This is a genomic window from Pseudomonas sp. LBUM1655 (assembly GCF_059716085.1).
Window position 1 is genome coordinate 1 of record NZ_CP166801.1, and the last position, 57,671, is coordinate 57,671.

Sequence of the window (57,671 nt, forward strand, 5' to 3'; positions counted from 1 at the left end):
GTGTCAGTGGAACTTTGGCAGCAGTGCGTGGAGCTTTTGCGCGAGGAGCTGCCTGCCCAACAATTCAACACCTGGATCCGTCCACTACAGGTCGAAGCCGAAGGCGACGAGTTGCGCGTCTACGCACCGAACCGTTTCGTGCTGGACTGGGTCAACGAAAAGTACCTGGGACGCGTCCTCGAACTGCTGGATGAGCACGGCAACGGCATGGCGCCTGCGCTTTCCTTATTAATAGGCAGCAAGCGCAGCTCGGCGCCGCGTGCAGCACCGAATGCTCCGTTGGCCGCTGCGCAAGCTTCCCAGGCTCAGGCCAATGCCGCGCCAGCGAACACGCCAGCGCCAGCCCCGGCGCCCGCTCCGGCCAAGCGTTCCACGCAGAAAACCGCTGAAGTCAGCGAAGAGCCATCTCGCGACAGCTTCGACCCGATGGCCGGTGCCGCGTCGCAACAGGCCCCGGTGCGCGCCGAACAGCGCACCGTGCAGGTCGAAGGCGCGCTTAAGCACACCAGTTACCTGAACCGCACATTCACCTTTGAAAATTTCGTCGAAGGTAAATCCAACCAGCTCGCTCGCGCGGCGGCCTGGCAAGTGGCGGACAATCCCAAGCATGGCTACAACCCACTCTTCCTTTATGGTGGCGTTGGCTTGGGTAAGACCCACCTGATGCACGCGGTGGGTAACCATTTATTAAAGAAGAACCCGAATGCCAAGGTCGTGTACCTGCATTCCGAGCGTTTCGTGGCCGACATGGTCAAGGCGCTGCAACTGAACGCAATCAATGAGTTCAAGCGTTTCTACCGTTCGGTGGATGCTTTGCTGATCGACGACATTCAGTTCTTCGCCCGGAAAGAGCGTTCCCAGGAAGAGTTTTTCCACACCTTCAACGCCCTGCTTGAAGGTGGTCAGCAGGTCATTCTCACCAGTGACCGCTATCCGAAAGAAATCGAAGGCCTTGAAGAGCGCCTCAAATCCCGCTTCGGCTGGGGCCTGACGGTTGCCGTCGAGCCGCCGGAGCTGGAAACCCGCGTAGCGATCTTGATGAAGAAGGCCGACCAGGCCAAAGTCGACTTGCCACACGATGCGGCGTTCTTCATTGCCCAGCGCATTCGCTCCAACGTCCGTGAGCTGGAAGGCGCGCTGAAACGCGTGATCGCCCACTCGCACTTCATGGGCCGCGACATCACCATCGAGTTGATTCGCGAATCCCTGAAAGACTTGTTGGCGTTGCAGGACAAACTGGTCTCTGTGGATAACATTCAGCGCACTGTCGCCGAGTACTACAAGATCAAGATCTCCGACCTGCTGTCCAAGCGCCGTTCGCGCTCGGTCGCTCGTCCGCGTCAGGTCGCCATGGCGTTGTCCAAGGAACTGACCAACCACAGCCTGCCGGAAATCGGCGATGTGTTTGGCGGTCGCGACCACACGACTGTTTTGCACGCCTGCCGCAAGATCAACGAACTTAAGGAATCCGACGCGGACATCCGCGAGGACTACAAGAACCTGCTGCGTACACTGACCACTTGATGAACACCAGCGCAGCTTATTAAGGCAAGGGACTAGACCATGCATTTCACCATTCAACGCGAAGCCCTGTTGAAACCCCTGCAACTGGTCGCAGGCGTCGTCGAGCGCCGACAGACCTTGCCGGTACTCTCAAACGTGCTGCTGGTTGTCGAAGGCCAGCAATTGTCGCTGACCGGTACCGACCTCGAGGTCGAGCTGGTCGGTCGTGTGCAACTTGAGGAGCCGGCTGAAACAGGTTCCATCACCGTGCCTGCGCGCAAGCTGATGGACATCTGCAAGAGCCTGCCCAACGATGCGCTGATCGACATCAAGGTCGACGAGCAGAAGCTGGTGGTAAAGGCTGGCCGTAGCCGCTTCACACTGTCGACCCTGCCGGCCAACGATTTCCCGACTGTGGAAGAAGGCCCAGGCTCGCTGACTTGCAGCCTGGAGCAAAGCAAACTGCGTCGTCTGATCGAACGCACCAGCTTCGCCATGGCCCAGCAGGACGTGCGCTACTACCTCAACGGCATGCTGCTGGAAGTCTCGGAAGGCATCATCCGCGCAGTGGCCACCGATGGTCACCGTCTGGCGATGTGCTCGATGAAGGCCGATATCGGTCAGCCGGATCGCCACCAAGTGATCGTGCCGCGCAAAGGTATTCTCGAGCTGGCGCGTCTGCTCACCGAGCCGGACGGTAATGTCAGCATCGTCCTGGGTCAGCACCACATCCGCGCGACCACCGGCGAATTCACTTTCACCTCCAAACTGGTCGACGGCAAATTCCCTGACTACGAGCGCGTTCTGCCGAAGGGCGGCGACAAGCTGGTGCTTGGCGATCGTCAGGCGCTGCGTGAAGCGTTCAGCCGTACTGCGATTCTGTCCAACGAGAAGTACCGTGGCATCCGTCTGCAACTGGCCAGCGGTCAGTTGAAGATCCAGGCCAACAACCCGGAGCAGGAAGAAGCGGAAGAAGAAGTAGGTGTTGAATACAACGGTGGCTCCCTGGAAATCGGCTTCAACGTGAGCTACTTGCTCGACGTGCTGGGCGTGATGACCACCGAGCAGGTTCGCCTGATCCTGTCCGACTCCAACAGCAGTGCGCTGGTGCAAGAGTCCGACAATGACGACTCGGCTTATGTTGTTATGCCGATGCGTCTGTAATCAGCGGACTCTAGATGTCGCTAAGTCGCGTCTCGGTCACCGCGGTGCGCAATCTGCACCCGGTGACCTTCTCCCCCTCCCCCCGCATCAATATTCTTTACGGCGCCAACGGCAGCGGCAAAACCAGTGTTCTGGAAGCCATTCATCTGCTGGGGCTTGCCCGTTCGTTTCGTAGCACGCGGTTGTTGCCGGTCATTCAGTACGAGCAACTCGCCTGCACCGTGTTCGGTCAGGTCGAATTGGCCGAGGGTGGGCACAGTGCGTTGGGGATATCGCGCGACCGTCAGGGCGAGTTCCAGATCCGCATTGACGGCCAGAACGCCCGTAGCGCCGCACAGCTCGCGGAGATTCTGCCGCTACAGTTGATCAATCCGGACAGCTTCCGTCTGCTGGAAGGCGCGCCGAAGATTCGCCGGCAATTTCTCGACTGGGGTGTGTTCCACGTCGAACCACGGTTCATGGCCACTTGGCAGCGCTTGCAGAAGGCCCTGCGCCAGAGAAACTCTTGGCTGCGGCATGGTACACTTGACGCCGTTTCGCAAGCGGTTTGGGACAGGGAACTGTGCCAGGCCAGCGCTGAAATCGATGAATACCGCCGCGCTTACATCAAAGCCTTGAAACCAGTCTTTGAACAAACCTTGAGCGAACTGGTTGAGCTTGAAGGTTTGACGCTGAGCTATTACCGAGGCTGGGACAAAGACCGCGAATTGAGTGCCGTACTTGCCGGATCCCTGCAACGGGATCAGCAGATAGGTCACACCCAGGCTGGGCCACAACGAGCTGATTTGCGTCTTAGATTGGGCGCACACAACGCCGCGGACATCTTGTCCCGGGGTCAGCAGAAGTTGGTGGTCTGTGCCTTGCGGATTGCCCAAGGGCATCTGGTGAGCCAGGCCCGACGCGGTCAGTGTATTTATCTTGTGGATGACTTGCCGTCCGAACTGGACGAGAGCCACCGCCGTGCGCTGTGCCGTTTGCTGGAAGACTTACGCTGCCAGGTGTTTATCACCTGTGTAGATCACGAATTATTGAGGGAAGGCTGGCAGACGGAAACGCCAGTCGCTTTGTTCCACGTGGAACAGGGCTGTATCACCCAGACCCACGACCATCGGGAGTGAAGGCATTGAGCGAAGAAAATACGTACGACTCAACGAGCATTAAAGTGCTGAAAGGCCTGGATGCCGTACGCAAACGTCCCGGTATGTACATTGGTGACACCGACGATGGCAGCGGTCTGCACCACATGGTGTTCGAAGTGGTCGACAACTCGATCGACGAAGCCCTCGCTGGCCACTGCGACGACATCAGCATCATTATCCACCCGGATGAGTCCATCACCGTTAAAGACAACGGCCGTGGCATCCCGGTAGACGTGCACAAAGAGGAAGGCGTTTCCGCCGCCGAGGTCATCATGACCGTCCTCCACGCTGGCGGTAAGTTCGATGATAACTCCTACAAGGTATCCGGCGGTCTGCACGGTGTAGGTGTGTCGGTAGTGAACGCGTTGTCCGAAGAGCTGGTACTGACCGTTCGCCGCAGCGGCAAGATCTGGGAACAGACCTACATCCACGGCGTACCTCAGGCACCGATGGCCATCGTTGGCGACAGCGAAACCACCGGCACCCAGATTCACTTCAAGCCATCGGCTGACACCTTCAAGAATATCCACTTCAGCTGGGACATCCTGGCCAAGCGCATTCGTGAACTGTCCTTCCTTAACTCCGGTGTCGGCATCGTCCTCAAGGACGAGCGCAGCGGCAAGGAAGAGCTGTTCAAGTACGAAGGCGGTCTGCGTGCGTTCGTTGAATACCTGAACACCAACAAGACTGCGGTCAACCAGGTGTTCCACTTCAACATCCAGCGTGAAGACGGCATCGGCGTGGAAATCGCCCTGCAGTGGAACGACAGCTTCAACGAGAACCTGTTGTGCTTCACCAACAACATTCCGCAGCGCGACGGCGGTACCCACCTGGTGGGCTTCCGTTCGGCACTGACGCGTAACCTGAACAACTACATCGAGCAGGAAGGTCTGGCGAAGAAGCACAAAGTCGCCACCACCGGTGACGATGCCCGTGAAGGTCTGACCGCGATCATCTCGGTGAAAGTGCCGGATCCGAAGTTCAGCTCCCAGACCAAAGACAAGCTGGTGTCTTCCGAAGTGAAGACCGCGGTCGAGCAGGAGATGGGCAAGTACTTCTCCGACTTCCTCTTGGAGAACCCTAACGAAGCCAAGCTGGTTGTCGGCAAGATGATCGATGCCGCCCGCGCCCGTGAAGCCGCGCGCAAGGCCCGTGAGATGACCCGCCGCAAAGGCGCGCTGGACATCGCCGGCCTGCCGGGCAAGCTTGCTGACTGCCAGGAAAAAGATCCTGCGCTGTCCGAACTGTACCTCGTGGAAGGTGACTCCGCGGGCGGCTCTGCCAAGCAGGGACGTAACCGCAAGACCCAGGCCATCCTGCCGCTCAAGGGCAAGATCCTCAACGTCGAGAAAGCACGTTTCGACAAGATGATCTCGTCCCAGGAAGTGGGCACCCTGATCACCGCACTGGGCTGTGGCATCGGTCGCGACGAGTACAACATCGACAAGCTGCGCTATCACAACATCATCATCATGACCGATGCTGACGTCGACGGTTCGCACATCCGTACCCTGCTGCTGACCTTCTTCTTCCGTCAGTTGCCGGAGCTGATCGAGCGCGGCTACATCTACATCGCCCAGCCGCCGTTGTACAAGGTCAAGAAAGGCAAGCAAGAGCAATACATCAAAGACGACGACGCCATGGAAGAGTACATGACGCAGTCGGCCCTGGAAGATGCGAGCCTGCACCTGAACGAAGAAGCCCCGGGCATTTCCGGTGAAGCGCTGGAACGTCTGGTGAATGACTTCCGCATGGTGATGAAGACCCTCAAGCGTCTGTCACGCCTGTACCCACAGGAACTGACCGAACACTTCATCTACCTGCCGGCCGTCAGCCTGGAAACGCTTGGCGATCATGCAGCCATGCAAGATTGGCTGGCTCAGTACGAAGTCCGTCTGCGCACCAACGAGAAGTCCGGTCTGGTTTACAAGGCCAGCCTGCGTGAAGATCGTGAACGTGGCGTGTGGCTGCCAGAGGTCGAACTGATCTCCCACGGCCTGTCGAACTACGTCACCTTCAATCGCGACTTCTTCGGCAGCAACGACTACAAAACCGTCGTCACTCTCGGCGCTCAGCTGAGCACCCTGCTCGACGAAGGCGCCTACATCCAGCGTGGCGAGCGCAAGAAAGCGGTCACTGAGTTCAAGGAAGCTTTGGACTGGCTGATGGCCGAAAGCACCAAGCGTCATACCATTCAGCGATACAAAGGTCTGGGCGAGATGAACCCGGATCAGCTGTGGGAAACCACCATGGACCCAAGCGTGCGTCGCATGCTGAAAGTCACCATCGAAGACGCCATTGGCGCAGACCAGATCTTCAACACCCTCATGGGTGATGCGGTCGAACCTCGCCGTGAGTTCATCGAGAGCAATGCGTTGGCGGTATCCAACCTGGATTTCTGATCCCGGTCGGCGGCTCCAACGAAAAAGGCCAACGCATTGCGTTGGCCTTTTTTATTACCCGTGTCCCGTCCTGAATAAGGTTTACACCTTCTGACCCATTCTCAGGAGGGAGTAATGAATACGGGAGAAAGGCGCAGTCAGCGTGATTACACGCTGACCTTTAAATTGTCGGTCGTCGATCAGGTCGAAAAAGGCGAGTTGAGTTATAAAGAGGCTCAAGAGCGCTATGGCATTCAGGGTAAAACGACCGTACTGAACTGGTTACGCAGGCATGGTCGGCAGGACTGGAGTCAAGGCGCGTCCATTCGCTCCAAGAGACCCCGTTCCATGGATGAGCCCGATAAACCCCTGACACCCGAACAGCGAATCAAAGAGCTTGAAGAAAAGCTTGCCCAAGCCAACCAGAAAGCTCAGTTTTTCGAGGCCGTCGTTGACGTTTTGAAGAACGACTTCGGTGTTTCTGTCGTAAAAAAGCGATCCGGCAAGTCCTCTCCCAAGGGCAGATCCAAGGCCTGAGCATCAGTAGGGCTTGCCAGTTCATTCAGGCGTATTACAAGCGCAACCGGGCGTGTGATGCCCGGGCCCGTCATGCCCAGGAAGTGATGGGATTCGTGAGGGAAAAGCGACTTAGGCAACCGCGCCTTGGCACCCGAAAACTTCACAATCTAATGCGCACTGAGCCAGAAGTGTCCGTAAAGGTTGGTCGAGACCGTTTATTCGATATCTTGCGAGATCGGCGCGAACTGGTTCCCCGCAGACGGGCCTATCACAAAACGACAGACAGCCATCATCGCTTTCGCCGGCATCCAAACCTGCTCAAAGATGGACCGATTCAGGTAGTCGCCAAGGCGCCAGAGCAAGTATGGGTTGCGGACATCACCTACTTACCGACGCAAACGGGTGTGGCTTATCTGAGTTTGGTCACCGATGCGTACTCCCGAAAAATCGTGGGGCACCATGTCCATGAAAGCTTGCACACCGAATCGGTGATCCAGGCGTTCAACAAAGCCCTCAGGCAGCGGAAAACGGAGCAACGCCTGGTGCATCACTCGGATAGAGGCGTCCAATACTGCTCCGAGCTTTATCAGCGGCTGCATGCCAAATACGGCATCACCTGCTCAATGACCGATGGCTACGACTGCTACCAAAATGCGTTGGCTGAGCGTGTGAACGGGATTTTGAAAAACGAGTTATTGCTGCATCGCCCCAAAGATTTTGCAGAGGCCATCCGGATGGTGGACGAGTCGGTGCAGATCTATAACAACGAGCGGCCTCATCTGTCGCTGAAATACAAAACGCCCGATGCGGTGCATCGGGCGTTTTGAGGCTGAAACAGGTGTAAACCTATTTCAGGACTAGACACCGCTATTTACTCGCCCGCCGACGTCACACTCTCCAACCGATACCCATACCCGTAAATCGTCAGCAACTGCCAACCGCGATCCGCCGTCAGCCCCAGCTTGTTACGCAACCGATAGATATGCGTATCCAGCGGTCTTGAGGAGGCTACTTCCTCATGTGGCCAAAATCGCTCATACAGGTAATCGCGCGACAGCGGTCGCCCTAAATTGCTGAACAGGCACCGAGCCAGCCGATACTCGCGCTCAGTCATGACAATCGGTATGCCCTCACGGGTGACGGTCAATTCGGCATCGTCGAAGGTCAGGTCATTGAAGGTGAGTACTTCGGCAGCAGGTGTGCGTGGCTGGCTGTGCCGGCGCAGCACTGCGGCGACCCGGGCTTTCAGTTCATTGGGCCGGAACGGTTTGCTGACGTAGTCGTCGGCGCCGGCGTTGAGGGCCTGGACGATATCGCTTTCGCCATCGCGGCTGGTGAGCATGATCGCTGCAGGCGGCGCTTCCATGTGTTCGCGGGTCCAGCGCAGCAACGCCAGTCCGGAGAGATCTGGCAGTTGCCAGTCGAGGACCAGCAGATCGAAGGTTTCCCGGCGCAGCTGTCGCAGCAAGTCTTCACCGCGCTCGAAGCTGTGCAGCGACCATGGCTGTTCTCCGACCTCGGCCATCTGTTGCAAGGTCTGCTCGACCCGGCGCAGCTCGGCGGGTTCGTCGTCCAGTATCGCAACGCGCATACGCGGTGGTTCCTTGTTGCTGGGGCAGTTGGTCGTCAACCTTAGTCGCTCGGCCATCGCTATGAAAGGAAGCAGCCCGCCGTTGGTCGACGTCCGCTATGATTCTTCGGGTCATGTCTCAGACCTGTGACCTATGAAACCATTCACCCGCCCTACCCCTTTTTCCCATGAATGACCGCAGACGGCACGAAAGCCGCGAGCCGAGCCAGGTGCAGCGACTGTTTCGCCAGTTGGTGCGTGAGTGGTTGTGGATAAGTCTAGTGCTGTTGCCGCTGACTGCCCTGTTGTCTTATCGCGCGCAGATAAACTTGCCCGATGCTTCTCCGGCAGCGGGTGCCCTACTCTCGGTGGGCTTGGTGGCTTGCGTGCTGGGCCTACTGCTGTGGCGGCCGCGCCTGGCACTTTGGATGACACTGATTGGCATGGCGTGCGTGTTGATTACCAGCGCCGGCCTGGCGCAAATGCGCTTATGGTGGTCGCCGACGCCAGCGGTGCTGGGGATGCTGTTTGGCTATCTGATCTGGAACTGGCGCCGGCTCAGCGTGGTGCTGACGTACTTCGGCTGGGAATTGGCGCGGCTCGACAGCGAACCGAAAGTGTTTCCCGAGCGCCGCCGCACGCAATTTACCGGCGCTGATCGTTTGCAGGGCCAGATCATGGCACTCGAACAAGCCATGAGCCGCACCCGCGATACACGGCGGTTCATCGCGGACGGTCTGGAGTATTTGCCCGTTGCCACACTGATCAGCGACCCCAAGGGACGGATCCTGTTGGGCAATCGCAAGGCTCGCCTTCTGTTCGATCAGGCGCTGGTGGGCGACGATGTGCTCGATCAACTGGCACAGCTCGGTTATCCCGAGTTGTCGGCCGCGCCGCGCCCAACATTGTCCGCCCTGCCACTGCTGGAGTTTCGCGATCACAAGGAACGCAGCCTGCGCCTGGAGCGTGCCGCGTTGCTGCCGGTGGACGGTGACACGCCAATCGGTTGGTTGCTGAGTCTCACCGACCTCAGCGCTGAACGCGCCGCCGAAGAACAACGTGGCGTTTTACTGCGCTTCCTGTCCCACGATCTGCGCGCGCCGCATTCGGCTATCCTCGCTCTGCTCGATGTTCACCGCCATCAGGCTGGCGCGGATTCTCCGCTGTTCGAGCAGATTGAACGTCAGGTGCGCCGCGCGCTTTCCTTGACTGACGGCTTCGTGCTGTTGGCGCGGGCGGAATCCGAGGCCTATCAGTTCCAGCCCAGTCTGTTTGCGATGCTGGTCCTCGACGTGGTGGACCAGGCATTGCCCATCGCCCAACAACAACGTATCGAGTTGCTCCACGACATGGACGAGCAATCCCAGGAGCGGCTGGTGCTGGCCGACCAGGGATTGCTGACCCGCGCACTGTTCAATTTGCTGGAAAACGCCATCAAGTACAGCCCGGCCGATACCGCGATTGAGCTGCGCGTCACTTGCCACAACGAATGGCTACGCTGCGAGATTAGGGATCAGGGCAAAGGCATTGCCGCCGAAGAACTCCCCGATTTGTTCACCCAGTATCGGCGCTTTTCTTCGGCTCACGGCATCGATGGTGTCGGCCTTGGATTATCGATGGTGAAAGCCGTGATCGATCATCATGGCGGCCGAATCGAGTGCTTTAGCATGGTCGATCAAGGCACAACGTTCGTGCTTGAGTTGCCGCTGATCGCTGATTGATGAGGCACAAAAAAACCGGCTATATCAGCCGGTTTTTTTACTTCCGAAAAAAACTTATGCACCTTTTACGGTGTTTTATGAGCTTGAGAAATATATAAATAAATCAATTACTTAAGATCAATATTCAGGCATTTTCAACAAAACCGTACACAGGTTATCCACAAAATCTCAGACAGCCAGCTGATCACTCGCAGCCGGCGCTTGCGGGGCCGGTGGCAGTGAACCCATTTCGCGCTGGGTCTTCTCGTTCCAGGCCTGCACCCGGTCGTTCAGCTCGGCGATGGCACGCGGGCCAGTGCCTTCGGCGAACATCGGTTCACCAATGACCACCGTGATCACTCCGGACATCTTGCCCCAGCCGACTTTCGGCCAGAACTTGCCCGCATTGTGTGCAATCGGCAGGACCGGAAGCGCCGCATTTACTGCCAATGCGCTGCCACTGCGCGAGAACTTGCCGACAGTGCCAAAAGGAACGCGCGTACCTTCCGGAAAGATCAGCACCCAAACGTTGTCCTTGAGCAGTTCATCACCCTTTGCAGCGACTTGTTTCAGCGCCGCTTTCGGGTTGTCGCGATCAATGGCAATCGGCCGCAGCATGGCCATGGCCCAGCCGAAGAACGGCACGTAAAGCAATTCGCGCTTGAGCACCTGGCTCAGAGGCGAGAAATAGGCGGAGAGAAAAAACGTCTCCCAAGTGCTCTGGTGGTTCGACTGAATCACGCAGGGCCGGTCAGGCACGTTTTCCGCGCCTTTGATTTCGTAACGGATACCGAGGAACACCTTGGTCAACCACAAGGCGCAACGGCACCAGTACACGTTGATAAAACGATAGCGCGCCTTGAATGGCAGAAAGGGCGCGATGAAAAAGCTCAGGCTGCACCACAGCAAGGACGTGGTGCCCAGCAGCAGATAAAAAAGGAAAATTCTGAAGGCCCGCAGTATCGACATGGCGACGTTTACCGTTACGGGGCAATGCCCGTCTGTTCAAGCGCACTCCCGATCAATCCCTGGTCAGGAATTTCAGAAGTACTCTAGTTGTGGATAAGTTCTGCGGCAATCGCCGCCAGATCGTCAAAAATCAGAGTGCCAACCGGCAGGGTTTTGCCCTGAGTCTTTTCGCCTTTCCCGGTCTTTACCAAAACTGGCTGTGAATCGACGGCTTTGGCGGCCTCTAGGTCACCAAGGCTGTCGCCGACGAACCAGACATTCGTCAGCGCCACGTTGTAATGCTCGGCGATGGTTTTCAACATGCCCGGTTTCGGCTTGCGGCAATCGCAGCCTTCATCCGGCCCATGCGGGCAGTAAACGATCAGCCCGACTTCACCGCCCTGCTCCGCCACCAACTCGCGCAGGCGCGCGTGCATGGCGTCGAGGGTAGCGAGGTCGTAGTAGCCGCGAGCAATGCCCGACTGGTTGGTGGCGACCGCCACCGTCCAGCCGGCCTTGCTCAACTGCGCAATCGCCTCGATCGAACCGGGCAAAGGAATCCACTCCTCCACCGACTTGATGTAAGCGTCGGAGTCGTAATTGATCACTCCGTCCCGATCGAGAATCAGCAGTTTCAACAGCAATCCCTCAACCCAGCAGCGAGATGTCGGCAACACCGAGGAACAAGCCACGCAGACGCGCCAGCAGCGCGTAACGGTTGGCCCGAACCTTGGCGTCTTCGGCATTGACCATCACCGCGTCGAAGAACGCGTCGACCGGCTCACGCAATGCCGCCAGGCGTGCCAGCGATTCGTTGTACTGACGCGCCGCCGCCATTGGCTGCACAGCCTGATCGGCCTGCTGGATCGCCGAGTACAGCGAGAACTCGTTGGCGTTGTCGAAGTACTTGGCCTCAACCACGGTCGGCACCGAGCCTTCAACCTTGCTCAACAGGTTGGAAACACGCTTGTTCACCGCCGCCAGTGCTGCGGCTTCCGGCAGTTTGCGGAAGGCCTGTACCGCTTGCACACGCTGGTCGAAGTCCAGCGCCGAACCCGGCTTCAGGGCACGTACCGACAGGTAAGTGGCCACATCGACGCCTTCGTCTTCGTAACGCGCACGCAGACGATCGAAGATGAACTCAAGCACCGACTCGTTGAGGCCGGCAGCCTTGACCTTGGCACCGAACGCATTCACGGCGAAAGCCACGGCGTCGTTCAGGTCCAGATCCAGTTGTTTCTCGATCAGAATGCGCAGCACGCCGAGCGCCGCACGGCGCAGGGCATACGGGTCTTTGCTGCCGGTTGGCAGCATGCCGATACCGAAGATGCCGACCAGAGTGTCAAGCTTGTCCGCAATAGCGACGGCCGCACCGGTCAGGGTCGCCGGCAGTTCAGCACCGGCACCGCGCGGCATGTACTGCTCGTTCAGCGCCAGCGCGACGTCTTCCGGCTCGCCGTCATTGAGGGCGTAGTAGTAGCCGGCGACACCTTGCATCTCCGGGAACTCGCCAACCATTTCGGTGGCCAGGTCGCACTTCGACAGCAAGCCTGCACGGGCCGCCCACGAAGCGTTGCCGCCGATGCGTGCGGCGATGTACGCCGCCAGTTTCGATACGCGCTCGGCCTTGTCATAGACGCTGCCGAGTTTTTCCTGGAAGACCACGTTTTTCAGGCGATCGTTGAACACTTCGAGCTTCTGCTTCTTGTCTTGCTTGAAGAAGAACTCGGCGTCGGTCAGACGTGGGCGAACCACTTTCTCGTTACCGGCGATGATCTGCTGCGGATCTTTGCTCTCAATGTTGGCCACAGTAATGAAACGTGGCAGCAACTTGCCGTCGGCATCCAATAGGCAGAAGTACTTCTGGTTGTCCTGCATGGTGGTGATCAGCGCTTCTTGCGGCACGTCGAGGAAGCGTTCCTCGAATGAGCACACCAGCGGCACCGGCCATTCAACCAGCGCGGTCACTTCGTCGAGCAGTGCCGGCGGAACGATCGCTGTGCCTTCCTGACGGGTGGCCAGCTCTTCGGTGCGCTTGCTGATGATCTCGCGACGCTCGTTGGCGTCAGCCAGAACGTAGGCAGCACGCAGGTCGGCCAGGTAGCTCGACGGCGAACCGATGCGCACGCTTTCCGGGTGATGGAAGCGGTGACCACGGGAATCACGGCCAGCCTTTTGCGCGAGGATGGTGCAGTCGATGACCTGGTCACCGAGCAGCATCACCAGCCATTGGGTCGGACGCACGAATTCTTCTTTGCGCGCACCCCAACGCATGCGTTTCGGGATCGGCAGGTCGTTCAGCGAATCTTCGACGATGGTCGGCAGCAGGCTCGCGGTCGGCTTGCCGGCGATGCTTTGGCTGTAGCGCAGTTTCGGACCGCTCTGGTCGATTTCGCTCAGCTCGACGCCGCACTTCTTGGCAAAACCCAAGGCTGCTTGAGTCGGATTGCCTTCAGCGTCGAACGCCGCCTGACGTGGCGGGCCGTCGAGGTTGATGCTGCGATCCGGCTGCTGGGTAGCCAGCGCAGTAATCAGCACAGCCAGACGACGCGGCGCCGCGTAGACGGTTTTGCTCTCGTAGCTCAGGCCGGCGGCTTGCAGGCCCTTGTCGATACCGGCGAGGAACGCGTCAGCCAAAGTGTTCAAGGCTTTGGGTGGCAGTTCTTCGGTGCCCAGTTCAACCAGAAAATCTTGCGCACTCATTGTGCAGCCTCCAGCTTGGCCAGTACTTCGTCACGCAGGTCCGGGGTCGCCATCGGGAAGCCCAGCTTGGCGCGGGCCAGCAGGTAGGCTTGAGCGACGGAACGCGCCAGGGTGCGAACGCGCAGAATGTATTGCTGACGCGCAGTCACCGAGATCGCCCGGCGCGCATCCAGCAGGTTGAAGGTGTGCGAAGCCTTCAACACCATTTCGTAGCTCGGCAACGGCAGCGGCTGGTCGAGCTCGATCAGGCGCTTGGCTTCGCCTTCATAGAAGTCGAACAGTTCGAACAGCTTGTCGACGTTGGCGTGTTCGAAGTTGTAAGTGGACTGCTCCACTTCGTTCTGGTGGAACACGTCGCCGTAAGTCACTTTGCCCATCGGGCCGTCAGCCCAGACCAGGTCGTAAACCGAATCCACGCCTTGCAGGTACATGGCCAGACGCTCGAGACCGTAGGTGATCTCGCCGGTCACCGGGTAGCACTCGATGCCGCCCGCTTGCTGGAAGTAAGTGAACTGAGTCACTTCCATGCCGTTGAGCCAGACTTCCCAGCCCAGACCCCAGGCGCCGAGGGTCGGCGATTCCCAGTTGTCTTCGACGAAGCGAATGTCGTGGACCAGCGGGTCCAGACCGACATGCTTGAGGGAGCCCAGGTACAGTTCCTGGAAGTTGTCCGGGTTCGGCTTCAGGACGACCTGAAACTGATAATAGTGCTGCAGACGGTTCGGGTTTTCGCCGTAACGGCCATCAGTCGGACGGCGGCTTGGCTGCACGTAAGCGGCGTTCCAGGTTTCCGGGCCAATGGCGCGCAGGAAGGTCGCGGTGTGGAAAGTGCCGGCGCCTACTTCCATATCGTAGGGCTGAAGTACCACACAACCTTGCTCGGCCCAGTATTGCTGGAGCGCGAGGATCAAGTCTTGGAAGGTACGCACGGCTGGCGTAGGCTGGCTCACGAAATTCACCTGTTTCTTGGGCTGCGATTTAAAGAGCGGGAGTATACCCGATTCGTTGCTGCGCACGCCCCCTGGAGCCTTATGCCACGCTGCTTTTGGTGTACCGAAGATCCGTTGTACATGGCTTATCACGATCAGGAGTGGGGCACGCCGCTACGCGATGCGCAGGGTTTGTTCGAGTTGCTTTTGCTCGAAGGGTTCCAGGCCGGGCTGTCCTGGATCACCGTATTGCGCAAACGTGAGCGTTATCGCGAGGTGTTGTTCGGCTTCGACGTGCAGCGCGTGGCGCAGATGAGCGACGCCGAAATCGACGAATTGATGCTTGACCCCGGCATCATCCGTAACCGCCTCAAACTCAATGCCGCCCGGCGCAATGCCCAGGCCTGGCTGGCGCTGGAGGACCCGGTGGCGTTTCTCTGGTCGTTTGTCGGGGACCAACCGATCATCAATCATTTCAAGGATCGCAGCGAAGTCCCGGCGATCACCCCCGAAGCGCTGGCGATGAGCAAAGGCCTGAAAAAGGCCGGTTTTACGTTCGTCGGACCGACCATTTGCTACGCGTTGATGCAGGCCTCGGGCATGGTCATGGATCACACGCAGGATTGCGACCGCTACGCGCAGCTCGCCAACGGCGGTTAGAATGCCCGCCTCGCGCACAGCACAAAGATCAGGAGTGACCTGTGGAAAAGTTTAAAGGCGCCTTGCTGGTAGGCGCTCTGCGGCTGTTTGCCCTGTTGCCATGGCGGGCCGTGCAGGCCGTGGGTTCGGCGATTGGCTGGATCATGTGGAAAACCCCCAACCGTTCCCGCGACGTGGTGCGGATCAATCTCGCCAAATGTTTTCCACAGATGGACCCGGCCGAACGTGAGCGTCTGGTCGGTCAGAGTCTCAAAGACATCGGCAAGTCCCTGACCGAAAGCGCCTGCGCGTGGATCTGGCCGGCGCAGCGTTCCATCGATCTGGTGCGCGAAGTCGAAGGCCTCGACATCCTCAAGGACGCATTGGCTTCGGGCAAAGGCGTTGTCGGCATCACCAGCCACCTGGGCAACTGGGAAGTTCTCAACCACTTCTATTGCAGCCAGTGCAAACCGATCATTTTCTACCGTCCGCCAAAGTTGAAGGCTGTGGATGAATTGCTGCGCAAGCAACGCGTGCAACTGGGCAACAAAGTTGCCGCGTCGACCAAGGAAGGCATCCTCAGTGTCATCAAGGAAGTGCGCAAGGGTGGTGCAGTGGGTATTCCGGCTGACCCGGAACCGGCCGAATCCGCCGGAATCTTCGTGCCGTTCTTCGCCACGCAGGCGCTGACGAGCAAGTTCGTGCCGAACATGCTGGCCGGTGGCAAAGCCGTCGGCGTGTTCCTGCATGCGCTGCGCCTGCCCGACGGTTCCGGCTACAAAGTGATCCTTGAAGCCGCGCCGGAAGCGATGTACAGCACCGATACCGAGACGTCCTGCGCCGCCATGAGCAAAGTCGTCGAGCGTTATGTCGCGGCGTATCCGAGCCAGTACATGTGGAGCATGAAGCGCTTCAAGAAACGTCCGCCGGGTGAAGCTCGCTGGTACTGAGGCGTTAGAGATGTGATTGGCATGATCTGTGGATAACCTCATCGTCGAGGTTATCCACAACCGTTCATTCAAGGGCGCAGCAGATGTCCGAACACCGCAAATCGTTTCGCATCAAGATCACCCACGACAGCTTCGGCGAATGCCTCGGGCAAACGCGCAATCTGACGCCCACCGGGGTGTATGTGCAGCATCCGCGTCTGGCGTCATTGCCTAAAGGTGCGGTGGTTTACGGCCAGGTGCAGGGTTTACCCACAGGCGCGCCGCGAGTGCGGATGGAAGTGGTGACGGTGGATGCCGAAGGTATCGGCCTGCGTTACCTGTAGATTATTGCGCCTGACGATCGAGCTTCTTCAGAAACACCGCCATTTCCTTTTCGGCCTGCTTGTCGCCATGGGCGCGGGCCGCTTCCAGACCCTGCTCCCATGCCTGCCGCGCAGCGGCGTGATCACCCTGCGCCAGTTGCGCCTTGCCCAACAGCTTCCACGCTGCCGAATACTTCGGATCGAAACCGACACAGCGCTGAAAATGCTCGGCCGCCTTGGCGTTTTCGCCCAAATCCAGATAACCCTTGCCGAGGCCGAAGCGCAGCAGGGAGTTATCCACACCCTTGGCGAGCATTTTTTCCAGGGATTCGAGCATCGGTGGATTCCTTTCTTGGAAGCGTCAGGTGTTGATGGGGTTTATTGAGACCGCCTTCGCGAGCAGGCTCGCTCCCACAGGGGAAACGCATTCCAAATGTGGGAGCGAGCCTGCTCGCGAAGGGGTCAGTGCCATCAGCGCAAACCTCAGAAGAAGCTCAACCCCACATGAAACAGCTTCTCCACATCGCGAATATGCTTTTTATCCACAAGGAACAGAATCACATGGTCACCCGCTTCGATCACTGTGTCGTCGTGGGCGATGATTACCTGTTCATTGCGAATGACCGCGCCGATGGTGGTGCCCGGCGGCAGGCCGATTTTCTCGATCGGCTTGCCGATGACTTTGCTCGATTTGGCATCACCGTGGGCAATCGCCTCGATGGCCTCTGCAGCGCCACGGCGCAGTGAGTGCACGCTGACGATATCGCCACGGCGCACGTGCGCCAGCAAGGTGCCGATGGTAGCCAGCTGCGGGCTGATGGCGATGTCGATGTCGCCGCCCTGAATCAGGTCGACGTAAGCCGGATTGTTGATGATGGTCATCACCTTCTTCGCCCCCAGCCGTTTGGCCAGCAGCGACGACATGATGTTGGCTTCGTCATCGTTGGTCAGCGCAAGGAAGATATCGGCGTCGGCGATGTTCTCTTCCAGCAGCAAGTCGCGGTCCGACGCACTGCCCTGCAATACCACGGTGCTGTCGAGGGTGTCGGAGAGATAGCGGCAGCGTGCCGGGTTCATCTCGATGATCTTCACCTGATAACGGCTTTCGATGGCCTCGGCCAGACGCTCGCCGATCTGCCCGCCGCCAGCGATGACGATGCGTTTGTAGGTTTCGTCGAGACGGCGCATTTCGCTCATCACCGCGCGAATATCCTCACGTGCGGCGATGAAGAAGACTTCGTCATCGGCCTCGATCACCGTATCGCCCTGAGGCAGGATCGGCCGGTCACGGCGGAAAATCGCCGCGACGCGGGTTTCGACGTTCGGCATGTGCTCGCGCAACTGACGCAGTTGCTGGCCCACCAGCGGCCCGCCGTAATAGGCGCGCACGGCCACCAGTTGTGCCTTGCCTTCGGCGAAGTCGATCACCTGCAAGGCACCGGGATGCTGGATCAGGCGCTTGATGTAGTTGGTGACCACCTGCTCGGGGCTGATCAGCACGTCGACCGGAATCGCTTCGTTCTGGAACAGCTGCTCTTCGCGGTTGAGATAGGAGGCTTCGCGCACCCGGGCGATCTTGGTCGGGGTATGGAACAGCGTGTGCGCAACCTGACAGGCGACCATGTTGGTTTCGTCGCTGTTGGTCACCGCCACCAGCATGTCGGCGTCGTCGGCGCCGGCCTGTCGCAGCACCGACGGCAGCGAGCCACGGCCCTGCACGGTGCGGATGTCGAGGCGGTCGCCAAGGTCGCGCAAGCGCTCGCTGTCAGTGTCGACCACCGTGATGTCGTTGGCTTCGCTGGCCAAGTGTTCGGCCAGCGAACCGCCGACCTGACCTGCACCGAGGATGATGATTTTCATCCAGTCACTCCGTTGAATCCGTTTAGCCGCGCGCGGCAGCGATCTTGATCAGCTTGGCGTAGTAGAACCCGTCGTGCCCGCCCTGCTGGGCCAGCAATTGGCGACCATGGGGCTGCTTGATCCCGGCGGTGATCGCCAAGTCCAGCTCCCGTGCGCCCGGCGTGCGCTCAAGGAACGCGGCAATCACTTCGGTGTTCTCGGTCGGCAAAGTCGAGCAAGTGGCGTAAAGCAGGATGCCGCCTACTTCGAGGGTTTTCCACATCGCGTCGAGCAACTCGCCTTGCAGCTGCGCGAGGGCGGCGATGTCGTCGGCCTGGCGGGTCAGCTTGATGTCCGGGTGGCGGCGGATTACGCCGGTGGCCGAGCATGGCGCGTCGAGCAGGATGCGCTGGAACGGCTTGCCGTCCCACCATTTGTCGATGTCACGACCGTCGGCGGCGATCAGTTCGGCGTTCAGGCCCAGACGCTCGAGGTTTTCTTTCACTCGCACCAGACGCTTGGCTTCCAGATCCACGGCAACCACGCCGGCCAGCGCCGGTTCGGCTTCGAGGATGTGGCAGGTCTTGCCGCCCGGTGCGCAGCAGGCGTCGAGCACCCGCTGCCCAGGTGCCAGATCCAGCAGATCGGCGGCCAGTTGCGCGGCTTCGTCCTGCACGCTGATCCAGCCCTCGGCGAACCCCGGCAGGCTGCGCACATCGGTGGCGGCTTCGAGGATGATGCCGTCGCGGCTATAGACGCACGGAGTTGCTGCGATGCCGGCCTCGGTCAGCAGACCGAGGTAGGCGTCGCGGCTGTGATGGCGGCGGTTGACCCGCAGGATCATCGGCGGATGCGCGTTGTTGGCTGCGCAGATGGCTTCCCATTGCTCAGGCCAGAAGGCCTTGAGGGATTTTTGCAGCCAGCGCGGGTGAGCGGTGCGTACCACCGGATCGCGTTCCAGCTCGGCGAAAATCGTTTCGCTTTCGCGCTGGGCATTGCGCAGCACGGCGTTGAGCAGACCCTTGGCCCAAGGCTTTTTCAGCTTGTCGGCGCAACCCACGGTTTCGCCGATGGCGGCGTGGGCCGGCACGCGGGTGTAGAGCAATTGGTAGAGTCCGACCAACAGCAGCGCCTCGACATCGGCGTCGGCTGCCTTGAACGGCTTCTGCAGGAGCTTTTCCGCTAGCGCCGACAGACGTGGCTGCCAGCGTGCGGTGCCGAACGCCAGATCCTGAGTGAAGCCGCGATCGCGATCCTCGACCTTGTCCAGTTGTGTCGGCAGAGAGCTGTTGAGCGAGGCTTTGCCGCTGAGTACGGCGGCGAGTGCCTTGGCGGCGGCCAGACGCGGGTTCATTGTGCGTCCACCACTGCGCCGAGCACGGTGCCGACGGCGAATTTCTCACGACGGCTGTTGAACAGGTCACTGAAGTTCAGCGCCTTGCCGCCGGGCAATTGCAGGCGTGTCAGGCACAGCGCCTGCTCGCCGCACGCGACGATCAGGCCGTCCTTGCTGGCGCTGAGGATGGTACCGGGTGCGCCGTTGCCTTCGGCGAGATTGGCCGCCAGCACTTTCAGCGCTTCGCCATTGAGCGTGCTGTGGGTAATCGGCCATGGATTGAACGCGCGAACCAGACGTTCCAGCTCAACGGCTGGGCGGCTCCAGTCGATGCGCGCCTCATCCTTGTTCAGTTTGTGCGCGTAGGTGGCGAGTTCGTCGTTCTGCACTTCGCCCTCCAGCGTTCCGGCAGCCAGACCGGCAATCGCCTGCACCACGGCTGGCGGGCCCATTTCGGCGAGACGGTCGTGGAGACTGCCGCCGGTGTCGTCGGCGCTGATCGGCGTAACGACTTTGAGCAGCATCGGCCCGGTGTCGAGGCCCGCTTCCATGCGCATCACAGTCACGCCGCTTTCGGCATCGCCCGCTTCGACGGCGCGCTGGATCGGCGCCGCACCGCGCCAGCGTGGCAACAAGGAGGCGTGGCTGTTGATGCAGCCCAGACGCGGAATATCCAGCACCACTTGCGGCAGGATCAGGCCGTAGGCAACCACGACCATCAAGTCCGGCTTCAGCGCGGCGAGTTCAGTCTGAGCGTCAGCGTTGCGCAAAGTCGGCGGCTGCAACACCTGGATATTATTTTCCAGCGCCAGCTGTTTAACCGGGCTCGGCATCAGTTTTTGTCCGCGACCGGCCGGACGATCCGGTTGGGTGTAGACCGCAACGATCTCGTAAGGGCTGCTCAGCAGGGCCTTGAGGTGTTCGGCAGCGAATTCCGGGGTGCCGGCAAAAACGATGCGCAGTGGCTCAGTCATGAAGGAGTCTCATAAAAAGAAAAAGGCTTGCCGCGGCAAGCCTTTGAAGGAGGGCATCAAGCGTTCTGGCGATGCAGCTTTTCCAGTTTCTTCTTGATCCGGTCGCGTTTGAGCGTGGACAGGTAGTCGACGAACAATTTGCCGTTTAGGTGGTCGCATTCGTGCTGGATGCACACCGCGAGCAGGCCTTCGGCGATCAGTTCATAGGGCTTGCCGTCGCGGTCCAGCGCCTTGATCTTGACCTTTTGCGGGCGGTCGACGTTTTCGTAGAAACCCGGCACCGAGAGGCAACCTTCCTGGTACTGATCCATTTCGTCAGTCAGCGATTCGAACTCGGGGTTGATGAACACCCGTGGCTCGGTGCGGTCTTCGGAAAGGTCCATCACGACGATACGTTTGTGCACGTTGACCTGGGTCGCGGCGAGGCCGATGCCCGGCGCTTCATACATTGTTTCAAACATGTCATCGACCAACTGACGCACTTCGGCGTCCACTACAGCCACAGGCTTGGCGATAGTACGCAGACGCGGGTCCGGAAATTCGAGGATGTTTAAAATGGCCATAGGCTGATTGCTGCACGTATTGAGTAAAGTCGGATCGATGGCCTGGCAGGTCCGAAGATGCAGGCTACCGTTGTGAAGCGTAGCTTCTGCATTTGGCAGAAGCGAGCCACGGGGGCTCTGACGGTTCACGCGAACGCACATGATAAAGGGATTCACTGCATGAGGAAAACACTACTCGCCCTGCTGCTGTTGGCCTCGGCCGGCGCGGTGCAAGGGCAAGTGCAACTCAGGGATGGTTTTCCGCAGCAATACACGGTGGTTTCGGGGGATACACTCTGGGATATTTCCGGAAAATACCTGCGCGAGCCTTGGCAATGGCCACAACTGTGGCAGGCCAACCCGCAGATCGAAAACCCCAATCTGATCTATCCCGGCGACACGCTGACGCTCAGTTACGTCAACGGCCAGCCGCGCCTGACCCTCAATCGCGGCGAGTCGCGCGGCACCATCAAGCTCTCGCCACGCATTCGTACCAGCCCGGTGGCTGAGGCGATTCCGAGTATTCCGCTGAAATCGATCAACAGCTTTCTGCTGAGCAACCGCATCGTCGACAAGGTCGAGGATTTCGACAAAGCGCCCTACATCGTCGCCGGTGACGCGGAACGCGTGCTCAGCGGCACCGGCGACCGGATCTTTGCCCGTGGCTATTTCGATCCGAATCAACCGGTCTACGGGATCTTCCGTCAGGGCAAGGTCTATACCGATCCGCAAACCAAGGAATTTCTGGGGATCAACGCCGACGACATTGGCGGCGGTGAAATCGTTGCCACCGAAGACGACGTCGCCACCCTCGCCCTGCAGCGCACCACCCAGGAAGTGCGCCTCGGCGACCGCTTGTTCAGCGGCGAAGAGCGCTCGATCAATTCGACCTTCATGCCCAGTGCTCCGACCACCGACATCAATGGCCTGATCATCGATGTCCCACGCGGCGTCACGCAGATCGGTGCGATGGACGTGGTTACGTTGAACAAGGGCAAACGCGACGGCCTGGCCGAAGGCAATGTGTTGGTGGTGATGAAAACCGGTGAAACCGTGCGCGACCGGGTGACCGGTCAACCACTGAAAATCCCCGACGAACGGGCCGGGCTGCTGATGGTTTTTCGCACCTACGACAAACTCAGCTACGGCTTGGTCCTCAACGCTTCACGCTCGCTGGCGGTGCTCGACAAGGTGCGAAATCCGTAAGCGTGCTTAACAAGTTACCAACAGAGTTATCCACAGCTTGTTCCGAATGGTTCGGGGCTTGTAACGATCAAGGATGATCCATGACGCTGTCTGTCTATACGCCGGTTTCCCCTGCGGAACTGGAAGCGCGCCTGCGCCTGCATCGCTTGCCGGACATCGGCCCGAAGCGGTTTCTGAAATTGCTCGAAGCCTTTGGCTCAGCATCCAAAGCCATCAGCGCGCCGGCCAGCGCCTGGCGCTCGCTGGGTTTACCAGCGGCGTGTGCCGAAGCACGGCGCTGTCCCGACGTTCGCGACGGCGCCAGCCACGCAATGCGCTGGCTAGAGCGTCCGGGTCAGCATTTGTTGATGTGGGATCAAGCGGACTATCCGGCATTGTTGGCGCAGATTCCCGACCCTCCGCCGCTGTTATTCGTGGCGGGTGACCCCCTGATTCTCGAGAGGCCGCAGCTGGCCATGGTCGGCAGCCGTCGTGCTTCACGTCCGGGAATGGACACCGCCGCCGCATTTTCTCGTAGCCTGGCCGGGGCCGGTTTTGTCATCAACAGTGGCTTGGCGCTGGGCATTGATGCGGCTGCGCATCAAGCGGCGCTGGATGTTGGCGGGCTGACGGTCGGAGTGTTGGGCACGGGCCTGGAAAACTTTTATCCACAGCGCAATCGGCGGCTGGCCGACGCGATGATTGCCTCCGGCAGTGCGGTGCTTTCGGAGTTTCCGCTGGATGCCGGCCCCAGCGCCAGCAACTTCCCGCGACGCAACCGGATCATCAGCGGTTTATCCCTTGGCGTGCTGGTGGTCGAGGCCAGCGTCGCCAGTGGTTCGCTGATCACTGCACGGCTGGCGGCGGAACAAGGGCGCGAGGTGTATGCAATCCCTGGCTCGATCCATCATCCCGGTGCGCGTGGTTGTCACCAGTTGATTCGCGACGGCGCGGTGCTGGTGGAAACCATCGAACACATTCTCGAAGCCCTGCGTGGCTGGCAGCAGGTGCCGTTATCCATAGGCACACCGCAAGCGGATCATCCCTTACTTGCCCTGCTCCACGCTGCGCCGCATACCAGTGAAGCCTTGGCCGACAGCTGCGGCTGGGCGTTGCCCAAAGTGCTGGCGGCGCTGACCGAACTGGAAATGGACGGCCGTGCGGTGTGCGAAAACGGCCGCTGGTTTGCGCGTGTGAGCTAGGTTTTACAAGGAAGATCGGTAAACTGCGCGAAACCTGTTTGCGGAGAGTTTTTTCATGGTCAACAGTTGGCGTGTGCAACAAGCCGCGCGAGAGATTCGCGCCGGGGCGGTGATTGCCTATCCAACCGAAGCCGTCTGGGGGCTGGGTTGCGACCCGTGGAATGAAGAAGCGGTGGATCGGTTGCTGGCGATCAAGAATCGCTCGGTCGACAAGGGCCTGATTCTGGTTGCCGACAACATTCGCCAGTTCGATTTCTTGTTCGAAGACTTTCCGCAAGAGTGGATCGACCGTATGGCCAGCACCTGGCCTGGGCCGAATACCTGGCTGGTGCCGCATCAGAATCTGCTGCCGGAGTGGGTCACTGGGGTGCATGACACGGTGGCGCTGCGCGTCAGCGATCATCCTCAGGTGCGTGACTTGTGCTCGATGGTCGGTCCGTTGATTTCGACCTCAGCCAATCCACAAGGCCGTCCGGCAGCGCGCACGCGGTTGCGGGTCGAGCAGTATTTCCGCGGGCAGATCGATCTGGTGCTGGGTGGGGAGTTGGGTGGGCGCAAGAACCCCAGCGTCATCCGTGATCTGGCCTCCGGCAACGTTATTCGTCCCGACTGACGTCACTCCTGACTTCATGTATTGAGTACTTCTCGGCTTTTATGGCGAGAAGTACTACTTTTGCCTGCGATTTATCCTTCAAACAACGATCAACTTACAACATTCAACTGTTTGTATTTTTCCTTCGTGTGTCAGACCAATCAGTAAGTACACAGATTCAGTAACTTTTCCCACGTAATTATCAGAAGTCGCGCAGTGGCGATATTTCTAAAAGCATCCATCATTTCAATGCGCTCAGAAAACTTCGATAAGTTAACGTCTGCGGAGAAAGAATGGATACTACGGATTTACAACTAACGGATTATCTGCAGGCACTTCAGGCAACGTTCAGAAGTCGCCATGAAGATTGCCGGGTCGTTATTCTTGAAGCGGGATCAGATACGCGGGAGTTCGAACGGTTTATTGGTCGGCAATTTCGTCTTCGACTGCAACATTACATGCTGACATCCAGAGCCAGATTGCTTGAAACGAGGCTGGCGGTGACGGCGCGAAGTACCCACTTTCTGCTGTATCAACACGAGCAGCTGGTGGCGGTATTGAGAGTGACGCCATCGCCGTTCGAATGGGCCTCACTGGCGCACCAGCATGTTTCTCCCACCGTGATGCTGTCGCGCCACGTCGAGTTCAGCCGGTTGATCACTCTCTCGCGAAGCCACCTGGCTGTTCCGATCAACAGCCTGCTGGCGGCGGCCACCGAGTGGGCGATCAGGCATGGGTATCAAGGCGTCACCGCCCTCTGCCGATCGCCACAACGGCGACTGTTCCAGCGATTCGGCCTGACCCCTATCACCTCCGACGCCCTTCATATCGAACAACGCGCTCGCGGCGACTACTGGCTGCTGTCAGCGCAGTGGCAGCAAATCCTTGCCGCTGTTCAACACCCTGATCACACCCCCTTCAACACCCCGGAGAACCACGATGAATACGCTCATCAGCTTTGAACAACAGTTGATCCTGCTTGATAAACGCATCGAACAATTGTGGGCCGATATTCTGGATAACTCGCGATTGGTAAAAGCCATACGCGAGGGTAGTGTTACCAAGGCGTTATATGCGATCTACATGATAGAAACCTTTCACTACACTGCACACAATGCGCGAAATCAGGGATTGGTGGGTGTGCGCCATGCCGATAATCCGGTTTATGCAAAGTTCTGTTTTGAACATGCGGCGCAAGAAGTTGGCCATGAGAAAATGGCACTGCATGATGTCATGAGTCTTGGCCTGAAAAATGAAAAGTTCGAGATCCCGTCTGCGCTTCCGGCAACCGAAGTACTGATTGCTTATTTGTATTGGATATCCTTTACCGGTAATCCACTACAACGCCTGGGATACAGTTATTGGGCAGAAAATGCCTATCAATTCATCACCCCGTTGATCAATAACCTGAGCGAAATCCTGGCGCTAAAACCGGCTCAGTTGACGTTCTTCGTTGCGCATTCCGACATCGATGTCGAGCACTTCAATGAAATCAAACTCATCCTGCAGCGTACTTGCAAAAATCAGCACGACTGGGATGCCGTTGCCAATGTAATGGAAACCAGCTTGCGGCTGACCGGCAACATGCTCGAAGCCGTTTATGAGCAGTATGAGGCTTGGCAAAACGGCCATGCGCCCCGTTATGACTTCCTCCATGCCCTGGATAACTCATGAAGACTTCACGTCGAGTGTCAGAACCGAGGGAAGGAGGCAGGCATGGCTGACTATTTCCAGCGGTTGAACTATGCGCTGGGGGATGAAGACACAGCGCTCGAATATGCAATCCTCCCCAAGCACGCCAGACATGTGGTGGGTATCGCCGGGAGTGGCGGGCGGCTTTTACCGTTGCTGGCCCGCAGTCCGGCGCGTATGACCTGCACCGATATCAGCGCGCCGCAACTGGCATTTACCCGGCTGCGATTCGCCTTGCTGGAACAGACCGATCACGCGTCGTTCATGGCATTCATGGGTTACCGGACAGACAGTTCGACCAAGCGACGCCAGTCCATATTTCAGCATCTGGATTTGCCGCAGGCCGATCGCCACTGGTTGACCGAGTTGTTCCAGTCCCGTCACTGGCAAGCGCCGATCTACATGGGAGCCTTCGAGCAGACCCTGCAGCGATTGGCGAAGGTCAACCGACTGTTTACCGGCAAGGCAGGTCGTGAAGTTTTCCACTGTCGCGACCTTGGCGAGCAAATCGAGTATTACCAGACCCGCTTTCCCCTCAAACGCTGGAAGGCTGTGATCGCGCTGTTGGGCAACGCAGCGGTACTCAATTCCCTGCTCTACAAAGGCTCGTTCCCGCCCAACAACCTGGGCATCAGTTCCCGCGCGGCGTACCTGGAGATTTTTCACGCCTTGTTCACCACTCAGGTGGTGCGCGAGAGCTTCTTTCTGCAAATGCTGTTTTTCGGTGAACTGCGCTACCCACAAGGTTTTCCGCTGGAGTGCGCCCCGAAGATTTTCAAGCGTGCCCGTGAGGCGCTTCAACAGTGCGAGCTGCAGGTGGTACAGGCCGACATTCTCGACTGTGTTGCCACGCTCTCGGAGGTCGACTTCGTCTCGCTCTCGGACGTCCCTTCTTTCATGCCCGAAGCTGACGGTGCGAGTGTCTTGCAGCGGTTACGCCCGTCCCTGGCCGAAGAGGCGCTGACGGTCATACGTGGCCATTTGCACGTCGTCCAGCCCGATTGTTCAGGCTTCGGCGATATCACCGCCGACTACCAGAAAGCGATTGCACGAGAAAGAACCCAGCTCTGGCGTGTGCAGGTCTATCGCCGGACATCACCTTTGCAGGTATCTCGATGAGCACTCAGCAACCCACCGTCAATTGGCTCAAAAACCGTATTCGGCAGGCGCGTGAAGATCAGCAACAGTTGTTCGATGCCGGGCTCAACGGCCTGAAGCTGGCACAACGCGAAGGCAAGGAGATCGAGTTGAGCAGCGGCGAGCGGCTCACCGAGTTTCTCTCATGCTCCTATCTGGGGCTTGAGTGCGATCCCCGCCTGATTCAAGGCGCCGTGGACGCCGTCGAAACCTTCGGCGTGCAGTTCGCCGCCGCACGAACCCGGGCACTGTTGCCGCCAATGCATGAACTAGACGAACAGTTGAACCGGATATTCCAGGGGCACGCGGTCACCTTCAACTCGGTGGGCAGTGCACATCTGGGCTGTCTGCCCTTACTGGGATCCGGTGAGTTGCCGTCCTATCCGTTGCGCCGTGCCCCGAGCTGGATCGTCGACCGGGCGGCCCACGCTTCAATGCAAGTGCTGCAAGGGATTCTTTGGCAGTTTGGCCCCGTACAGCGGTGCGATTGCAGGGATATGGAGCAAGTCGAGCAGGCGTGTTCGGCGGCAGTAGCGGCTGGCAATACACCGATCATCCTGACCGACAGCATCGGTTCGATGCGCGGCGTGTATCCGATCAATCGACTGTTGCAACTGGCGGAGCGCTTTGAAGGGTATCTGTATGCGGATGACGCCCACGGCACTTCGATCTACGGTGTGGCGGGAGGTGGTTATGCCCTTGCCAGTGGCGATGAGCGCTTGCGCGGACGCTTGATCCTTCTGTCCTCGCTGTCCAAGGCGTTTGGGGCAACCGGAGGGGCGATCACCGTGCTCACGGCGGACGATGCCGAGATGATAAGGCGCCATGCGTCGACCTATACCTTCGGCGGGCCATTGTCGATGGGCGGGGTTGGTGCGGCAGTCGCCTCCGGAAAAATCCATCTTTCGCCAGAGCTGGGCGAGCTGCAAGCCGCCCTGTGGCGAAATGTTGCCCTGATCGACGATTTGCTCGGACCGGTTCTTGGCAACCATGAAGTCGCCTCGCCCATCCGTTTCGTGCGTGTCGGTGCCGAGCGTGACGCGATCAGTCTGGCGCTGTACCTGCGGCGGCAAGCGATTGCCGTCACCACCGCGTTGTTTCCGGTGGTGGCCAAGGGCGAGGCGATTCTGCGTCTGGCGATCAGTGCCAATCATAGTCAGGCCCAGTTGGCGTGCCTGGCCAATGCCATTAATGGCGGTTTCGATGAGTTGGGTATTCGTCAAAGAGGAAGTGGCGATGGGCGATGATCCGATAAGCCATGCAAACCAGGCTTTTACACGCAAATTGGCCCATGCACGGTCACTGCCGTGGTTCTGTGCGCTGTGTCCGCAGATCCTGCACGTGCAGAGCCCGGAGGATTTGCATCGGCTGCCGATTCAAGCCGTCGAGGACGAGCACGGTGGTGTGCTGTTCTCCGTGCTTGGTGAGGCTTCGCATCGTGCACCGGGTGGCGGACTGACCCTGACGTCGGGAGGCAGCACCGGCAACTGCAAACACATCACCCATTCCTGGGCATTCAACGCCAGTATCGTGCTGCTGGGGGCGCGGATGTTTGGGGGCGCGAACGAACATCCAGCTGTTGTCGTTAACTGCCTGACAGCCGGTGAAATGCAAGGCGCTTTTCAGTACGCCGCGGCCATCGTCCAGCACATCGGTGCTCGGTTGTTGCCCGCCGGATCGCTGATGGGCGTTACGCGGATTGCCGAGCTGATTCAGTCACAAGCGGCCGATGCGCTGATTTGCACTCCCTCCTTCGCGGCGGCGCTGTTCAACCATGACGATATCGATGCCACACAGTTGGCCAGTCTGAGATGGCTCTATTACATCGGGGAACCCTGCAGCAAACCGCTGCGCGAGCAATTGGCTCGGGACTGGCCTGAAATCAGAGTGCGGTCGCTGGGCTACAGCTCTACGGAGACCGGCCCCATCGGCTTTCAGTGCGCACACCTGGAGCATGGTTTTTATCATCTGCACGCCGATGCGATGCTGACCGAAGTCGTTGACCCATTGACCCTGCAAGCAGTGGCCGAAGGCGAAAGCGGGGAGTTTCTGCTGACGTCGCTGCTGCCCGATCATGTGCCGCTGTTGCGTTATCGGATTGGTGATCGTGGGCGAATTCTGCTTCAGGAATCGAATTGCGCGTGTGGTAGTAATTTGCCGGTGCTGGAGCTTGAGGGGCGGGTCGAGACGTCGATCAAACTGGGTGGCGCGATCATCACGCAGCGACAGGTCATGAGCGTACTCGCCCAAGCGTTGCCCGACCTGGACGCTAACGATGTTCAGGTACAAATCGATCGACAGGCCAACGGTGCCCGCATGCGTCTGGTCATTGCTCAGGACAAACTGCCAGCCAGTGCAGAAGCCGTCATCGAACAGACGTTGCATAACGAAGCGCAAGCGAGCGCTTTGCTCAGGCTGCCCGGAGTACTGGGATTGAGGGTGCAGCGTCTTGCCCGCAGCGGCTTCGAAACAACTTCCGCCGGCAAGACGCCGTTTTTTTTTGATGTGGACGCTACCCCGGATTCACCGGAGTAGCGTGGTATCACGGCAGCAGGATGGTGGATCCGGTGGTGCGCCGTGCCGACAGCTCGGTTTGCGCCTTCGCCGCTTCAGCCAGCGGATAACGCTGGCTGATATCGACCTTGAGCTTGCCGCTGATGATCATCTCGAACAGCTCATCGGCCATGCGCTGCAGGTTTTCGGCGTTGTTGGCGTAGGTCGCCAGGGTCGGTCGGGTCACGTACAACGAGCCTTTGGCCGAGAGAATCCCCAGATTGACGCCATCCACGGCGCCGGAGGCATTGCCGAAACTCACCACCAGACCACGCGGCGACACGCTGTCGAGCGAAGTCAGCCAAGTGTCTTTGCCGACACCGTCATATACCACCGGGACCTTCTTGCCGTCGGTCAGCTCCAGTACGCGTTGCGCGACGTTTTCGTGGCTGTAATCGATGGTGGCCCAAGCACCGTTGGCTTTCGCCAACTCGGCTTTTTCCTTCGAGCTGACGGTGCCGATCAGCTTCACACCCAAGGCCCTGGCCCATTGGCAGGCCAGCGAACCGACGCCGCCGGCAGCGGCGTGGAACAGAATGGTTTCGCCACCCTTGAGCTCATAAGTCTGGCGCAGCAGGTACTGCACGGTCAGACCCTTGAGCATCACTCCGGCAGCGGTTTCGAAACTGATTTGGTCGGGCAAGTGCACCAGATTTGCTTCGGGCAAAACGTGCAGTTCACTGTAGGCGCCCAACGGGCCGCTACCGTAAGCGACGCGATCCCCGACCTTGAACCGGGTTACTTCGCTGCCAACGGCGTCAACGATGCCCGCGCCTTCTGCGCCCAAGCCGGACGGCAAGGCTGGCGGTGCATAGAGGCCGCTGCGGTAATAGGTGTCGATGAAATTCAAGCCGATCGCTTTGTTGCTCACCCGAACCTGCTGTGGGCCTGGCTCCGCAGGTTGGTAGTCAACATATTCGAGCACTTCGGGGCCGCCGTGGGCGCGGAACTGGATACGCTTTGCCATCTGCCTGCTCTCCTTGGGTCTTTTGTAGCCCCCTATCCAACTCCCATGCTTGATCTTCGTCAACTGCGGCGCGCGGGTCTGCGGTGGTATGCTACGCGCCCATTTGCGCCGCCCCCCGCCTGCGGGGCGCCGCGTAGTGATGCCCCGATCAAGGTGAAGCCATGACGACCCGCACCGACGCCGTAAAGGCCTATCTGCTCGACCTGCAAGACCGCATCTGCACCGCGCTCGAAAACGAGGACGGCGGCACGCGCTTCGTCGAAGACGCCTGGGCCCGGCCGGCGGGCGGTGGCGGTCGCACCCGCGTGATCGAGAACGGCACGCTGATCGAAAAGGGCGGCGTCAACTTTTCCCACGTCTTCGGCAGTGGCCTGCCGCCGTCAGCCAGCGCCCATCGCCCGGAACTGGCGGGTCGCGGCTTCGAAGCCCTTGGCGTGTCGCTGGTGATCCACCCGCACAACCCGCATGTGCCGACGTCCCACGCCAACGTGCGCTTTTTCATCGCCGAGAAGGAAGGTGAAGAGCCGGTCTGGTGGTTCGGTGGTGGCTTCGACCTGACCCCGTATTACGGCAACGAAGAAGACTGCATCCATTGGCACCGCGTGGCCGAGCAGTCTTGTGCGCCGTTCGGTCCGGACGTCTACTCGCGCTATAAAGCCTGGTGCGACACCTATTTCCACATCAAACATCGCCACGAACCGCGCGGCATCGGCGGGCTGTTCTTCGACGACCTGAACGAGTGGGACTTCGACACCAGCTTCGCTTTCATGCGCGCCATTGGTGATGCGTACATCGACGCTTACCTGCCGATCGTGCAGCGGCGCAAGAACGATGCGTTCACCGCCAAACAGCGTGAGTTCCAGGAATTCCGCCGTGGCCGTTACGTCGAGTTCAACCTGGTTTACGATCGTGGCACGCTGTTCGGCCTGCAATCGGGCGGGCGTACCGAGTCGATCCTCATGTCGCTGCCGCCGCAAGTGCGCTGGGCCTACGACTGGAAAGCCGAGCCCGGCAGTGAAGAAGCACGCTTGACCGAGTACTTCCTGCAAGACCGCGACTGGCTGGCCCAGGCCTGAACGAGGAGTTGTGATGGATCGTTACGTTGTTTTCGGTAACCCGATCGGCCACAGCAAGTCGCCGATGATTCATAAATTGTTCGCCGAACAGACCGGGCAGAGCCTCGACTACAGCACCCTGCTGGCGCCGCTCGACGATTTCACCGGCTGCGCCACGGCGTTTTTCCAGGAAGGTCGCGGCGCCAATGTCACCGTACCGTTCAAGGAAGACGCCTATCGTCTGGCCAACAGCCTGACAGCCCGGGCACAACGCGCTGGCGCGGTGAATACCTTGAGCAAACTGGCCGATGGTTTGCTGCTCGGTGACAACACCGACGGCGCCGGGCTGGTGCGCGATCTTACGGTGAATGCCGGGTTCAACCTGACCGGCAAGCGCATTCTGCTGCTCGGCGCCGGTGGCGCGGTGCGTGGGGTGTTGGAGCCTTTGCTGGCAGAGAAACCGGCATCGGTGATCATCGCCAACCGCACGGTGGAAAAAGCTGAGTTGCTGGCCGAATTGTTCTGCGATCTGGGGCCGGTGTCAGCCAGTGGTTTCGACTGGTTGCGCGAGCCGGTGGACGTGATCATCAACGCCACTTCCGCCAGCCTTACCGGTGAAGTGCCGCCGATTGCGCCAAGCCTGATCGAGCCGGGCAAAACCCTGTGCTACGACATGATGTACGGCAAGGAGCCGACCGCGTTCTGCCGCTGGGCCACCGAGCATGGCGCGGCGGTGTCGATGGATGGCTTGGGGATGTTGGCGGAGCAGGCGGCCGAGGCGTTCTTTTTGTGGCGCGGCGTGCGCCCGGATACGGCGCCCGTCCTGGCTGAGTTGCGTCGGCAGTTAGCCTGAAAGCAAAAGATCGCAGCCTGCGGCAGCTCCTACAGAGTGAACACAAATCCCATGTAGGAGCTGCCGCAGGCTGCGATCTTTTCAATCCTCAAACCGGATCGGACACTTCTCCGGCCCCTCAAGCTTTCTCAACTCGTCCACCACTTGCGGCCGCGCGCCACGCAAGGTCAGGCTACGATCCTGGCGCAACAAGCGCCGCGCCTCCTGATGCAGCATCTCCACCCCTGAATAGTCGATGAAGTTGATCTGCTGCGCCTCGATCACCACTCGCGCGCCGTGCATGCGTTGCAAACGCACTTGCAGGTAATGGCTGGCGCCGAAGAAGATCGAGCCGCCGACCCGCAGCACATCGTCTTCGCCATCACGCCAATGCTGCACCCGCGGTTGCGAAGTGCGTTTGAGGTAGAAGAACAGCGACGCCAGCACCCCAGCGTAGATCGCCGTCTGTAATTCCAGTAATAGCGTGGCCAGACAAGTCAGCGCCATGACCACGAATTCGGCGCGGCTGACCCGCAGCAACGCGCGAATGCCGCGATGATCCACCAGCCCCCATGCGATCAGCAGAATGCTCCCAGCCATCGCCGGGATCGGAATGTGCGCAATCAGCCCGGCACCAAAAATCGCGAAAAGCGCGACCCATATCGCCGAAAACACCCCAGCCAGCGGTGAGCACGCGCCTGCCTCGTAACTCAGGCCCGAGCGGGTAAACGAGCCGGCGGACAACGATCCGGAAAAGAATGCCCCGACCATATTCGACAAGCCCTGCGCGCGGACTTCCTGATTGGCATCGAGCAACTGCTGCGAACGCGCGGCAATCGAACGGGCAATCGACAGGCTGGTGACAAGCCCGAGCATGCCCACCGCCACCGCACTGGGCAGCAGGCGCAGGATCAAATCCAGATCCAGTGGTAGTCCGCTGAACGGTGGCAAGCGCCCGACAAATGCACTGACCAGGTGCACATGGCCGAACATTGCCGGCCACAGCCAAACCAGCAGACTCGCCAGCACGAGAGTGATCAACAGCGTCGGCCAGCGTGGCAGCAACTGTTTCAACACCACGCCAACCACGACCGTGGCAACGCCGAGCAGCACGGAGGGTTTATCCACAGCCCCGAGGTGCTGCAACAGATCCATAAGACTGTCCAGCGCTGTGGCTTTTGCCGGCAGATCCAGGCCCAACAGATTGGGTAACTGCCCAATGGCAATGACCACCGCTGCGCCCAAGGTGAAACCGAGCACCACCGAATGCGAGACGAAATTCACCAGCGCGCCGAAGCGCAGCAAGCCCAGCAGCCACTGGAAAATCCCTGCAAGGAATGTCAGCAACAGAATCAGGGTGATGTAGTCCTGTGAAGCTGGAACGGCCAGCGGACTCACGCTGGCGTACAACACGATCGAAATCGCCGCCGTCGGCCCGCAGATCAGATGCCACGACGAGCCCCACAGGCAGGCGATCAACACCGGAATGATCGCGGCATAGAGACCGTATTCAGGTGGGAGACCGGCGATCAGCGCGTAGGCAATCGACTGGGGTAACGCGAGAATCGCACCGCTAAGCCCGACGATCAGATCCCGTCCGACGCTGGCGCGGGTTTGCCGGGGGAGCCAGTTCAGAAAAGGGAAAAGTGAGCGGCGACTGGGGAAAGCCATGGGGCCTCGCGGATGATGAGTTTTTGCAAGGTTATCAGTACCGTCCGACAATTGTGGCGAGGGGATTTATCCCCGACCGGCTGCGCAGCAGTCGTGAAACCGGTATTCACGATGGGATCTGACATACCGTGAGTTCGCGTTTTGGGCCGCTGCGCGACCCATCGGGGATAAATCCCCTCGCCACAGGTAAGTGGTGAGTCAGAGCTTGGCTTTCACGGCGGTCAGCGCTTCCTTCCCATCCACCGTTTTCACCCCATCCAGCCACTTGTCCAACACCGCCGGATTCGCCTTGATCCACGCCTTCGCCGCCTCGGCATTGCTGACTTTCTTGTTCACCACTTCGGCCATGATGCTGTTCTCCATCTCCTGAGTGAACGAAAGATTGGTCAACAATTTACCCACGTTCGGACACGCCTCGGCGTAGCCCTTGCGGGTCAAGGTGAAGACGCTACCGGTGTCGCCAAAGTACTTTTCGCCGCCCTTGAGGTAATGCATTTTCAACTGCACGTTCATCGGGTGCGGGGTCCAGCCGAGGAAGGTGACGAATTTCTGCTTTTTCACCGCCCGCGAGACCTCGGCGAGCATCGCCTGTTCACTGGATTCGATCAGCTTCCACTGGCCGAGGTCGAAGTCGTTTTTCTTGATGATGTCTTGCAGCGAGATGTTCGCTGGCGCGCCGGAACCAATGCCGTAAATCTTCTTGTCGAATTTATCGGCGTATTTGTTCAGGTCGGCAAAGGTATGCACACCCGCGTCCCACACGTAATCCGGCACGGCGAGGGTGAACTCGGTGCCGTCGAGGTTTTTCGCCAATTGCGTGACATCGCCAGTGGCGACGAATTTATCGTAAAAGCCCTGCTGCGCCGGCATCCAGTTGCCGAGAAACACATCCACCTGGCCATCTTTCAGCCCGCCAAAGGTGATCGGCACCGCGAGGGTGTCGACCTTGGCCTTGTAGCCCATGCCATCCAGCAGAAACCCGGTAATGGCGTTGGTCGCGGCGATGTCGCTCCAGCCGGGGTCGGCCATCTTCACCGTTTCGCAGCTTTGCTCGGCAAATGCCGAGGCGCTGCCCAGAGCCAGCAGGCTGACCGTCAGTACTGTGGATAACTTGCGCATGGACTTCCCCTTAACATTATTGGTTTTGGCAGGGTTGTGGATAACGGGCCTTGCGTTCCAGATCGTCGAGATCGATGTGGTTGCGCATGTACTGCTGACTGGCGTCCACCAGCGGCTGGTGATCCCAGCTCTTCAGCTTGCCGATGGTCAACGCATCGGCAACAAAACGACGGCGGCGCTGGCTGGCGAGCACTTCCCGATGAATAGACGGGATGTCCCATTTGGCCCGCGCCTCGGCGAGAAAATCGTCGAACAGCTGGCGATGTTGCGGCGATTGGCTGAGTTCTTCCAGTTCGCGCGGGTCGTTGGCTGCGTCAAAGAGTAGGCAAGGGTCGCTTTCACTGTAGATAAATTTGTACGCGCCACGACGGATCATCATCAACGGGCTGATCGTGCCTTCGGCCATGTACTCGCCGAACACTTCGTCATGCCCGCCCTGCCCTTGCAGATGCGGCACCAGCGAACGGCCGTCCAGCGGCAAACCCGGTTCCAGCGTGCCGCCGGCCAGTTCAACGAAGGTCGGCAGCAGGTCGGCGGTGGATACGGCGGCGCTGACTCGGCCCGCACTGAACTGGCCCGGAGCACTTATCAACAGGGGCACGCGGGCAGCCATCTCGTACCAGTGCATTTTGTACCAGAGGCCTTTCTCGCCAAGCATGTCGCCGTGATCGCCGGAGAAAACGATGATGGTGTCATCGATGAGGCCCGTTTCTTCGAGGGTTTGCAGGAGTTTGCCGACGTTGGCGTCGATATAGCTACACGCCCCGAAGTAGGCGCGGCGCGCATCGCGAATCTTATCCACAGGCAGCGGTTTATCCCACAGGTCGTAGACCTTGAGCAGGCGTTGTGAGTGTGGATCGAGTTCGTGTTGATCCGGCGTTTTAGGCAACGGGATATCACCATCGTCGTACAAATCCCAGAACGCCTTGGGAATCGTGTACGGGTCGTGTGGGTGTGTCATCGATACGGTCAGGCAGAACGGCTGGTCGCCGTCCTCGCGGATGTGGTCGAACAGGTATTGCTGCGCCTTGAACACCACTTCTTCGTCGAAGTCGAGCTGGTTGGTACGCACGCACGGCCCCGCTTGCAGCACCGAAGACATGTTGTGATACCAGGTCGGCCGTACATCCGGCTCATCCCAGTTCACCGCCCAGCCATAGTCGGCCGGATAAATGTCGCTGGTCAGGCGCTCTTCGTAGCCGTGCAACTGGTCCGGGCCGCAGAAATGCATCTTCCCCGACAGCGCGGTGCGGTAGCCGAGACGGCGCAGGTAATGGGCATAGGTCGGAACATCGGCAGGGAAATCGGCGGCGTTGTCGTAGGCGCCGATCTTGCTCGGCAACTGGCCACTGACCAGGGTGAAGCGCGACGGTGCACATAACGGGCTGTTGCAGTAAGCGGCATCGAACACCACGCCTTGGGCGGCGAGGCGCGAAAGATTCGGCAGTTTGATCGGCGACGGGCCATAGATAGGCAACATTGGCGCGGCCATCTGATCGGCCATGATGAAAAGAATATTCTTGCGCTTCATGTGATCGCGGCATTCCATAGTGAATATTTATGCGACATTGCTGCGACCGAGCATGGAGTCCATGCTCTAACCGGTAAAGCCCGCGCCGGGCAATGACTAGGATAAGCACAGCTTATGTATGAAGCCCTGGGTGATCTGTCGCTCGACCTGCTGCGGGCCTTTGAAGCGGCAGCCCGGCATCGCAGTTTCACCGCTGCTGCGGTAGAGCTTGGCACCACGCAACCGGCGATCAGTCAGCAGATCAAACGGCTGGAAGATCAACTCGGCACGCGGTTGTTTGACCGCATCTATCGCGGCATCGAATTGACCGAGGTCGGCACGATCCTGTTTGAGCAGGTTCAGCTCGGTTTGCAGAATATCGACGCCGGATTGAGTGCGATCAGCGCACAACAGCAACACGAAGTGCTGCAAGTCGCCACCGACTTCGCCTTCGCTGCCTACTGGCTGATGCCACGTTTGCACCGCTTCCACGAAGCCAATCCGCAGGTCGACGTCAGCCTGGTCACCAGCGAGCGTAATCACAACATGCTGCGCACCGACATCGATGTGGCGATCCTGTTTGGCGACGGGCGTTTTAAACAGGGCGAAAGTCATTGGCTGTTCAGCGAGGAAGTGTTTCCGGTTTGCAGCCCGCAGTTGCTCAAGGAGCGGGCCCTGCCCTTGCCGGCTCAATCGCTGCTGGAGTTTCCGTTACTGCATCTGCGCGGTGAAAACAGCAGTAACTGGTTTGACTGGAGCGGGCTGTTCCGTGAACTTGGCATCAGTACACCGCCAGCGCCGGGGCAGTTGCGGTTCGACAATTACACATTGTTGATTCAAGCGGCGATTGGCGGCCAAGGTGTGGCTATCGGTTGGCGTCACCTTGTGGATAACTTGCTGACTCAGGGTTTGCTGTGCCGCCCGATTGCCGAAACCACCCTGTCGCGGCTGGGTTACTACGTGGTGCTGCCCCAGCGCAAACGTCGTGGTGCGTTGATTCAACAGTTTGTCGACTGGTTGATGGCGGAGCAGGCCGGCAGCGCTGAGTCGCTAGCCGGACTGACCCTCCCATCGATTGCCGTTTAAATATTCACTCGGTCGTCGCGACAAAATTCACATGCTGGCCCACATGCAGATTCAGCCGCAGCTCATCGGCAATCCCCACCGCCACGCGATTCAAGCGCTCCAGCGGTTCGGCCAGACCGGGCTCGAGATTGCCGCCGACCTGGCTGAAATGCTCGATCGTCAATCCGGCCACGCCGTGGGGCGCATTGACCAGCGTCCAGTGCAGCGGGCTGCTTTGCAGGGCTTCGCGGATTTCTTCGGCGGCGTGACGTTGCAGGCGATCGTCCAGCTCCGGCTCGTCGAGGACGGCGAAATCACCCACCAGAAACAATCGCGCGACATTGGCCAATTGCAGCCCATCGACCAGTGCGTCGACGGCCAGCACCTGTTCAACCGGCCCCAATACAACGGACTTTTCGACGTGATCACTGCTGAACGGCAAACCTGGCGCATCCAGCAGGCAGATCACCGCTGAACTCCCCGCTACGCTTTGATTGACCCGTTCGATATCAAACAGATCACCGCTCTTGGTGCGCAAGCCCGGACGTGGCGCGAGCGCCGTGAGGTCGTCGAGAATGGCGATGACTTCGTGCTGGCGGCGCAGCAACTCAGCCATCAACGCGCCGCCCAGGCTACTCATGGCACCATAGAGCACCACTTTTACCACCGGGGTTTCGGCATTTTTCATGGCTGATCCCTTTTGTTTTCCCTTGTAAAGCGTGTGACATACGCGCAACGTCGAGGGTTCGAACCGATTTGCGAGGCTTTCCGATGCAAGCGATCAAGGGCTACCACGCCCACGTCTATTTCGACGCCGGCACGATTGATCAGGCGCGAGCCTTGTGCGAGCAAGCCGCGCAGTTGTTTCCATTGAAAATGGGCCGCGTCCACGAACGCCCGGTCGGCCCGCATCCGGACTGGAGCTGTCAGTTGGCCTTCGCCCCGGAGCTGATCAGCGACGTGCTGCCGTGGCTGGCACTCAATCGCAAGGGGTTGGTGGTGTTCCTGCACCCGGACACCGGTGATGACTTGCTCGACCACACCGAGCATGCGATCTGGATGGGCGCACTGCGACCGCTGAATCTGGCTGTTTTTTGATCAGCAGCTCTTGTTCGTGACCATGGGCGGGGCCGCGCCGAACTGAAAGCGTATGTGTCTGCGATCACAGCGTCTTCGCCTGATTTTTCGTTCCGCTCCCCGTTTTCATTGACTCCAGCCGCTTCCGACGGCCGGTTGACCGTTCATTCAAAGCTTTCATCAGCGAAAGGTAGCTGAAAGGTTGCCCCATTAGGATCGCTTTACTTCCGGCAACAGACCGGTTGGCCAACGCGTGTGATTGCTCGCTCGCCCGGCCCAATTAACAACAACAATGGTGATTCTGATGTCCTCTGTAGCCCGCCTCCGCGCTGTCACTCCGCCCGTACGTCTCGTGCTTCCCGTTCTGCGCTGATCCCCACGATCCGCTCAATCAACTAGCCGCGCTACGCCTGGAGTATTCCCATGCTGACTTTCCTTGGCTTCGCCATGGTCATCACGTTCATGTTCCTGATCATGACCAAGCGCCTGTCCGCGCTGATCGCTTTGATCATCATCCCGATCCTGTTTGCCCTGTTCGGTGGTTTCGCGCCGAAGATCGGCCCGATGATGCTCGAAGGCATCACCAAGCTGGCGCCAACTGGCGTGATGCTGATGTTCGCCATTCTCTACTTCGCCCTGATGATCGACTCCGGCCTGTTCGACCCGGCCGTGCGCAAGATCCTCAAGCTGGTCAAGGGCGATCCGCTGAAAGTTTCGGTCGGCACCGCCGTTCTGGCGCTCGTCGTTTCCCTCGATGGTGACGGCGCGACCACTTACATGATCTGCGTGGCCGCCATGCTGCCGCTGTACAGCCGCATCGGCATGAGCCCGCGAATCATGGCCGGTCTGATCATCCTCGCCGGTGGCGTGATGAACATGACCCCGTGGGGTGGCCCGACCGCCCGTGCCGCCAGTGCGCTGCACGTCGACCCTTCGGACATCTTTGTACCGATGATTCCGGCCATGGGCGCCGGTGTGGTGGCGATCCTGATCATTGCCTACTTCTACGGCAAGCGTGAACGTGCGCGTCTGGGTGAGTTGCACCTGGTGGGCGACGATATCGATCACAGCGAAATCAGCGTCTCGCAGTTCCCGGATGCCCGTCGTCCTAAATTGATCTGGTTCAACGGCGCGCTGACCTTCGGTCTCATGTGCACCTTGATCGCCGGCCTGTTGCCGCTGCCGGTGTTGTTCATGGTGGCGTTCAGTATTGCAATGATCGTCAACTATCCTTGCCTGCAAATGCAGAAGGATCGCGTCGCGGCTCACGCCGGTAGTGTGCTGGCAGTGGTCGGGCTGATCTTTGCGGCGGGTATCTTCACCGGTATCCTGTCGGGCACCGGCATGGTCGATGCGATGTCGAAGAGCCTGTTGGCGGTGATCCCTGATTTCCTTGGCCCGTACCTGGCCGTAATCACGGCGCTGGTGAGCATGCCGTTCACCTTCTTCATGTCCAACGATGCGTTCTACTATGGCGTGTTGCCGGTGTTGGCCGAGGCTGCCAGCCACTACGGGATTACCGCGGTGGAAATGGCTCGTGCCTCGATCGTCGGTCAACCCGTGCACTTGCTGAGCCCGTTGGTGCCATCGACCTATCTGTTGGTGGCTCTGGCCGGTATTGATTTTGGTGACCACCAGCGTTTCACCCTGAAATGGGCGATCCTGGTTTGTATATGCATTCTGATTGCTGCGCTGCTGTTGGGGACTTTCCCGGTGTTCAGCACTCTATAAGCCCAAGACTCACCGTTGCGGGTCCTGGCTTCGCTGTTTGAAGCCCGGACCTTTTTCGGTTTAACAATCGCTCAAAGGAATACACATGGAATGGCTGACCAACCCTGAAATCTGGGTTGCCTTCTTTACCCTGACCGCCCTGGAAATCGTCCTCGGCATCGATAACATCATCATGATTTCGATCCTGGTCAGCCGCATGCCTAAACACATGCAGCAGCGCACCCGGATTTTCGGTCTGGCGCTGGCCATGATCACGCGGATCCTGTTGCTGCTGTCGATTACCTGGGTCATGCGCCTCACCGCGGACCTGTTCGTAGTCTTCGGCCAAGGCATCTCCGGCCGCGACCTGATCCTGTTCTTCGGTGGTCTGTTCCTGTTGTGGAAGAGCTCGCAAGAGATGTACCACGCACTGGAAGGCGAAGACGAAAGCGAAGAAACGCCAGGCGGCAAGGGCGGCAACTTCCTCTACACCATCATCCAGATCGCGATCATCGACATCGTGTTCTCGCTGGACTCGGTGATCACCGCTGTCGGCATGGTCTCGCACGTACCGGTCATGGTTGCAGCGATCATCGTTGCGGTGCTGGTGATGATGCTCGCGGCGGGTACGATCAGCGAATTCATCGACAAGCACCCGTCGCTGAAAATGCTGGCGCTGTCGTTCCTGCTGGTGGTCGGTACCGTGCTGATTGCCGAGTCGTTCGACGTGCATGTGCCAAAAGGCTACGTCTACTTCGCGATGGCGTTCTCGCTGGCGGTTGAAGCGATCAACATCAAACTGCGTGGGGCGATGGCGAAGAAGAAACAGCAGCAGGATCCGGTGAAACTGCGCAAGGACATTCCGGGGCAGTAATCCGGTAATCCAGGCGCACGCAATACCCCCTGTGGGAGCGAGCCTGCTCGCGAAAACGGAGTGTCAGTCGACAACAATGTTGGCTGATCCACCGCTTTCGCGAGCAGGCTCGCTCCCACATTTGTTTTGGGCAACATTCGGGAAATATGTTGGATTCAAGTGGGTGCATGAACCCATTTTCATGACACTTTTGTTTCAATCAGCACTTTAGCTGTGCAATGCTGGCGCCCAGACCGTTAGCCAACTACAGCTTAAGTATCAGAACGTAGAAACCGCGCGGTACAGTCAACTTGCTCCTCTGGGGCGCTGCTATTACAGGGGGTCTGCATGCTCACCCTGCTCAATCTTCTTTCTGCCGTCGCCCTGCTGATCTGGGGCACGCACATCGTCCGAACCGGCATCCTGCGGGTGTACGGCACCAATCTGCGCCATGTGATCGGCCAGAATATGTCCAAGCGCTGGCTCGCGTTCGTCGCCGGTATCGTCGTGACCGCGATGGTGCAGAGCAGCAACGCCACCGCCATGCTCGTCACCTCCTTCGTCGGCCAAGGCCTTATGGCGCTGACCCCGGCACTGGCGACCATGCTCGGTGCCGACGTCGGTACGGCGCTGATGGCGCGAGTGCTGACGTTCGATTTGTCGTGGCTGTCGCCACTGCTGATTTTCCTCGGGGTGATTTTCTTTCTGTCGCGCAAACAGACGCGGCTCGGGCAGATGGGCCGGGTCAGCATCGGTTTGGGGCTGATCATTCTCGCGCTGCAATTGATCGTCGAAGCGGCTGCACCAATCACCCACGCTCAAGGCGTGAAAGTGATTTTTGCTTCTCTGACAGGCGACATCCTCCTCGACGCCTTGGTCGGTGCGTTGTTCGCGATGATTTCCTATTCCAGCCTTGCCGCCGTGCTGCTCACCGCGACGCTGGCCGGGGCTGCGGTGATCAGCCTGCCGGTGGCGATCGGTCTGGTGATCGGTGCGAATATCGGCAGCGGCATTCTGGCGTTCATGAGCACCAGCATGCAGAACGCGGCGGGCCGGCAAGTGGCGCTGGGCAGTCTGTTGTACAAGCTGATCGGCCTCTTGTTGATCATCCCGGTGCTCGATCCGCTGGTGCACTGGATCGACAGCCTCGATTTCAGTCCGCAGGAAATGGTCATCGGCTTCCACCTGCTCTACAACACCGCGCGCTGCCTGATCCTGCTGCCGAGTGTCGGGCCGATGGCGCGGCTTTGCGCCTGGCTGCTGCCGGAGCGCCCGGAGGTCAACGGCACGGCCAAACCCCGTCATCTCGACGCGACCGCGTTGGTCACGCCCAGCCTGGCCTTGGCCAATGCCGCGCGGGAAACCCTGCGCGTGGGCGATCTGCTCGACAACATGCTCGACGCCACCCTCGACGTACTGCGCGGCAAACAAACTGCCGTCACCCAGGAAATCCGTCGGCTGACCGATGACATCGAGTCGCTGTGCAGCGCGATCAAGCTGTATCTGGCACAGATGCCCCGCGAGGACCTCGGCGAGCACGACAGCCGGCGCTGGGCGGAGATCATCGAACTGGTGATCAACCTGAAACTGGCCAGTGATCTGATCGAACGCATGCTGCGCAAGATTCAGCAGCAGAAGACTTCGCAGCGTCGTTCGTTTTCCGAAGAGGGGCTGGAGGATTTGGCCGTCCTGCATCAGCAACTCATCGCCAACCTGCGTTTGGGCCTGTCGGTATTTCTCAGCAGCGACCGCGAAAGCGCTCGCCAGTTGTTGCGCGAGAAACGGCGCTTTCGCGCGCAGGAACGGCGTTTGGCCCATGCGCATGTCAGCCGTTTGCAACGCAAGATCGTGCAGAGTATTGAAACCAGTTCGCTGCATCTGGAGTTGATTGCAGACATGAGACGGCTCAATTCGCTGTTTTGCGGCAGCGCGTATGTGGTGTTGGAAACGGCGGATACCGGGGCGCTGGCGGCGGATGATATGAGCGACATTACGCATTCGCCTTGAACGTCTGCGGCTGGGTTTAGTCAGTAACTTTGATTCAGCCTTAAGACCTTCGCGAGCAGGCTCGCTCCCACCTTTGAAACACGTTCCCTTGTGGGAGCGACGGTGCGACGATTCGACCTGCTCGCGAAGGGCGGCCTGAATAGCGACACGGATCTCCAAATCAGCCGTATGGAAGCCTGTTATGCGTTGCCTGTTGTTCGCCTGTCTGTTGCTCGGTTCACTCCCCTCTTTTGCCCTGGATCGTTTTCAGGTCGAAGGCTATGCATTGCCCAACGGTTTGCAGTTGCTGCTCAAGCCCGGCACCGAACGCGGGCATGTGGCGATCCGGCTGGTGGTGGGCGTCGGCCTCGACGACTTTGACTGTGATGAAAAAGAGCTGCCGCATCTGCTTGAGCATCTGCTGTTCAGCGGCATCGACGCCACGGGCGAAGGCGGCCTCGAAGAACGCATGCAAGCGCTCGGCGGCGAGTGGAACGCCTTCACCAGCAACGCCGACACCACGTTCGTCATCGAAGCCCCGGCGAAGAACCAGCGCAAAGTGCTCGACCTGCTGCTGGATCTGCTGACCCAGACCCGCATCGACGACAACGCAATCAACGCCGCCAAACGTGTGGTCGAGCGTGAGGACGGCGGTCACTACACCAAGCTGCAACGCTTTCTCGACCGTCAGGATCTGGGCCACACCGCGAGCAATCAACTGGCGGTCGAACTGGGCCTGAAATGTCCGCAACGCGCGGAGGTTGATCACCTGACCCAAGAGCAACTGGAGAAGGTGCGCAAGGCCTGGTACGCGCCGAACAACATGAGCCTGATCGTCGTCGGCGAACTCGACAAATTGCTGCCGGCCTATCTGGAACGCACCTGGGGCGCGCTCGACGCGGTTGAACCGAGCGAACATCGCCCGCTGCCGGACATCCGCTCCAGCGCTGCCCATGAACGCACCCTCACCCGTGGTTTTATCGGCGACAGCGCCAAGCTGCACTGGCTGGTGCCGGAACCGGTGCTGGACGATCAGTACGACCAGACCTTCGACATCCTCAAGGACTACCTCGACTGGGCGCTGTATCGACAGATACGCCTGAACCACGGTTTGTCTTATGGGCCGTGGGCCGAGCGCGAAGTGTTTGGTGGCGTCGGCTTCATGAGCCTGAATGCTGATCTGGATCGCGATGACGTTGACGAAGCCATCCAGGTGCTGGAAACCCTCAAGGCCGATCTGCTGAAAAACGGCCTCGATCCGGACACCTTCGCCCGCATCAAACAAGCTGCCATCGCCCATCAGGCCTGGGCGGTGCAAGGCAACAGCGCGCTGGCCGATTACTACTGGAGCGCGCTGGGTGACTATGAGGACGGCCGTTTCGCCAACCCCGCCCGCGAGCTGCAGGGCGTGACGCTGGACGCGGCGAACAAGGCCATGCGCGAGTTGTTGCTGCAACCGGGGTATCTGCGGATCGAGAAGCCGTTGATCAGTGATGATCAGGTGTTGTGGCTGAGTGCGGGTGGGCTGGGCGTGTTGCTGCTGATTCTGACTGGCTGGCGTTTGCACCACCGCCGAAAATCTGTGGGCAACCAATAACCCTGTGGTGAGGGGATTTATCCCCGATGGGCTGCGCAGCAGCCCCAAACACAGGAACCCCGTTCATTGAGGCAAACCGCATTCACCTGATTTGCGACGGCTGCGCCGCCGATCGGGGATAAATCCCCTCGCCACAGGGGTTATGTGGCGGTAACCTTTCCGGGTTTTTTCCTACAGTGTCGTGACTCCCCAAAATGCCAAAACTGACCCTGCTGATCCAGCGCATTCTCGAACTGATGAAGCGCTATCCCGGGGTCATTGCGCTTGGTGGTTTCATCTCCGGGGTCGGCAGTTTCATCCTGGTCGACCGGCAACAGGGCCTGGCGAGCTGGATCACCACGATCATGCTGCTGAGCTGGATCTGGCTGATGCTGGAAAACAGCCTGACCAAGCTGTTCACGCGGATTTTCAAACGGGAAATTCCCCAGCCGCTGCTGCGTTACGCGACGCAGATGATCCATCAGGAAAGCCTGTTTTTTGTCCTGCCGTTCTTCTTCATCACCACGACGTGGAACAGCGGCCAGTTGATTTTCACCGGGCTGTTGAGCATCGCCGCACTGATTTCGGTGATCGATCCGCTCTACTACAAATGGCTGGCGCCGCGACGCTGGGCGTTTCTCGCGCTGCATACCCTGACCCTGTTCGCCGCCCTGCTCACTGCATTGCCGGTGATCATGCACCTGACCACTTCGCAGAGTTTCAAATGGGCGCTGGGCACCGCAGTGGTGTTGTCGTTCCCGAGCCTGGCCTCCATCTTCCCGATCCGCACGGTGCGCAACGCGCTGGCGATTCTCTGCATCACGGTGGGCATCGGCGGCGTCGGCTGGGTGCTGCGTTCGTGGGTGCCGCCAGCGACGCTGTGGATGAGCGACGTGGCGATCAGTACGCAGATGCAGGATCGCACCCCCGGCGCCAGCCTCGACGAGGTCAGTGCCGAACAGATTCGCAACGGCGGGCTCTACGCCTACACCGCGATCAACGCGCCGCGCGGCCTCGATGAGCGGATTTATCACGTCTGGCAGTTCAACGGCAAAGAGGTCGATCGCATCGCTCTCGACATCCATGGCGGGCGCAAGGAAGGCTACCGGGCGTGGACGCACAAGCAGAATTTCCCCGGCAATCCGGCAGGCAAGTGGCAGGTTCGAGTACTGACCGAGGATGGCCAAGTGATCGGCGTGCTGCGTTTTGAAGTGACGGACAGCACAGCGGTCAAAGAAAAGTAGTCAGGTTCGTGCTATTACGTATGCCAGCGTATTTAGCCGAAAAGCACGGAGCTTATGACCAGCCGTTCAATGACAGGCAGTGCCCAACTGGACACGTCGATCACCCCTGCCCGCCTGCGGGTTACCGGGGACTGGACGCTCGCCCATTACGCCGACCTCAAGCAACTGAGCGAAAAGCTCCACGGCCAATACGACGCCAGCACGCCGATTGATCTGAACGGCCTCGGTGCCCTCGATACCGCTGGCGCCTCGTTGCTGGTGGAACTGCTCGGTTCCGAACGCCTCGGCAAATCCGCCGAACATCCCGATTGCACGATTTCCTCTGCTGATCGCGCGCTGCTGCAAACCGTGTATCAGTCGCTGACCGATTTCTGCGTGCCGATCAAGGAACCGGAAGTCAGCGTCAGCGTGCAGTTGCTGACGCGCATCGGCCGCGCCGTCGACACGATCTGGCAAGACACCCTGCAACTGCTCGGCTTCGTCGGGCTGATTCTGGAAACCATCGCCCGCAACCTGTTCCGGCCCAAGCGCTGGCGGATCACGCCGATGATCGCGCACATCGAACAGACCGGTCTCGACGCCGCGCCCATCGTGGCGTTGCTGACCTTTCTGGTCGGCGCGGTGGTGGCGTTTCTCGGCGCGACGGTGCTGGCCAGTTTCGGCGCGACGATTTTTACCGTGGATCTGGTGGGCTTCTCGTTCCTGCGTGAGTTCGGCGTGTTGCTGACGGCGATCCTGATGGCCGGGCGCACCGCCAGTGCGTTCACCGCGCAGATCGGCTCGATGAAGGCCAACGAAGAAATCGACGCGATCCGCACTCTCGGCCTCGACCCCATGGAGTTGCTGGTAGTGCCACGGGTGCTGGCGATGCTGGTGGCGTTGCCGATGCTGACGTTTCTGGCGATGCTCTCGGGCATCGTCGGTGGCGGCGTGGTCTGCGCGGTGTCGCTGGATATTTCGCCGGCGATGTTTCTGTCGCTGCTGCAATCGGACATCGGCATTCAGCATTTCCTGGTCGGGCTGGTCAAAGCGCCGATCTTCGCCTTCCTGATCGCCGCGATCGGTTGCCTGGAAGGCTTCAAGGTCAGCGGCAGCGCCGAATCGGTCGGCGCCCACACCACCTCCGCCGTGGTGCAGTCGATTTTCGTGGTGATCGTGCTTGATGCGGTGGCCGCGCTGTTCTTTATGGAGATGGGCTGGTGAGTCGTCTACCCCGCGCGCCCGCCGAGGCGGTGATCGAAGTCCGTGGTCTGTGCAATCGCTTTGGCAGCCAGAGCGTGCACGAAAACCTCGATCTGGATTTGTACAAAGGCGAAATCCTCGCCGTGGTCGGCGGTTCCGGCAGCGGCAAATCGGTGCTGTTGCGCAGCATCGTTGGCCTGCGCCGGCCCAGCGAAGGCAACGTCAAAGTATTTGGCCAGAACCTGCCAAGCCTGTCCGAGCACGAGCGCTCACTGGTCGAGCGGCGCTTTGGCGTGCTGTTCCAGAAAGGCGCGCTGTTTTCCTCGCTGACGGTGACCGAGAACGTCGCCCTGCCCCTGATCGAGCACGCCGGCCTGAGCCGTCACGATGCCGAGCATCTGGCCGCGGTCAAACTGGCGCTGGCCGGGTTGCCGCTGTCGGCGGCGGACAAATACCCGTCGTCGCTGTCCGGCGGCATGATCAAGCGCGCCGCATTGGCGCGGGCCTTGGCCCTGGATCCGGACATCCTGTTTCTCGACGAACCCACCGCCGGCCTCGATCCGATCGGCGCGGCGCAGTTCGATCAATTGATCCTGACCCTGCGCGACGCGCTGGGCCTGAGCGTGTTTCTGGTGACCCACGACCTCGACACGCTCTACACCATCACCGACCGCGTGGCGGTGCTGGCGCAGAAGAAAGTGCTGGTCGCGGGTCCCATCGACGTCGTTTCGGAAACGGATGACGCGTGGATTCACGAATACTTCCACGGCCCGCGCGGCCGCTCGGCGCTGGACGCCGCCAAATTGCTTAACGAGGTCTGACATGGAAACCCGAGCCCATCATGTGTTGATTGGCCTGTTCACCGTCATCGTGGTGGCCGGCGCCCTGCTCTTCGGTCTGTTCCTGGCCAAGTCCAGCGTCGACACCGAGTTCAAGGATTACGAAATCGTCTTCAACGAGGCGGTCAGCGGTCTGTCCAAGGGCAGTTCGGTGCAGTACAGCGGGATCAAGGTCGGCGACGTGGTCAGCCTGCGGCTCGATCCACAGGACCCGCGCCGGGTGCTGGCGCGGATTCGTCTGGGTGGCGACACCCCGATCAAGGAAGACACCCTGGCGAAACTGGCGCTGACCGGGATCACCGGTACGTCGATCATCCAGCTCAGCGGCGGTACGCCAGAAAGCCCGAAACTCAGAGGGCATGACGGCAACCTGCCGACCATTGTCGCCTCGCCTTCGCCGATTTCGCGCCTGCTCAACGACAGCAACGACTTGATGACCGGCATCAGTGCCCTGCTCAATAACGCCAACCACATGTTCTCCGCCGAGAATGTCGAACGCGTCAGCAACACCCTCGCCCATCTGGAACAGACCACCGGATCGATCAACGATCAGCGCGGCGACTTGCGTCAGGCCATGCAGCAACTGGCGACGGTCGGCAAACAGGCCGGCAACATGCTCGAACAGACCTCGCTGTTGATGCGCAACGCCAACGGCCTGCTCAACGATCAGGGCAAACAGGCGCTAGGCAGTGCCGAACAGGCGATGAAGTCGCTGGAACAAAGCAGCGCGACCATCAACGGCCTGCTGAGCAAGAACCAGAACTCCCTCGACAACGGCATGCAGGGCCTCAATGGCCTCGCCCCGGCGATCCGCGAACTGCGCGAAACCCTGACTTCGCTGCGCGCCATTTCCCAACGCCTGGAGGCCAACCCCAGCGGTTACCTGCTGGGCAGTGACAAGAACAAGGAGTTCACGCCATGAAGCTGACTCGCCTCGCCCTCCTCGCCGCCAGCATTACCCTGATCAGCGCGTGCTCGATCTTGCCCAAGTCGGAGCCATCGGACGTTTACCGTCTGCCGAGCGCACAAGCACCCGCCTCGGCCAGTTCGGCGGCGCCGCAGCAGTGGTCGCTGCGCCTGAACAAGTTGCAGGCCAGCGAAGCGTTGAACCGGCCGAGTATTGCGGTGATTCCACAGGGTGACGTGATCAGCAGCTATAAAGCTTCGCGCTGGAGCGATCCGGCGCCGGTGCTGGTGCGTAATCGGTTGCTGGACGGCTTCGCGCGTGATGGCCGGGTGACGTTGCTGAGTACCGATGACAGCAACTTTGCCGCGGATCTGGAGCTGGGCGGGAATTTGCAGGCGTTTCAGACTGAATATCAGGGGACGCAGGCCAGCGTCGTTGTGCGAGTCGATGCGCTGCTGGTGCGTGGCTATGACCAGCGGATTCTGGCCAGTCGCCGCTTTGAAGAGCGTCAACCGTTGAGCGATGTACAGGTGCCAGCAGTGGTCGCAGGCTTCGGCCAGGCCAGTGATCGCCTGACCGCGAAGGTCGTGGCGTGGGCGGTAGATCAAGGGCAGAAACTCGCACCACAACCCAGACCTTAAGCCCCACACAAAACCAAAGTAGGAGCCAGCCTGCTGGCGATGGCGGTTTGTCAGTCGCCATCATTAGTGGCTGTCAGCAAGCTATCGCGAGCAGGCTCACTCCTACAGTTTTGATCTGTGATCAGCCGAAGAACCAGTAGCACACGCCAATCGCGCCAATCACGCCCGCCAACTCCGCCAGCAACGCACACCCCACCGCATGCCGCGCCCGCTGAATCCCCACCGCTCCAAAGTAAACGGCCAGCACATAGAACGTGGTCTCGGTACTGCCCTGAATCGTCGCCGCCACCAGCGCCGGGAAGCTGTCGACGCCGGAGGTTTTCATCGTTTCAATCAGCATCGCCCGCGCAGCGCTGCCGGAGAATGGTTTGACCATCGCCGTCGGCAGCGCGTCGACAAACCGCGTGTCCCAACCGGCCCATTCGACCAGATGGCGAATCCCGTCCAGACCAAAATCCAGTGCCCCGGAGGCGCGTAGCACGCCAATGGCACAGAGCATTGCGACCAGATACGGCAGCAGGTTTTTGGCGACGTCGAAGCCCTCTTTCGCACCCTCGACGAATGCTTCGTAAACCTTCACCTTGCGCAAGGCGCCGATCACCAGAAACAGCATGATCAGCCCGAACAACGTGAGATTGCCGAGGATCGACGAAAGACCCGCCAACGCGGTGGCCGACATCGTCGCCAGCAGCGCCATGAAGCCACCGAGGATCAGCGCACCTGGAATCAGATAGGCCAGCACCACCGGGTCCCAGACCCGCAGACGCTGCATGAATGCCACCGAGAGGAAACCGACGATGGTCGAGCAACTGGTTGCCAGCAGGATCGGCAGAAACACCAGGGTCGGATCCGGCGCCCCTTGCTGGGCGCGGTACATGAAGATCGTCACCGGCAGCAGGGTCAGGGAGGAGGCGTTGAGTACCAGAAACAGGATCTGCGCGTTGCTGGCGATGGTGGCGCTGGGGTTGAGTTCCTGCAACGCCTTCATGGCTTTCAGGCCGATCGGCGTGGCGGCGTTGTCCAGGCCAAGTCCGTTGGCGGCGAAGTTCAGGGTGATCAGGCCAAGGGCAGGGTGACCGGGTGGGACTTCCGGCATCAGGCGAAGAAACAGCGGGCCCAACACCTTGGCCAGCCAGTCGACGATCCCGGCCTTCTCGGCAATGCGCAGAAAGCCCAGCCACAAGGTGAGGGTGCCGAACAGCAGCACCATGACCTCGACCGACAGCTTGGCCATGGCAAAAATGCTTTCCACCATCGCCGCGAAGATTCCGGCGTTACCGCCGACCAGCCACTGCACCAGCGCAGATATTGCTGCCACGACAAAGAAGCCAAGCCACAGGCCATTAAGCATCAGTCAAATCCCCCGGAAGATGCGGCGAATGATAGCGGGGTCGCCAGAAACGACAAACCCCGGATTTTGTCCGGGGTTTGTCTGTGCATCTCTTGTGTCTTGCTCAAATCCCCTGAGGGAGCGAGCCTGCTCGCGAAAGCGTCCGGTCAGTCACATCAATGCGTGATGACATACCGCTTCGCGAGCAGGCTCGCTCCCACAGAAAAGCCAATCCCACAGGGTTCAGCAATCAGTTCTTGGAAATCTCGCCGGCCGGCAGTTTTTCCTTGCTGCGCCAGTGCGGCAGGGAGTTCCAGTAGCGCTCGCCCTTGGCGTCGTCGTACATGCCTTCCCAGCGCGCGATAACCAGCACGGCCAAAGCGTTGCCGATCACGTTCAGGGCTGTACGTGCCATGTCCATGATGCGGTCGACACCGGCGATGAATGCCAGGCCTTCCAGCGGAATACCCACGCTGCCCAAGGTGGCCAGCAGCACCACGAAGGACACGCCCGGTACACCGGCGATGCCTTTGGAGGTGACCATCAGGGTCAGCACCAGCAGCAGTTGCTGGCTGATCGACAGGTCGATGCCGTAGAGCTGGGCAATGAAGATGGCGGCGATGGACTGGTACAGGGTCGAACCGTCGAGGTTGAACGAGTAACCGGTCGGCACCACGAAGCTACAGATGGCTTTCGGCGCACCGTAGGCTTCCATCTTCTCGATCACGCGCGGCAGCACGGTTTCCGAGGACGCGGTGGAGTAAGCCAGCACCAGCTCATCCTTGAAGATGCGCATCAGCTTGATCACCGAGAAACCGAACAGCTTGGCGATCAGGCCCAGCACCACAAAGGCGAAGAAGGCGATGGCGACGTAAACCAGGATCACCAGTTTGGCCAACGGCAGCAACGAGGCGAAGCCGAAGTTGGCGACAGTCACCGCGATCAGTGCGAATACGCCGATCGGGGCGTAGTTCATGATCATGTGGGTGACTTTGAACATGCTTTCCGAGACGCCCTGGAACATCTTCACCAGCGGCTCGCGCAGATCCGACTGCAGGCTCGACAAGCCGAGACCGAACAGCACGGAGAAGAAGATGATCGGCAGCATTTCGCCGCGAGCCATGGCCGCGAAGATGTTCGACGGGATCAGGTTGAGGATGGTCTCGATGAACGCGTGTTCATGCTGCACTTCGGCGGCGGTCGCCTGGTACTTGGAAATATCCACTGTACCCAGCGTGCTCATGTCGATGCCGGCACCCGGATGGAACACGTTCGCCAGAACCAGGCCAACAATAATGGCGATGGTGGTGACGATTTCGAAATAGATGATCGTTTTCAGGCCGATACGCCCGAGCTTCTTGGCGTCGCCCACGCCAGCGATGCCGACGATCAGGGAAGAGATGACGATCGGGATCACGATCATCTTGATCAGACGGATAAAGATATCGCCTGCCGGTTGCAGGACGTTGCTGATCCACCAGGCCTTCTCGGCACTGAAATGGTTGAGCAACGCACCAATTGCAATCCCTAGAACCAGACCGATGAGGATCTGCCAGGCGAGGCTGAGTTTTGCCTTCTTCATTATCTTTACCCTTACTTGCGTTTGACTCAGGCAGATGCAGGAACTGGAACGCTTTTTAGCGGAAAAGTCTGTGCATCTGCCTCCGTATAAGGTGCCCCAAAGCGCGTGTTTACGGCTCTTCGGCAGGCGAAAAAAGGCGCAACTATTCCGATGCAAGGTTGCGCCGTCTAATGCCGTAAACGCCTACCCTATGCCGAATCGGCATGAGCTTTTTTTAACGAAACTGGCGTCCCAACCGGTTCGATTGCGACATTTCAGCCGGCATAAGTGCCGTGAACCGGCCATCACAGCGCAGATTGGTTGTTTTTTGAACGAGTAATTTCGACGGAAATTTTCGGAAAAAGCCTACATTTCGAGACTAGAAGTCCTACTGATTGGAAACATGTTTTCGCGATATACGGTCGCCAGGAAACACCGCGAAATGTTTTCGCGCGCAGTGTGAGCGATAAAAAGATGAGCAGGACGCTCTAGATCAATGTTCTGCCTGATTGAAAGCTCAGCGCAAGTCCGTCGAGCCACTATGGGTCGGCGAACCTGCGACGCAGCTTTTACCCTGACCCGGCCCTTGCGCAGGCACTCCCTGTACCCGTAGGTCACTCCGACCCTGTAACAGTCAGAACGTCCCGGCCCCTTGGTCATGCGCCGGCCTTCCTCGGGTGGGCGCAATGGAGGGCAGCGGGGGGGGCTGCCCTCATGTTCAAACTCGCATCAATACCACTTCGGATCTTTCTTCAGCGTTTCCATCAAAAGATCCTGCATGCCCTGGTCGGGTTTGCCGAGGAAGCGGTAGGTGGCATGTCGCGTTGGCGACTTGTCAGCCGGCAGACCTTCGGGCACATCGACGAGCATGGCGTAGGCATCTTTCTTGTCGAAACTGAACGCGACGATCAAGCGGTGGTTCAGGCATTTGTCTGCATTTTCACAGAGCGGCCCAACCAGATACTGGTCGCCATCTTCAGTCACGGCATTCATTTGCTGGTCAGGCGTGCCGGACAGGTTCATCACCCATTCCGGCAGGCGTTCTTCCTTCTTTACCACGCCTTCCCAGGTTTCCCGGTATTGCGGGTCGGAACTCAAGAGTTCGTTGACTCGCGTCTGGCCGTCGTTGGCCGCCATCGCCATGGCACTACCGCCCAGAAGCAGGGCGGCTGCCAATGTCTTTAACGCAATCATCGTTAACCTCGGCCGCGACGGCCAAAGAAGAAGGAAGCGATGAACATCACCAGGAACACGACAAAGAGAATCTTGGCGATACCCGTGGCGGTGCCCGCGATACCACCGAAGCCCAGTACTGCAGCGATGATGGCAATGATCAAGAATGTAATTGCCCAGCTCAACATGGTGATTCTCCTTACTTCTCTATTTAGGGGTGTGGCGTGTTCCGGCGCATCGCGCCCGAATCTGTTTAACAGTTAGAAAACCCAGCGCTCTTCACGTGGCATCTGATCCATTGGCTGCGCCTGATCAACATCCATCATGCGCATCGAGGCGCTCTCTGCCTGGCTATTGCTGACGGCACTGAAGTGCTTCTGCGTGCTGTGTTGCATCGAGATCAGCGGCTCAGCCTTCTGGCTGTTTTCCCAGCTCAGGTATTGCTGGCACGCGATCAGGGTGATCAACAGGGCAAGAACGCCGAACAGGCCTTGCTGGATATGCAGTGGCGAGATACGCACTTGGGCGGCACGTTGGCGAGTCATCCTGGGTTCCTCACTCTTATTCGGTTGGGGCAGTTCTGATCTGCCCGGGCTAAAAGATATATTGCAGGCTGCATGCCAATTTTTTATTTGGAAAATATTCAATAAAATCAATTAGTTATGAGTGCTATAAAAATGAATTACGACGCATCCTGCACGATGGGGCTCCTAGGATCGTGCGCAATGCACGATTATTTCGTAGGAGATTTCATTCTTATGGAATTGAGAGCAGGGCGCGGATGTCAGAAAAGTACGCAGGGAATCCCCTGCAAATCGATGATTGTTTAAAAAATCAACAAAATCAGTGTATTAGCCGTAAAGGCAGGAGAGGGCTACCCTCCTATGGCTGGCATCGTTCAGAATCAACCATGCAACTTGCCCGATTTTTCCGGGACTAACCCAAGACCAATCACTATGGAGCGTAGGAAAAATGGAATCTGCCACTGAGCATCAAGGCCGCATTCTGCTGGTGGACGACGAATCCGCCATCCTGCGAACCTTCCGTTATTGCCTCGAAGATGAAGGCTATACGGTCGCCACTGCCAACAGCGCGGCCCAGGCCGACGCACTGCTGCAACGCCAGGTCTTTGATCTGTGCTTCCTTGATTTGCGCTTGGGCGAAGACAACGGCCTCGATGTGCTGGCGCAAATGCGCATTCAGGCGCCGTGGATGCGCGTGGTGATCGTCACCGCGCATTCGGCTGTCGATACCGCCGTGGATGCCATTCAGGCTGGCGCCGTCGACTATCTGGTCAAGCCGTGCAGCCCGGATCAATTGCGCCTGGCGACCGCCAAGCAACTGGAAGTGCGCCAACTCTCGGCACGTCTTGAAGCCCTCGAAGGCGAAATCCGCAAGCCGAAGGACGGCCTCGATTCTCACAGCCCGGCGATGAAAGTCGTGCTGGAGACTGCGCGGCAGGTGGCGAGCACTGACGCCAACATTCTTATTCTCGGCGAGTCCGGCACCGGTAAAGGTGAACTGGCCCGGGCGATTCACGGCTGGAGCAAGCGCGAGAAGAAATCCTGCGTGACCATCAACTGCCCGTCGCTGACCGCCGAACTGATGGAAAGTGAGCTGTTCGGTCACAGTCGCGGTGCGTTTACCGGTGCCAGCGAAAGTACTTTGGGTCGCGTCAATCAGGCCGACGGCGGTACGCTGTTTCTCGACGAGATCGGCGATTTTCCCCTGACGTTGCAACCCAAGTTGCTGCGCTTTATTCAGGACAAGGAATACGAGCGGGTAGGCGACCCGGTGACCCGCCGCGCCGACGTGCGGATTCTGGCGGCGACCAACCTCAATCTAGAGGACATGGTGCGCGACGGGCGTTTCCGTGAAGACCTGCTCTATCGCCTCAACGTCATCACCTTGCACTTGCCGCCGTTGCGCGAGCGCAGCGAAGACATTTTGACCCTGGCCGACCGCTTTCTTGCCCGCTTCGTTAAAGAGTACGCACGTCCGGCTCGGGGGTTCAGCGACGAAGCCCGTGAGGCGCTGCTCGGCTATCGCTGGCCGGGCAACATCCGCGAGTTGCGCAACGTGGTTGAGCGCGCAAGCATCATCTGCCCGCAGGAGCGCGTGGAAATCAGCCATTTGGGCATGGCCGAGCAACCCGCCAGCAATGCGCCAAGGGTCGGCGCGGCGCTGAGCCTGGACGAGTTGGAAAAAGCGCATATCGGCGCCGTTCTGGCCACCGCCGGCACGCTGGATCAAGCGGCGAAAACCCTCGGCATTGATGCCTCGACCCTGTATCGCAAGCGCAAGCAGTACAACCTGTGAGCGCCCGACGATGAAACTGGCGATGAAGTTGCGGACCCGCTTGTTCCTGAGCATTTCCGCACTGATCACCGTGGCTTTGCTCGGGCTGTTGCTCGGGCTGGTCAGCGTGATGCAGATGGCTGGAACTCAGGAAGAGCGGGTGCGCAGTAACTTCGCCACCCTTGATCTGGGCCTCAAGCTGCGGCAGACGCTGGGTGATCAACTGATCATCATGCTGGCGGAAAAGCCTGATCCCGTGGCGTTCGAAGCGTCCAGGCAGCATTATTTCCAGTTGCTCGACGAAGGCATCGCCCAGGAAAAGGAGGGCGATGGTCAGCTGTATGGTTTCAGTCAGGCCAAAAAAGATTATCTGAATTTCCTGCAGGCGTTCGACCTGTCCCGTGACCCTGCCAAGACGATGATGAGCAATGCGGACTTCCGCGAGCGCTTCAATACCTTGCGCAACGGACTGATCGCCGAGCACAAGCATGCGCTCGACAATATCAACGCCGTCCAGCGAGATGCCCGCGAGCGGGCGCTGTTGGTCGCCGGCCTGCTTGGGCTTGTGGGGCTGGCGGTGTTGATCATCGGTTTCGTCACGGCCCAAGGCATTGCCCGGCGTTTCGGCGCACCGATCGAGGCGCTGGCGCGGGCGGCGGACAATATCGGCCAAGGCAACTTTGAAGTGACCCTGCCGATTTCCTCAGCGATGGAAATGAATCTGCTGACCAAGCGGTTCGGGCTGATGGCCGAAGCCTTGCGTGAGCATCAGGCGACTAACGTCGATGAGTTGATGGCCGGTCAACAACGCTTACAGGCCGTGCTCGACAGCATCGATGACGGCTTGCTGATGATCGACCGCGAGGGCCACTTGGAGCATCTCAACCCGGTCGCCCAGCGCCAGTTGGGCTGGGACGATGACCGTCTCGGGCAAGGCCTGGGCAGCGCACTTGGGCGACCTGAGCTGGATGCGCAACTGCAACTGGTGTTGCGCGGCGGCACCCTCGAACGAGCACCGGAAGATTTGAGCATTGAGGTCGACGGCGAATCTCGCCTGCTGACTTACAGCCTGACCCCGGTGAGCCACACCCAGGGTCATATTCTGGGGGCGGTGATGGTGCTGCACGATGTCACTGAGCAGCGTGCCTTCGAGCGGGTGCGCAGCGAATTCGTATTACGTGCCTCCCATGAGCTGCGCACGCCAGTCACTGGTATGCACATGGCGTTCGGCCTGTTCCGTGAGCGGGCGAAGTTTGCGGCGGATTCTCGTGAGGCGGACCTGCTCGACACCGTCAACGAAGAGATGCAGCGCTTGATGCAGTTGATCAACGACTTGCTCAATTTCTCGCGCTACCAGAATGGCTTGCAGAAACTGACACTGGCACCGTGCTCCATCGAAGATTTGCTGGAGCAGGCGCAACTGCGCTTTGCCGACACGGCCGCGGAAAAAGGCATCGCATTGATGGTAGAGGTACAGGGCCCGCTGCCGCGCTTGCAGGCGGATCAAGCGCAACTGGATCGAGTGCTCGACAACCTGATCGATAACGCCCTGCGCCACACCGCCCGCGACGGTCAG

Annotated in this window: 52 protein-coding genes (1 of these 52 running past the window's edge); 32 read left to right on the top strand and 20 right to left on the bottom strand. The window is 59.4% G+C overall.

Annotation, left to right across the window (positions count from 1 at the left end):
* The 5 genes from dnaA to ACA074_RS00025 all read left to right on the top strand — a co-directional run bounded on the left by dnaA (position 1) and on the right by ACA074_RS00025 (position 7,533).
* A complete protein-coding gene (dnaA, locus tag ACA074_RS00005) occupies positions 1-1,524 on the top strand; it encodes a chromosomal replication initiator protein DnaA (RefSeq protein ID WP_187677235.1) in 1,524 nt (507 codons plus the stop codon).
* Positions 1,525-1,563: 39 nt separating this feature from the next.
* Positions 1,564-2,667 carry a DNA polymerase III subunit beta gene (gene dnaN / locus ACA074_RS00010; protein ID WP_007911887.1) on the top strand — a complete coding sequence of 368 codons (1,104 nt, stop codon included), beginning with the start codon at positions 1,564-1,566 and terminating at the stop codon, positions 2,665-2,667.
* 14 nt (positions 2,668-2,681) lie between these two features.
* On the top strand, positions 2,682-3,785 hold the full coding sequence (recF, locus tag ACA074_RS00015) for a DNA replication/repair protein RecF (protein ID WP_497678205.1): 1,104 nt from the start codon (positions 2,682-2,684) through the stop codon (positions 3,783-3,785).
* A 5-nt stretch (positions 3,786-3,790) separates the two neighbouring features.
* Positions 3,791-6,208, top strand: a complete 2,418-nt coding sequence (gene gyrB / locus ACA074_RS00020) for a DNA topoisomerase (ATP-hydrolyzing) subunit B (protein WP_497678206.1) — start codon at positions 3,791-3,793, stop codon at positions 6,206-6,208.
* Positions 6,209-6,322: 114 nt separating this feature from the next.
* A protein-coding gene (locus tag ACA074_RS00025) for an IS3 family transposase (RefSeq protein WP_497678207.1) occupies positions 6,323-7,533 on the top strand; the annotation gives its coding sequence in 2 pieces (ribosomal slippage) (positions 6,323-6,674 and positions 6,674-7,533; 1,212 coding nt in all).
* A 44-nt stretch (positions 7,534-7,577) separates the two neighbouring features.
* On the opposite strand, the gene ACA074_RS00030 is transcribed toward ACA074_RS00025, so the two are convergent.
* The gene (locus ACA074_RS00030) at positions 7,578-8,297 is read right to left on the bottom strand and encodes a response regulator transcription factor (protein ID WP_187677238.1); all 720 of its coding nucleotides are present in this window, start codon (positions 8,295-8,297) and stop codon (positions 7,578-7,580) included.
* A 167-nt stretch (positions 8,298-8,464) separates the two neighbouring features.
* On the opposite strand from ACA074_RS00030, the gene ACA074_RS00035 reads away from it, so the two are divergent.
* A complete protein-coding gene (locus ACA074_RS00035) occupies positions 8,465-9,997 on the top strand; it encodes a sensor histidine kinase (protein ID WP_497678208.1) in 1,533 nt (510 codons plus the stop codon).
* Between the two features lie 168 nt (positions 9,998-10,165).
* Here ACA074_RS00035 and ACA074_RS00040 read toward each other — a convergent pair whose 3' ends face one another.
* The 4 genes from ACA074_RS00040 to glyQ all read right to left on the bottom strand — a co-directional run bounded on the left by ACA074_RS00040 (position 10,166) and on the right by glyQ (position 14,577).
* Positions 10,166-10,945 (bottom strand): lysophospholipid acyltransferase family protein, encoded by a 780-nt coding sequence (locus ACA074_RS00040; protein WP_401272136.1) that lies wholly within the window; start codon positions 10,943-10,945, stop codon positions 10,166-10,168.
* Positions 10,946-11,028: 83 nt separating this feature from the next.
* Positions 11,029-11,568, bottom strand: a complete 540-nt coding sequence (gmhB, locus tag ACA074_RS00045) for a D-glycero-beta-D-manno-heptose 1,7-bisphosphate 7-phosphatase (protein ID WP_305440623.1) — start codon at positions 11,566-11,568, stop codon at positions 11,029-11,031.
* A 4-nt stretch (positions 11,569-11,572) separates the two neighbouring features.
* The gene (glyS, locus tag ACA074_RS00050) at positions 11,573-13,627 is read right to left on the bottom strand and encodes a glycine--tRNA ligase subunit beta (protein ID WP_401272137.1); all 2,055 of its coding nucleotides are present in this window, start codon (positions 13,625-13,627) and stop codon (positions 11,573-11,575) included.
* Entirely contained in the window at positions 13,624-14,577 is a 954-nt protein-coding gene (glyQ, locus tag ACA074_RS00055) for a glycine--tRNA ligase subunit alpha (RefSeq protein ID WP_034152298.1), read from the bottom strand. The genes glyS and glyQ overlap by 4 nt, the downstream gene beginning before the upstream one ends.
* An 81-nt stretch (positions 14,578-14,658) precedes the next feature.
* Here glyQ and ACA074_RS00060 point away from each other — a divergent pair, with 81 nt between their 5' ends.
* The 3 genes from ACA074_RS00060 (at position 14,659) to ACA074_RS00070 (ending at position 16,468) form a co-directional block, all read left to right on the top strand.
* On the top strand, positions 14,659-15,216 hold the full coding sequence (locus ACA074_RS00060; RefSeq protein ID WP_034152197.1) for a DNA-3-methyladenine glycosylase I: 558 nt from the start codon (positions 14,659-14,661) through the stop codon (positions 15,214-15,216).
* Positions 15,217-15,257: 41 nt separating this feature from the next.
* Complete coding sequence (locus ACA074_RS00065; protein ID WP_305440626.1) at positions 15,258-16,145, top strand: lysophospholipid acyltransferase; 888 nt, start codon at positions 15,258-15,260, stop codon at positions 16,143-16,145.
* Positions 16,146-16,228: 83 nt separating this feature from the next.
* Entirely contained in the window at positions 16,229-16,468 is a 240-nt protein-coding gene (locus tag ACA074_RS00070; protein WP_123470115.1) for a PilZ domain-containing protein, read from the top strand.
* Position 16,469: 1 nt separating this feature from the next.
* Here the strand turns inward: ACA074_RS00070 and ACA074_RS00075 are convergent, their stop codons facing one another.
* From ACA074_RS00075 to def, 5 genes are all read right to left on the bottom strand, one after another.
* Positions 16,470-16,784: a tetratricopeptide repeat protein gene (locus ACA074_RS00075; protein WP_401268222.1), complete on the bottom strand. Its 315-nt coding sequence runs from the start codon at positions 16,782-16,784 to the stop codon at positions 16,470-16,472.
* A gap of 146 nt (positions 16,785-16,930) precedes the next feature.
* The gene (gene trkA, locus ACA074_RS00080; protein ID WP_187677246.1) at positions 16,931-18,307 is read right to left on the bottom strand and encodes a Trk system potassium transporter TrkA; all 1,377 of its coding nucleotides are present in this window, start codon (positions 18,305-18,307) and stop codon (positions 16,931-16,933) included.
* A 22-nt stretch (positions 18,308-18,329) separates the two neighbouring features.
* A complete protein-coding gene (rsmB, locus tag ACA074_RS00085; RefSeq protein WP_401268223.1) occupies positions 18,330-19,640 on the bottom strand; it encodes a 16S rRNA (cytosine(967)-C(5))-methyltransferase RsmB in 1,311 nt (436 codons plus the stop codon).
* Positions 19,637-20,596 (bottom strand): methionyl-tRNA formyltransferase, encoded by a 960-nt coding sequence (gene fmt, locus ACA074_RS00090; protein WP_497678209.1) that lies wholly within the window; start codon positions 20,594-20,596, stop codon positions 19,637-19,639. Before fmt ends, rsmB begins: the two co-directional genes overlap by 4 nt.
* Positions 20,597-20,652: 56 nt before the next feature.
* Positions 20,653-21,159: a peptide deformylase gene (gene def, locus ACA074_RS00095; RefSeq protein WP_187677249.1), complete on the bottom strand. Its 507-nt coding sequence runs from the start codon at positions 21,157-21,159 to the stop codon at positions 20,653-20,655.
* 159 nt (positions 21,160-21,318) lie between these two features.
* Here def and ACA074_RS00100 point away from each other — a divergent pair, with 159 nt between their 5' ends.
* From ACA074_RS00100 to ACA074_RS00135, 8 genes are all read left to right on the top strand, one after another.
* Positions 21,319-22,344 (top strand): LysM peptidoglycan-binding domain-containing protein, encoded by a 1,026-nt coding sequence (locus ACA074_RS00100; RefSeq protein ID WP_497678210.1) that lies wholly within the window; start codon positions 21,319-21,321, stop codon positions 22,342-22,344.
* A gap of 80 nt (positions 22,345-22,424) precedes the next feature.
* The gene (gene dprA / locus ACA074_RS00105) at positions 22,425-23,525 is read left to right on the top strand and encodes a DNA-processing protein DprA (RefSeq protein ID WP_497678211.1); all 1,101 of its coding nucleotides are present in this window, start codon (positions 22,425-22,427) and stop codon (positions 23,523-23,525) included.
* A gap of 55 nt (positions 23,526-23,580) precedes the next feature.
* Positions 23,581-24,138: an L-threonylcarbamoyladenylate synthase type 1 TsaC gene (tsaC, locus tag ACA074_RS00110; protein WP_187677252.1), complete on the top strand. Its 558-nt coding sequence runs from the start codon at positions 23,581-23,583 to the stop codon at positions 24,136-24,138.
* Between the two features lie 272 nt (positions 24,139-24,410).
* Positions 24,411-25,079, top strand: a complete 669-nt coding sequence (locus tag ACA074_RS00115; RefSeq protein WP_497615758.1) for a GNAT family N-acetyltransferase — start codon at positions 24,411-24,413, stop codon at positions 25,077-25,079.
* Positions 25,057-25,791 (top strand): iron-containing redox enzyme family protein, encoded by a 735-nt coding sequence (locus ACA074_RS00120; RefSeq protein WP_489880150.1) that lies wholly within the window; start codon positions 25,057-25,059, stop codon positions 25,789-25,791. The genes ACA074_RS00115 and ACA074_RS00120 overlap by 23 nt, the downstream gene beginning before the upstream one ends.
* Before the next feature lie 42 nt (positions 25,792-25,833).
* Positions 25,834-26,928 carry a DUF3419 family protein gene (locus ACA074_RS00125; RefSeq protein WP_489880149.1) on the top strand — a complete coding sequence of 365 codons (1,095 nt, stop codon included), beginning with the start codon at positions 25,834-25,836 and terminating at the stop codon, positions 26,926-26,928.
* Positions 26,925-28,193, top strand: coding sequence for an aminotransferase class I/II-fold pyridoxal phosphate-dependent enzyme (locus ACA074_RS00130; protein WP_497678212.1), 1,269 nt, complete (start codon positions 26,925-26,927; stop codon positions 28,191-28,193). The genes ACA074_RS00125 and ACA074_RS00130 overlap by 4 nt, the downstream gene beginning before the upstream one ends.
* On the top strand, positions 28,150-29,481 hold the full coding sequence (locus tag ACA074_RS00135; protein WP_497678213.1) for a phenylacetate--CoA ligase family protein: 1,332 nt from the start codon (positions 28,150-28,152) through the stop codon (positions 29,479-29,481). The genes ACA074_RS00130 and ACA074_RS00135 overlap by 44 nt, the downstream gene beginning before the upstream one ends.
* A 7-nt stretch (positions 29,482-29,488) precedes the next feature.
* Here ACA074_RS00135 and ACA074_RS00140 read toward each other — a convergent pair whose 3' ends face one another.
* The gene (locus tag ACA074_RS00140) at positions 29,489-30,466 is read right to left on the bottom strand and encodes an NADPH:quinone reductase (RefSeq protein ID WP_497615766.1); all 978 of its coding nucleotides are present in this window, start codon (positions 30,464-30,466) and stop codon (positions 29,489-29,491) included.
* Positions 30,467-30,627: 161 nt separating this feature from the next.
* On the opposite strand from ACA074_RS00140, the gene hemF reads away from it, so the two are divergent.
* Together hemF and aroE are read left to right on the top strand one after the other, a co-directional pair.
* Positions 30,628-31,542: an oxygen-dependent coproporphyrinogen oxidase gene (hemF, locus tag ACA074_RS00145; RefSeq protein WP_497678214.1), complete on the top strand. Its 915-nt coding sequence runs from the start codon at positions 30,628-30,630 to the stop codon at positions 31,540-31,542.
* A 13-nt stretch (positions 31,543-31,555) separates the two neighbouring features.
* Complete coding sequence (gene aroE, locus ACA074_RS00150) at positions 31,556-32,374, top strand: shikimate dehydrogenase (protein WP_497678215.1); 819 nt, start codon at positions 31,556-31,558, stop codon at positions 32,372-32,374.
* A gap of 81 nt (positions 32,375-32,455) precedes the next feature.
* On the opposite strand, the gene ACA074_RS00155 is transcribed toward aroE, so the two are convergent.
* The 3 genes from ACA074_RS00155 to betC all read right to left on the bottom strand — a co-directional run bounded on the left by ACA074_RS00155 (position 32,456) and on the right by betC (position 36,674).
* Complete coding sequence (locus tag ACA074_RS00155; RefSeq protein ID WP_489880144.1) at positions 32,456-34,024, bottom strand: SulP family inorganic anion transporter; 1,569 nt, start codon at positions 34,022-34,024, stop codon at positions 32,456-32,458.
* Between the two features lie 198 nt (positions 34,025-34,222).
* Positions 34,223-35,143, bottom strand: coding sequence for a choline ABC transporter substrate-binding protein (gene choX / locus ACA074_RS00160; protein ID WP_497658393.1), 921 nt, complete (start codon positions 35,141-35,143; stop codon positions 34,223-34,225).
* 16 nt (positions 35,144-35,159) lie between these two features.
* On the bottom strand, positions 35,160-36,674 hold the full coding sequence (betC, locus tag ACA074_RS00165) for a choline-sulfatase (RefSeq protein WP_497678216.1): 1,515 nt from the start codon (positions 36,672-36,674) through the stop codon (positions 35,160-35,162).
* 114 nt (positions 36,675-36,788) lie between these two features.
* On the opposite strand from betC, the gene ACA074_RS00170 reads away from it, so the two are divergent.
* On the top strand, positions 36,789-37,739 hold the full coding sequence (locus tag ACA074_RS00170) for a choline sulfate utilization transcriptional regulator (protein ID WP_401268251.1): 951 nt from the start codon (positions 36,789-36,791) through the stop codon (positions 37,737-37,739).
* 4 nt (positions 37,740-37,743) lie between these two features.
* On the opposite strand, the gene ACA074_RS00175 is transcribed toward ACA074_RS00170, so the two are convergent.
* Positions 37,744-38,406 carry an NAD(P)-dependent oxidoreductase gene (locus ACA074_RS00175; RefSeq protein ID WP_187677264.1) on the bottom strand — a complete coding sequence of 221 codons (663 nt, stop codon included), beginning with the start codon at positions 38,404-38,406 and terminating at the stop codon, positions 37,744-37,746.
* A gap of 83 nt (positions 38,407-38,489) precedes the next feature.
* Between ACA074_RS00175 and ACA074_RS00180 the strand changes: the two genes are divergently transcribed.
* The 10 genes from ACA074_RS00180 (at position 38,490) to ACA074_RS00225 (ending at position 49,733) form a co-directional block, all read left to right on the top strand.
* Complete coding sequence (locus tag ACA074_RS00180) at positions 38,490-38,816, top strand: DOPA 4,5-dioxygenase family protein (RefSeq protein ID WP_497615776.1); 327 nt, start codon at positions 38,490-38,492, stop codon at positions 38,814-38,816.
* Between the two features lie 402 nt (positions 38,817-39,218).
* Positions 39,219-40,526 (top strand): CitMHS family transporter, encoded by a 1,308-nt coding sequence (locus ACA074_RS00185; RefSeq protein WP_401268255.1) that lies wholly within the window; start codon positions 39,219-39,221, stop codon positions 40,524-40,526.
* Positions 40,527-40,611: 85 nt separating this feature from the next.
* Entirely contained in the window at positions 40,612-41,379 is a 768-nt protein-coding gene (locus tag ACA074_RS00190) for a TerC family protein (protein WP_187677270.1), read from the top strand.
* Positions 41,380-41,706: 327 nt separating this feature from the next.
* The gene (locus ACA074_RS00195) at positions 41,707-43,365 is read left to right on the top strand and encodes a Na/Pi cotransporter family protein (protein WP_187677271.1); all 1,659 of its coding nucleotides are present in this window, start codon (positions 41,707-41,709) and stop codon (positions 43,363-43,365) included.
* Between the two features lie 181 nt (positions 43,366-43,546).
* Positions 43,547-44,941, top strand: a complete 1,395-nt coding sequence (locus tag ACA074_RS00200; protein WP_401268258.1) for a M16 family metallopeptidase — start codon at positions 43,547-43,549, stop codon at positions 44,939-44,941.
* A 194-nt stretch (positions 44,942-45,135) separates the two neighbouring features.
* Complete coding sequence (locus tag ACA074_RS00205; RefSeq protein ID WP_401268261.1) at positions 45,136-46,164, top strand: DUF5924 family protein; 1,029 nt, start codon at positions 45,136-45,138, stop codon at positions 46,162-46,164.
* Positions 46,165-46,218: 54 nt separating this feature from the next.
* Positions 46,219-47,367, top strand: coding sequence for an ABC transporter permease (locus tag ACA074_RS00210; RefSeq protein WP_187677274.1), 1,149 nt, complete (start codon positions 46,219-46,221; stop codon positions 47,365-47,367).
* The gene (locus ACA074_RS00215; RefSeq protein WP_187677275.1) at positions 47,364-48,167 is read left to right on the top strand and encodes an ABC transporter ATP-binding protein; all 804 of its coding nucleotides are present in this window, start codon (positions 47,364-47,366) and stop codon (positions 48,165-48,167) included. The genes ACA074_RS00210 and ACA074_RS00215 overlap by 4 nt, the downstream gene beginning before the upstream one ends.
* 1 nt (position 48,168) lies before the next feature.
* Positions 48,169-49,107 (top strand): MlaD family protein, encoded by a 939-nt coding sequence (locus ACA074_RS00220; RefSeq protein ID WP_497678217.1) that lies wholly within the window; start codon positions 48,169-48,171, stop codon positions 49,105-49,107.
* Complete coding sequence (locus ACA074_RS00225; RefSeq protein WP_497615786.1) at positions 49,104-49,733, top strand: ABC-type transport auxiliary lipoprotein family protein; 630 nt, start codon at positions 49,104-49,106, stop codon at positions 49,731-49,733. Before ACA074_RS00220 ends, ACA074_RS00225 begins: the two co-directional genes overlap by 4 nt.
* A gap of 121 nt (positions 49,734-49,854) precedes the next feature.
* On the opposite strand, the gene ACA074_RS00230 is transcribed toward ACA074_RS00225, so the two are convergent.
* From ACA074_RS00230 to ACA074_RS00250, 5 genes are all read right to left on the bottom strand, one after another.
* On the bottom strand, positions 49,855-51,084 hold the full coding sequence (locus ACA074_RS00230; RefSeq protein ID WP_187677278.1) for a nucleoside recognition domain-containing protein: 1,230 nt from the start codon (positions 51,082-51,084) through the stop codon (positions 49,855-49,857).
* A gap of 229 nt (positions 51,085-51,313) precedes the next feature.
* Positions 51,314-52,645, bottom strand: coding sequence for a glutamate/aspartate:proton symporter GltP (gene gltP, locus ACA074_RS00235; protein ID WP_305440660.1), 1,332 nt, complete (start codon positions 52,643-52,645; stop codon positions 51,314-51,316).
* A gap of 708 nt (positions 52,646-53,353) precedes the next feature.
* Positions 53,354-53,818, bottom strand: a complete 465-nt coding sequence (locus ACA074_RS00240; RefSeq protein ID WP_187677280.1) for an inhibitor of vertebrate lysozyme family protein — start codon at positions 53,816-53,818, stop codon at positions 53,354-53,356.
* Positions 53,819-53,820: 2 nt separating this feature from the next.
* Positions 53,821-53,985, bottom strand: coding sequence for a DUF1328 domain-containing protein (locus ACA074_RS00245; RefSeq protein WP_003177151.1), 165 nt, complete (start codon positions 53,983-53,985; stop codon positions 53,821-53,823).
* A 72-nt stretch (positions 53,986-54,057) separates the two neighbouring features.
* The gene (locus ACA074_RS00250) at positions 54,058-54,342 is read right to left on the bottom strand and encodes a hypothetical protein (RefSeq protein ID WP_401268269.1); all 285 of its coding nucleotides are present in this window, start codon (positions 54,340-54,342) and stop codon (positions 54,058-54,060) included.
* A gap of 427 nt (positions 54,343-54,769) precedes the next feature.
* Here ACA074_RS00250 and algB point away from each other — a divergent pair, with 427 nt between their 5' ends.
* Positions 54,770-56,116, top strand: a complete 1,347-nt coding sequence (gene algB / locus ACA074_RS00255) for a sigma-54-dependent response regulator transcription factor AlgB (RefSeq protein ID WP_497678218.1) — start codon at positions 54,770-54,772, stop codon at positions 56,114-56,116.
* A gap of 10 nt (positions 56,117-56,126) precedes the next feature.
* Positions 56,127-57,671, top strand: the 5' portion of a protein-coding gene (locus ACA074_RS00260) for a KinB sensor domain-containing domain (RefSeq protein WP_187677283.1). 246 nt of this gene lie beyond the right edge of the window; only the first 1,545 of its 1,791 coding nucleotides appear in the window; its start codon is at positions 56,127-56,129; its stop codon lies off the right edge, out of view.

Coding starts and splice junctions, on each gene's coding strand:
- dnaN (WP_007911887.1), top strand. CDS start 1,564: ATGCATTTCACCATTCAACGCGAAGCCCTGTTGAAACCCCTGCAACTG.
- recF (WP_497678205.1), top strand. CDS start 2,682: ATGTCGCTAAGTCGCGTCTCGGTCACCGCGGTGCGCAATCTGCACCCG.
- ACA074_RS00030 (WP_187677238.1), bottom strand. CDS start 8,297: ATGCGCGTTGCGATACTGGACGACGAACCCGCCGAGCTGCGCCGGGTC.
- ACA074_RS00035 (WP_497678208.1), top strand. CDS start 8,465: ATGAATGACCGCAGACGGCACGAAAGCCGCGAGCCGAGCCAGGTGCAG.
- ACA074_RS00040 (WP_401272136.1), bottom strand. CDS start 10,945: ATGTCGATACTGCGGGCCTTCAGAATTTTCCTTTTTTATCTGCTGCTG.
- glyS (WP_401272137.1), bottom strand. CDS start 13,627: ATGAGTGCGCAAGATTTTCTGGTTGAACTGGGCACCGAAGAACTGCCA.
- ACA074_RS00060 (WP_034152197.1), top strand. CDS start 14,659: ATGCCACGCTGCTTTTGGTGTACCGAAGATCCGTTGTACATGGCTTAT.
- ACA074_RS00070 (WP_123470115.1), top strand. CDS start 16,229: ATGTCCGAACACCGCAAATCGTTTCGCATCAAGATCACCCACGACAGC.
- ACA074_RS00075 (WP_401268222.1), bottom strand. CDS start 16,784: ATGCTCGAATCCCTGGAAAAAATGCTCGCCAAGGGTGTGGATAACTCC.
- trkA (WP_187677246.1), bottom strand. CDS start 18,307: ATGAAAATCATCATCCTCGGTGCAGGTCAGGTCGGCGGTTCGCTGGCC.
- rsmB (WP_401268223.1), bottom strand. CDS start 19,640: ATGAACCCGCGTCTGGCCGCCGCCAAGGCACTCGCCGCCGTACTCAGC.
- fmt (WP_497678209.1), bottom strand. CDS start 20,596: ATGACTGAGCCACTGCGCATCGTTTTTGCCGGCACCCCGGAATTCGCT.
- def (WP_187677249.1), bottom strand. CDS start 21,159: ATGGCCATTTTAAACATCCTCGAATTTCCGGACCCGCGTCTGCGTACT.
- ACA074_RS00100 (WP_497678210.1), top strand. CDS start 21,319: ATGAGGAAAACACTACTCGCCCTGCTGCTGTTGGCCTCGGCCGGCGCG.
- dprA (WP_497678211.1), top strand. CDS start 22,425: ATGACGCTGTCTGTCTATACGCCGGTTTCCCCTGCGGAACTGGAAGCG.
- tsaC (WP_187677252.1), top strand. CDS start 23,581: ATGGTCAACAGTTGGCGTGTGCAACAAGCCGCGCGAGAGATTCGCGCC.
- ACA074_RS00115 (WP_497615758.1), top strand. CDS start 24,411: ATGGATACTACGGATTTACAACTAACGGATTATCTGCAGGCACTTCAG.
- ACA074_RS00120 (WP_489880150.1), top strand. CDS start 25,057: ATGAATACGCTCATCAGCTTTGAACAACAGTTGATCCTGCTTGATAAA.
- ACA074_RS00125 (WP_489880149.1), top strand. CDS start 25,834: ATGGCTGACTATTTCCAGCGGTTGAACTATGCGCTGGGGGATGAAGAC.
- ACA074_RS00130 (WP_497678212.1), top strand. CDS start 26,925: ATGAGCACTCAGCAACCCACCGTCAATTGGCTCAAAAACCGTATTCGG.
- ACA074_RS00135 (WP_497678213.1), top strand. CDS start 28,150: ATGAGTTGGGTATTCGTCAAAGAGGAAGTGGCGATGGGCGATGATCCG.
- ACA074_RS00140 (WP_497615766.1), bottom strand. CDS start 30,466: ATGGCAAAGCGTATCCAGTTCCGCGCCCACGGCGGCCCCGAAGTGCTC.
- hemF (WP_497678214.1), top strand. CDS start 30,628: ATGACGACCCGCACCGACGCCGTAAAGGCCTATCTGCTCGACCTGCAA.
- aroE (WP_497678215.1), top strand. CDS start 31,556: ATGGATCGTTACGTTGTTTTCGGTAACCCGATCGGCCACAGCAAGTCG.
- ACA074_RS00155 (WP_489880144.1), bottom strand. CDS start 34,024: ATGGCTTTCCCCAGTCGCCGCTCACTTTTCCCTTTTCTGAACTGGCTC.
- choX (WP_497658393.1), bottom strand. CDS start 35,143: ATGCGCAAGTTATCCACAGTACTGACGGTCAGCCTGCTGGCTCTGGGC.
- betC (WP_497678216.1), bottom strand. CDS start 36,674: ATGAAGCGCAAGAATATTCTTTTCATCATGGCCGATCAGATGGCCGCG.
- ACA074_RS00170 (WP_401268251.1), top strand. CDS start 36,789: ATGTATGAAGCCCTGGGTGATCTGTCGCTCGACCTGCTGCGGGCCTTT.
- ACA074_RS00175 (WP_187677264.1), bottom strand. CDS start 38,406: ATGAAAAATGCCGAAACCCCGGTGGTAAAAGTGGTGCTCTATGGTGCC.
- ACA074_RS00180 (WP_497615776.1), top strand. CDS start 38,490: ATGCAAGCGATCAAGGGCTACCACGCCCACGTCTATTTCGACGCCGGC.
- ACA074_RS00185 (WP_401268255.1), top strand. CDS start 39,219: ATGCTGACTTTCCTTGGCTTCGCCATGGTCATCACGTTCATGTTCCTG.
- ACA074_RS00190 (WP_187677270.1), top strand. CDS start 40,612: ATGGAATGGCTGACCAACCCTGAAATCTGGGTTGCCTTCTTTACCCTG.
- ACA074_RS00195 (WP_187677271.1), top strand. CDS start 41,707: ATGCTCACCCTGCTCAATCTTCTTTCTGCCGTCGCCCTGCTGATCTGG.
- ACA074_RS00200 (WP_401268258.1), top strand. CDS start 43,547: ATGCGTTGCCTGTTGTTCGCCTGTCTGTTGCTCGGTTCACTCCCCTCT.
- ACA074_RS00205 (WP_401268261.1), top strand. CDS start 45,136: ATGCCAAAACTGACCCTGCTGATCCAGCGCATTCTCGAACTGATGAAG.
- ACA074_RS00210 (WP_187677274.1), top strand. CDS start 46,219: ATGACCAGCCGTTCAATGACAGGCAGTGCCCAACTGGACACGTCGATC.
- ACA074_RS00220 (WP_497678217.1), top strand. CDS start 48,169: ATGGAAACCCGAGCCCATCATGTGTTGATTGGCCTGTTCACCGTCATC.
- ACA074_RS00225 (WP_497615786.1), top strand. CDS start 49,104: ATGAAGCTGACTCGCCTCGCCCTCCTCGCCGCCAGCATTACCCTGATC.
- ACA074_RS00230 (WP_187677278.1), bottom strand. CDS start 51,084: ATGCTTAATGGCCTGTGGCTTGGCTTCTTTGTCGTGGCAGCAATATCT.
- gltP (WP_305440660.1), bottom strand. CDS start 52,645: ATGAAGAAGGCAAAACTCAGCCTCGCCTGGCAGATCCTCATCGGTCTG.
- ACA074_RS00240 (WP_187677280.1), bottom strand. CDS start 53,818: ATGATTGCGTTAAAGACATTGGCAGCCGCCCTGCTTCTGGGCGGTAGT.
- ACA074_RS00245 (WP_003177151.1), bottom strand. CDS start 53,985: ATGTTGAGCTGGGCAATTACATTCTTGATCATTGCCATCATCGCTGCA.
- ACA074_RS00250 (WP_401268269.1), bottom strand. CDS start 54,342: ATGACTCGCCAACGTGCCGCCCAAGTGCGTATCTCGCCACTGCATATC.
- algB (WP_497678218.1), top strand. CDS start 54,770: ATGGAATCTGCCACTGAGCATCAAGGCCGCATTCTGCTGGTGGACGAC.